The 57,671-nt window shown below is 43.8% G+C and carries 42 protein-coding genes and 2 pseudogenes (1 of these 44 running past the window's edge); 40 read left to right on the plus strand and 4 right to left on the minus strand.

Annotated elements, in window-relative coordinates:
• Positions 1–3: 3 nt before the first annotated feature.
• From AC58U0_RS10920 to AC58U0_RS10945, 6 genes are all read left to right on the plus strand, one after another.
• A complete protein-coding gene (locus AC58U0_RS10920) occupies positions 4–900 on the plus strand; it encodes an AraC family transcriptional regulator (protein WP_497379027.1) in 897 nt (298 codons plus the stop codon).
• 68 nt (positions 901–968) lie between these two features.
• Positions 969–2,717 carry a sensor histidine kinase gene (locus AC58U0_RS10925; protein WP_497379172.1) on the plus strand — a complete coding sequence of 583 codons (1,749 nt, stop codon included), beginning with the start codon at positions 969–971 and terminating at the stop codon, positions 2,715–2,717.
• Entirely contained in the window at positions 2,710–3,831 is a 1,122-nt protein-coding gene (locus tag AC58U0_RS10930; protein WP_497379028.1) for a response regulator, read from the plus strand. Before AC58U0_RS10925 ends, AC58U0_RS10930 begins: the two co-directional genes overlap by 8 nt.
• Positions 3,832–3,991: 160 nt before the next feature.
• The gene (locus AC58U0_RS10935; RefSeq protein WP_497379029.1) at positions 3,992–5,710 is read left to right on the plus strand and encodes an extracellular solute-binding protein; all 1,719 of its coding nucleotides are present in this window, start codon (positions 3,992–3,994) and stop codon (positions 5,708–5,710) included.
• A 71-nt stretch (positions 5,711–5,781) separates the two neighbouring features.
• Positions 5,782–6,672 (plus strand): ABC transporter permease, encoded by an 891-nt coding sequence (locus AC58U0_RS10940; protein WP_497379030.1) that lies wholly within the window; start codon positions 5,782–5,784, stop codon positions 6,670–6,672.
• Positions 6,673–6,689: 17 nt separating this feature from the next.
• On the plus strand, positions 6,690–7,574 hold the full coding sequence (locus AC58U0_RS10945) for a carbohydrate ABC transporter permease (RefSeq protein WP_029193739.1): 885 nt from the start codon (positions 6,690–6,692) through the stop codon (positions 7,572–7,574).
• A gap of 598 nt (positions 7,575–8,172) precedes the next feature.
• Here AC58U0_RS10945 and AC58U0_RS10950 read toward each other — a convergent pair.
• Positions 8,173–9,537 (minus strand): MFS transporter, encoded by a 1,365-nt coding sequence (locus AC58U0_RS10950; protein WP_497379031.1) that lies wholly within the window; start codon positions 9,535–9,537, stop codon positions 8,173–8,175.
• A gap of 214 nt (positions 9,538–9,751) precedes the next feature.
• On the opposite strand from AC58U0_RS10950, the gene AC58U0_RS10955 reads away from it, so the two are divergent.
• From AC58U0_RS10955 to cobA, 13 genes are all read left to right on the plus strand, one after another.
• Positions 9,752–10,309, plus strand: a complete 558-nt coding sequence (locus AC58U0_RS10955) for an Hcp family type VI secretion system effector (RefSeq protein ID WP_497379032.1) — start codon at positions 9,752–9,754, stop codon at positions 10,307–10,309.
• A 91-nt stretch (positions 10,310–10,400) separates the two neighbouring features.
• Positions 10,401–11,057, plus strand: a complete 657-nt coding sequence (locus AC58U0_RS10960) for a YheC/YheD family protein (RefSeq protein ID WP_497379033.1) — start codon at positions 10,401–10,403, stop codon at positions 11,055–11,057.
• Between the two features lie 195 nt (positions 11,058–11,252).
• Positions 11,253–14,414: an alpha-mannosidase gene (locus AC58U0_RS10965; RefSeq protein ID WP_497379034.1), complete on the plus strand. Its 3,162-nt coding sequence runs from the start codon at positions 11,253–11,255 to the stop codon at positions 14,412–14,414.
• Between the two features lie 63 nt (positions 14,415–14,477).
• Positions 14,478–16,400, plus strand: coding sequence for an alginate lyase family protein (locus AC58U0_RS10970; RefSeq protein WP_497379035.1), 1,923 nt, complete (start codon positions 14,478–14,480; stop codon positions 16,398–16,400).
• 227 nt (positions 16,401–16,627) lie between these two features.
• Positions 16,628–17,521, plus strand: coding sequence for a carbohydrate ABC transporter permease (locus AC58U0_RS10975; RefSeq protein WP_497379173.1), 894 nt, complete (start codon positions 16,628–16,630; stop codon positions 17,519–17,521).
• A gap of 22 nt (positions 17,522–17,543) precedes the next feature.
• Positions 17,544–18,413, plus strand: a complete 870-nt coding sequence (locus AC58U0_RS10980; protein ID WP_497379036.1) for a carbohydrate ABC transporter permease — start codon at positions 17,544–17,546, stop codon at positions 18,411–18,413.
• A 160-nt stretch (positions 18,414–18,573) separates the two neighbouring features.
• Positions 18,574–19,983 (plus strand): ABC transporter substrate-binding protein, encoded by a 1,410-nt coding sequence (locus AC58U0_RS10985; protein WP_497379037.1) that lies wholly within the window; start codon positions 18,574–18,576, stop codon positions 19,981–19,983.
• 96 nt (positions 19,984–20,079) lie between these two features.
• A complete protein-coding gene (locus AC58U0_RS10990) occupies positions 20,080–21,855 on the plus strand; it encodes a cache domain-containing sensor histidine kinase (RefSeq protein ID WP_497379038.1) in 1,776 nt (591 codons plus the stop codon).
• Positions 21,839–23,464, plus strand: coding sequence for a response regulator (locus AC58U0_RS10995; RefSeq protein WP_497379039.1), 1,626 nt, complete (start codon positions 21,839–21,841; stop codon positions 23,462–23,464). Before AC58U0_RS10990 ends, AC58U0_RS10995 begins: the two co-directional genes overlap by 17 nt.
• A gap of 375 nt (positions 23,465–23,839) precedes the next feature.
• Positions 23,840–25,441, plus strand: coding sequence for a spore germination protein (locus AC58U0_RS11000; protein WP_497379040.1), 1,602 nt, complete (start codon positions 23,840–23,842; stop codon positions 25,439–25,441).
• A gap of 51 nt (positions 25,442–25,492) precedes the next feature.
• A complete protein-coding gene (locus AC58U0_RS11005; protein ID WP_497379041.1) occupies positions 25,493–26,707 on the plus strand; it encodes a Ger(x)C family spore germination protein in 1,215 nt (404 codons plus the stop codon).
• Positions 26,708–26,722: 15 nt separating this feature from the next.
• Positions 26,723–27,817 (plus strand): GerAB/ArcD/ProY family transporter, encoded by a 1,095-nt coding sequence (locus AC58U0_RS11010; protein WP_497379042.1) that lies wholly within the window; start codon positions 26,723–26,725, stop codon positions 27,815–27,817.
• Between the two features lie 477 nt (positions 27,818–28,294).
• Positions 28,295–29,062 carry a uroporphyrinogen-III C-methyltransferase gene (gene cobA / locus AC58U0_RS11015; protein WP_497379043.1) on the plus strand — a complete coding sequence of 256 codons (768 nt, stop codon included), beginning with the start codon at positions 28,295–28,297 and terminating at the stop codon, positions 29,060–29,062.
• Between the two features lie 208 nt (positions 29,063–29,270).
• Here cobA and AC58U0_RS11020 read toward each other — a convergent pair whose 3' ends face one another.
• Positions 29,271–30,110: an aldo/keto reductase gene (locus AC58U0_RS11020; protein ID WP_497379044.1), complete on the minus strand. Its 840-nt coding sequence runs from the start codon at positions 30,108–30,110 to the stop codon at positions 29,271–29,273.
• Positions 30,111–30,294: 184 nt separating this feature from the next.
• Positions 30,295–31,506 (minus strand): MFS transporter, encoded by a 1,212-nt coding sequence (locus tag AC58U0_RS11025; protein WP_497379045.1) that lies wholly within the window; start codon positions 31,504–31,506, stop codon positions 30,295–30,297.
• Positions 31,507–32,091: 585 nt separating this feature from the next.
• Here AC58U0_RS11025 and AC58U0_RS11030 point away from each other — a divergent pair.
• The 21 genes and pseudogenes from AC58U0_RS11030 (at position 32,092) to AC58U0_RS11130 (ending at position 56,675) form a co-directional block, all read left to right on the plus strand.
• Complete coding sequence (locus AC58U0_RS11030; protein WP_497379046.1) at positions 32,092–33,291, plus strand: helix-turn-helix domain-containing protein; 1,200 nt, start codon at positions 32,092–32,094, stop codon at positions 33,289–33,291.
• Between the two features lie 78 nt (positions 33,292–33,369).
• The gene (locus AC58U0_RS11035) at positions 33,370–34,539 is read left to right on the plus strand and encodes an ABC transporter substrate-binding protein (RefSeq protein WP_497379047.1); all 1,170 of its coding nucleotides are present in this window, start codon (positions 33,370–33,372) and stop codon (positions 34,537–34,539) included.
• A 29-nt stretch (positions 34,540–34,568) separates the two neighbouring features.
• Positions 34,569–35,453, plus strand: coding sequence for a branched-chain amino acid ABC transporter permease (locus AC58U0_RS11040; protein WP_497379048.1), 885 nt, complete (start codon positions 34,569–34,571; stop codon positions 35,451–35,453).
• 10 nt (positions 35,454–35,463) lie between these two features.
• The gene (locus tag AC58U0_RS11045) at positions 35,464–36,408 is read left to right on the plus strand and encodes a branched-chain amino acid ABC transporter permease (protein WP_497379049.1); all 945 of its coding nucleotides are present in this window, start codon (positions 35,464–35,466) and stop codon (positions 36,406–36,408) included.
• Positions 36,401–36,935 (plus strand): annotated as a pseudogene (locus tag AC58U0_RS11050) (ABC transporter ATP-binding protein); the annotation flags it as partial. The gene AC58U0_RS11045 and the pseudogene AC58U0_RS11050, both read left to right, overlap by 8 nt.
• A 95-nt stretch (positions 36,936–37,030) precedes the next feature.
• Positions 37,031–37,213 (plus strand): ABC transporter ATP-binding protein C-terminal domain-containing protein, encoded by a 183-nt coding sequence (locus tag AC58U0_RS11055; protein ID WP_497379174.1) that lies wholly within the window; start codon positions 37,031–37,033, stop codon positions 37,211–37,213.
• Positions 37,197–37,901 carry an ABC transporter ATP-binding protein gene (locus AC58U0_RS11060; RefSeq protein ID WP_497379050.1) on the plus strand — a complete coding sequence of 235 codons (705 nt, stop codon included), beginning with the start codon at positions 37,197–37,199 and terminating at the stop codon, positions 37,899–37,901. The genes AC58U0_RS11055 and AC58U0_RS11060 overlap by 17 nt, the downstream gene beginning before the upstream one ends.
• A 226-nt stretch (positions 37,902–38,127) precedes the next feature.
• Positions 38,128–41,994, plus strand: a complete 3,867-nt coding sequence (locus tag AC58U0_RS11065; RefSeq protein ID WP_497379051.1) for a galactose-binding domain-containing protein — start codon at positions 38,128–38,130, stop codon at positions 41,992–41,994.
• A gap of 17 nt (positions 41,995–42,011) precedes the next feature.
• Complete coding sequence (locus AC58U0_RS11070; RefSeq protein WP_497379052.1) at positions 42,012–43,298, plus strand: ABC transporter substrate-binding protein; 1,287 nt, start codon at positions 42,012–42,014, stop codon at positions 43,296–43,298.
• A gap of 13 nt (positions 43,299–43,311) precedes the next feature.
• On the plus strand, positions 43,312–45,120 hold the full coding sequence (locus AC58U0_RS11075; protein ID WP_497379053.1) for a sensor histidine kinase: 1,809 nt from the start codon (positions 43,312–43,314) through the stop codon (positions 45,118–45,120).
• Positions 45,117–45,563, plus strand: a complete 447-nt coding sequence (locus AC58U0_RS11080) for a response regulator (protein ID WP_497379054.1) — start codon at positions 45,117–45,119, stop codon at positions 45,561–45,563. Before AC58U0_RS11075 ends, AC58U0_RS11080 begins: the two co-directional genes overlap by 4 nt.
• A 5-nt stretch (positions 45,564–45,568) precedes the next feature.
• Positions 45,569–46,465 carry a GGDEF domain-containing protein gene (locus tag AC58U0_RS11085; RefSeq protein WP_497379055.1) on the plus strand — a complete coding sequence of 299 codons (897 nt, stop codon included), beginning with the start codon at positions 45,569–45,571 and terminating at the stop codon, positions 46,463–46,465.
• Positions 46,466–46,915: 450 nt separating this feature from the next.
• Positions 46,916–48,880 (plus strand): ABC transporter substrate-binding protein, encoded by a 1,965-nt coding sequence (locus AC58U0_RS11090; protein WP_497379056.1) that lies wholly within the window; start codon positions 46,916–46,918, stop codon positions 48,878–48,880.
• Positions 48,881–48,968: 88 nt separating this feature from the next.
• The gene (locus tag AC58U0_RS11095) at positions 48,969–49,967 is read left to right on the plus strand and encodes an ABC transporter permease (RefSeq protein ID WP_497379057.1); all 999 of its coding nucleotides are present in this window, start codon (positions 48,969–48,971) and stop codon (positions 49,965–49,967) included.
• 3 nt (positions 49,968–49,970) lie between these two features.
• Positions 49,971–51,116 carry an ABC transporter permease gene (locus AC58U0_RS11100; protein ID WP_497379058.1) on the plus strand — a complete coding sequence of 382 codons (1,146 nt, stop codon included), beginning with the start codon at positions 49,971–49,973 and terminating at the stop codon, positions 51,114–51,116.
• A gap of 29 nt (positions 51,117–51,145) precedes the next feature.
• Positions 51,146–52,189: an ABC transporter ATP-binding protein gene (locus AC58U0_RS11105; RefSeq protein WP_497379059.1), complete on the plus strand. Its 1,044-nt coding sequence runs from the start codon at positions 51,146–51,148 to the stop codon at positions 52,187–52,189.
• 2 nt (positions 52,190–52,191) lie between these two features.
• On the plus strand, positions 52,192–53,211 hold the full coding sequence (locus AC58U0_RS11110; RefSeq protein WP_497379060.1) for an ABC transporter ATP-binding protein: 1,020 nt from the start codon (positions 52,192–52,194) through the stop codon (positions 53,209–53,211).
• Positions 53,201–53,770 carry an HAD family hydrolase gene (locus AC58U0_RS11115; RefSeq protein WP_497379061.1) on the plus strand — a complete coding sequence of 190 codons (570 nt, stop codon included), beginning with the start codon at positions 53,201–53,203 and terminating at the stop codon, positions 53,768–53,770. The genes AC58U0_RS11110 and AC58U0_RS11115 overlap by 11 nt, the downstream gene beginning before the upstream one ends.
• A 33-nt stretch (positions 53,771–53,803) precedes the next feature.
• A complete protein-coding gene (locus AC58U0_RS11120) occupies positions 53,804–54,832 on the plus strand; it encodes a LacI family DNA-binding transcriptional regulator (RefSeq protein WP_497379062.1) in 1,029 nt (342 codons plus the stop codon).
• A 32-nt stretch (positions 54,833–54,864) separates the two neighbouring features.
• Entirely contained in the window at positions 54,865–55,923 is a 1,059-nt protein-coding gene (locus tag AC58U0_RS11125; RefSeq protein WP_497379063.1) for a Gfo/Idh/MocA family protein, read from the plus strand.
• A gap of 32 nt (positions 55,924–55,955) precedes the next feature.
• Positions 55,956–56,675 (plus strand): ThuA domain-containing protein, encoded by a 720-nt coding sequence (locus AC58U0_RS11130; RefSeq protein WP_497379064.1) that lies wholly within the window; start codon positions 55,956–55,958, stop codon positions 56,673–56,675.
• 439 nt (positions 56,676–57,114) lie between these two features.
• Here AC58U0_RS11130 and AC58U0_RS11135 read toward each other — a convergent pair.
• A pseudogene (locus tag AC58U0_RS11135) lies at positions 57,115–57,671 on the minus strand (transcriptional regulator); it runs 92 nt beyond the window's last position.

The raw sequence follows: 57,671 nt of genomic DNA on the forward strand, positions 1-57,671 counted from the left end.
GCCATGCAGCAAGCCAATTTAAAAGAGGACCGCATTCACGGTGATCCGCTTTATCCAATTCGAGTGTATGAAATCTGCTGCCAGCCAGGGGAAGAACTGCTTGATCTCCATTGGCATGATGAGCTGGAATTTCTCGTGCTTACCAAGGGTAAGGCCGTATTCCGTGTTTCTATGGATGACTATGAATTGGAAGCCGGCGAAGCGATTTTCGTGAATTCCGGTCAGCTTCATTCTGGTCGTATATCCACAAACGAAGAATGCTGCTTCACCGCTGTGGTGTTTCATTCGGATATATTGGGAGGCGAGAGGTTTGATCTCGTTCGTGAGAAATATATTAATCCGCTAATCCAGCAGAAATTTGTCACTCCTGCCCATATCACCCATCATACTGCTGAGGAGAGGGAGCTATTAGCGTTGTTGCTGCAAGTGTTCGAGTTGAATATTAATGAAAGGCCGTTATATGAGCTTTCTACAAAAGCATTGCTACAATTGATCATTTCAAAGCTAATTATGCTGGGAGGTCCTGCTTTTCGTGAGCTTCCGCTTTCCGTCAACCCTACGCACATAGATCGATTAAAGCTGATTATCGAATATATGCAAGTAAACTATAGCAGCCCAATTCGATTGGAGGACCTCGCGGCGATCGTTTCTTTTAGCGAGTCTTATTTCTGCCGATACTTCAAGGGTTTTACAGGAAAAAGCCCACTGGAGTACTTGAACCAAGTGCGCGCACAGCGAGCGGCTTTACTCCTGAAGGATACCAACAAAAAGATTACAGAGATTTCGCTTGATGTCGGCTTCAATACGTTGAGTTATTTTATAGGTGTGTTTAAAACGCATTTTGGTCATACACCTTCTGAATACCGAAAAAGATTAAGGACAAGTGAGGGAGTGGGTTGATATTCACGAAACATTGTTTCTAGTTGAATTAAGCCTGATCGGGGGAGTGATTATCGTTGTTTGTTAAGATGCAGGAGAATGTGAAGTCATTTCTGTACGATTATTTAACGTTGAAAAAGAGGATTTTTATTATTTTCTTATGCAGTACATTAATTCCATTTATTTGTATCGTTCTTATCTCCTATTACGCGATTTATTCCATACTTACTAATAAAATTCAGAGCGGTATTCAAAGTAATTTAAAACAAGTTGAGCTTTCCTTAGAAAGCACGATAAGCAATTTGAATCATGTCTCCCAGCAGCTTGCTTTTGCAGGAAGTGTGGGCAAGAAGTTGGATCAAATGTTATCGCTTCCACCCAGTCAATCGTTCGAACGCTCGCAAATGATAAGCGAATTAAAAGATGAATTAAGCTTAGTCACCTTTACCAATCCCAATATTGGTTTAACCTTATACTATTTTCAAAATGACCATACGTACGATCTCGAAAATTCGGGCGTAAAGGAGAATTTTTCCCCTGAGAAGCTGCCATTGCTTGCAGAATACTCGGGAATTTCTTATTATGGTCCTCATTTAAGCAACAATCAATTTGATAATAATTTTGTTTTATCTGCACGAAGGAAAGTGGATTTACCGCAGCGTGATGATGTCTATGTCTACATTGAAACGGGGTTTCATCTCACGCAAAACATTCTGAATAATGATCAATTTGGCGGAACGAATTCCCATGTTTTCCTAGATAATGACGGGAGAATCGCGTATAGCGAGCTTCCCAATACATTTGTGAAAGATACGATATTCCCCAACTTTTCTAAAGAAAAAACCTTTGGCACCTATAATGAATTTTACTGGTTTAGGCAGGCAAGCAACCAAGGCTGGAGTATCGTGTCTGTCATTCCAAAAGCAGATTACAACAAAGAAATGAACCAGTGGTTTGTTCAAATCATGCTGTTTTCGCTCCTTTTTCTAGGGATGAGTTTACTCATGGCTTGGCTCTTATGGAAGATGGTATACCTCCCTTTGAATGGCTTTAATAGAGAAATCAAGCTGATGGCACAAAATCGAGTCCAGGCTGTTACAGTACGAACCAAAATACCGGAGTTTGATTTTCTACTGCATCAATTTAGGCAAATGAGAGAACAGATATGGAATTTATTCGCCGAAGTCGAACGGAAAGAGAAGCGAAGAGTGGATCTTGAGGTAGAAAAGCTGCTCTATCAAATTAATCCCCATTTTTTAATGAATACGTTGGATACTGTGCATTGGTTAGCTGTCATGAACGGTCAGAACGAAATCGATCGTCTTGTATCCTCATTAAATAAGCTGCTGCATTATAATTTAGGCAAGCTGGGACAGGCCTCAACCATTTATGAAGAAATCGAAGCCTTAAAGCAATATTTGATTTTACAGCAAATTCGCTATGATTTTAAGTTTGATGTTCAGATGAATGTCGATGAGGGGGTATGGAACATGCCGATTCCTCGCTTTATCCTCCAGCCGCTTGTCGAAAATTCACTTTATCACGGGTTAAGTGATGATGGGTATATTAAGGTTGATGTCAGTTTAACGAATACGATTCAGATCTCGATTCATGATAACGGTTCTGGGATGTCGGAGGAAACGATTGATAACCTATTACACAATCCGGAAGTTGAAAACAAAAAGGTTGGTATGGGGATTGGCTTAAATTATGTTAAGCGGATGCTTGAATCCCAATATGGCGAGCAGGCGGACCTGAGCATCAAGAGTGTTATTGGAAAAGGGACAACCATCCTTGTTTCCTTACCTATTATGGAGGTGAACCCCCGTCATGATTAAAGTGATGATTGTCGATGATGATAAATTGGTTCGCAAAGGTCTTATATCAGCCATGCCTTGGCACGATTTTGACATGGAGGTTGTCGGGGAAGCAAGTAATGGCGAGAAGGCCTTGGAATTTATAGCAGCGAACGCGATAGATTTATTGCTGACTGATTTAGCGATGCCTGTTATGTCAGGGATCGAATTACTGAAAATCGTGAGAAAGCAATATCCAAGCATTTATACCGTCGTGCTGACCTTTCATCAGGATTTTGAATATATCCAAGAGGCACTGAGACTTGGTGCTATTGATTATATTGCCAAGGTTCAGCTAGAAAAGGAGCGCTTTGAGGAAGTGTTGGAGCGGATCTACACGCGGATTAAGGAGGAGCAGAAGCATGCCCCTAATCCACATGATATCTTTTATGATAATGAGTCCTCTCATGGCATAGGTTCTTCGGTTCATGAAGGGGACAATCAACTGGTAGCAGTTCAAAAAGACTTAAACGTAGTGAAAGAGCAATGGTCGGGTCATGAATGGGTCTATCAAGATAACCTATTTACAACACATATCCATGATTTGAAGCAGCTGCGGTTACCTCAAACGAAGCTGATCGGGTTGTTATATGCGTTAATCGATAAATGGAATCTTTTATTTCATCCAGTTGAGTTGGCGACAATCCAATTGCCTGATTCTTTTGAAAGCTGGTATGAGGTTGAGGAATGGTTGATGGCTACTCGTGAAATGATTCGCAAGGCGATCGATAAACCTTCTTTTTCACAAGAGGTTGTAGACTGTGTGATGAAAGCTGTTTACATCGCGAATGAAGAAATGAAAGAGCAAATTACGGCCGCGAGCATTGCGAAACGGGTAAATATGAGTAGAAGCTACTTCAGCCAGTGCTTTAAAGAAATTGTAGGCATTAATTTTAGTGAGCATTTACGTCACAAACGTATAGAGAAAGCAAAGGAGTATCTGCTGTATACGAACAAAACGATTCTCTGGATTGCTGAGAACGTTGGATATATGGATGAAAAGTATTTTAGCCGCACCTTTAGGGAGCAAACTGGTCTGTTACCAAGCGAGTATCGGCAGAAGAATGTAACGGGTAGAGAAATGTCCGAAAATTAGTGGGTCAAATGCTGTGAGTTCATGTGAAAAAGGGGATTAACGCCGAATTCTCGGTCATTTACCCCTCTACATGTGTAACCGTTTTCCATCCTTGCAGCCTGATGTTTCGTGATACTTTTAAGACGTAGATAAATTCTAAATGCGAAAGAAGGGGCTTTAAATGAGAAAATCTAAAAAAAGCATACTGCTGTTACTGGCAGGGATGCTAGTCGTATTATCCGCATGCTCTGAAAAGGCGAAGCAATCACCCGCAGCTTCGACTACACCTGCACAAACGGGAGCAGCGCAAACAGCAGCTGCGCCAACTGAAGCGGGGCCATTCGCCAAATCGGCCAAACCGATTACGATTAAAATTGGTAAAGATGTAGATGCTTCCGATAAGAGCTTGCCAGCGGGAGACTCGCCTGAAAACAACCCGTATACCCGTTATATCAAAGAAAACTTGAATATCGATACGAAAATTGTTTGGCAGGCTGCCAGCGGTAAGGATTACGACCAAAAAGTGAATTTATCCATTGCCAGTAACGATTTGCCGGATGCGTTGGTTGTGAAAGATACACAGTTCAGACAAATGGTAAAAAGCGGTCAACTCGCGGATCTAACCGAGGTTTATAATAAATACGCCTCGCCAGCGATCAAACATATCATTGAAACGACGCAAGGGCTTGCGCTTAAATCGGTTACTGTAGATGGGAAGATGTATGCCCTTCCTAACGTAACGACAGAGTCAGATATGGTTCATATGATGTGGATTCGCAAGGATTGGTTGGACAAATTAGGCCTTCAACCGCCTAAAACCATCGACGAATTAGAAAAAGTAGCCAAAGCTTTTGTCGAACAAGATCCTGACGGGAATGGAAAAGCCGATACCATTGGCATAACAGGTCCGCAATTAGGCGGTTTACTGAATGCCGATTTTATCAATCCCAATAATAATAACTATGGTTTCGACCCTATCTTTTCTTCGTATCATTCCTACCCAGGATTTTGGCTAAAAGGTGCAGATGGTAAAACAGCCTATGGCTCCCTTCAGCCGGAAACGAAGCAAGCTCTCTCGAAGCTGCGTGATCTTTATTCCAAAGGCTTGATTGATAAGGAAATGACCATTCGGAAGGATGCTCAGGAACTGATCAAGAATGGGACTTCAGGCATTTATTTTGGACTATGGTGGGCTGGCGGGTATGGTCCATTAGCCGATGCGATTAAGAATAATCCGAAGGCAAATTGGCAAGCTTATACGGCTCCATTGGATGTGAATGGTGAATTCACACCGCACATGGGGAACCCGTCCAATCAATATCTGGTTGTTCGTAAAGGTTATGAGCATCCGGAAGCCGCTATTCAAATGGAAAATCTGTTGCTGCGCGATGAATCCAAATTCGATGTCAAAGTGGCAATTGGAAACTATCCTTTACGTGTTGTTTTTGCCCCAATGGATGAGATGGATGTCACTTACAAGATGATGAAAGAAGTTCTTGCAGGCACCAAAAAGCCGGAGGATCTAGATATCCCAGGATATAAATTACTAAAAGCCGATGCTGAAAAAGTGAAAAAAGTAAAACTCGAGCCTTATGACAAGAATGATATTCAATACTGGGATCCTAACGCCGATTTAGGTACATGGAAGCGTATGTATTCTACATTCGTAGGGATATCCCCGCTGCAGCAGCCGTTTAAGAAAACCTACAGCGTGACCTATTCGCAGACGAAAACCATGGAAAGCAAATGGGCTTCACTGGATAAATTAGAGAAGGAAACGTTCCTCAAAATTATCATGGGAGCTGCGCCGCTGGATTCCTTTGATAAGTTCGTACAAGATTGGAAGAAGCAGGGCGGAGATCAAATTTTGGCTGAAATCGATGAGAGTATCAAACAGTAAGAAAGCATGGAGGCGTCAGAGAACTCTGGCGCCTTTCCCTTACAATAGAGAGAATGGAAGTGATCGGTAGGATGGTTACGAAGGGGTTTGCCAAACATTACTATCTCATGCTTCTTCCTGGATTTATCTGGTTGACGCTGTTTAGTATCGTTCCTATGTTCGGGATTGTCATTGCTTTTCAAGATTTTAATCCGGGTCTAGGCATGTTTCATTCCGATTGGGTCGGTTTGGAAAATTTCAAATATATGTTCACGCTTAACGATAGTAAAACAGTGTTTTTTAATACGTTATTTATTGCCGTTATGAAAATTATCGCGAATATGATTGTTCCGCTTATCTTCGCTTTATTACTGAATGAATTACGCATTGCGTTTTTGAAAAGATGGGTGCAAACAATTGTTTATTTACCGCATTTTTTATCATGGGTCATTCTTTCGGGTATCTTGTTGGACGTATTGTCTTATAAAGGACCCGTTAACAGCATCTTGGGCATATTCGGTATTAGCCCGACTTTGTTTTTTGGCAAAGCAGAATTATTCCCTTTTATCATCGTGGGGAGTGATGTGTGGAAGGAATTCGGATTTAACACGATTATTTTTTTGGCGGCTTTAACGGGAATCAATCCGGCTTTATACGAAGCGGCTGCCATTGACGGCGCCACTCGCTGGCAGCGTTTACTTCATGTCACACTGCCTGGCATTATGACAACGGTCATTTTACTTTCTGTGCTCAGCCTAGGTAATGTCCTAAATGCTGGATTTGACCAAATTTTCAACCTCTATAATCCTCTTGTCTATTCGAGCGGGGATATTATTGACACATGGGTCTATCGGACAGGGTTATTGAATCTCCAGTATGGATTGGCAACGGCAATGGGACTATTAAAATCAGTCATCAGTTTTCTTCTCATTACAACTTCCTATTTCCTAGCTGCTAAGTTTGCAAATTATCGTATTTTTTAATATAAAGGAGCATGAAAATGGTCAAAGAAACAACAATCGGCTCCAGAGTATTCGATCTTTTCCTTATCGTGCTGCTGGTTGGCATAGCGTTATTATGTGTTCTTCCTTTATGGTATACCCTTGCTGTCTCGTTAAGTGATAACGCAGCAGCATCCTCGGGGCAAGTTGGCTTGTGGCCGGTGGGGTTTAATTTTAACTCTTATCATGAGATCATGGGTGACAGTAAGTTTTTTAACTCGTTCTGGATTTCCATACAGCGAGTCGTGTTGGGATCAAGTCTTAACTTCGTGATTATTATTCTGATGGGTTACCCCTTATCCAAAAATGCGAAGGACTTACCGTTTAGAAATGTGCTAATGTGGATTTTGGTGTTTACCATGTTATTTAATGGAGGATTAATTCCTTGGTATCAAACGGTTAAATCTTTAGGCTTGATCAATAACATCTGGGCGCTTGTTCTAGGGAACAGTGTACCGATTTTTAGTGTGATTCTGGTCATTAACTATTTCCGTAATCTGCCTAAGGAATTGGAAGAGGCGGCACTTGTCGACGGTGCGGGGCCTTGGTATATGCTTATCAAAATTTTCATTCCACTGGCGGTTCCCGTGTTGGCAACTGTAACTTTGTTCAGTATCGTCTATCACTGGAATGAGTTTTTTAATGGCCTTGTGCTGATGTCGAATGCGGATCATTACCCGCTGCAAACTTACATTCAGCAATTGGTCGTTATTGTGGATGCTAATACCATGACCGCGGAACAAATACAGAAGATGAGTGAACTTTCTAATCAGACCTTGAACGCGGCTAAAATCTTTATTGCTATGATCCCGGTTCTCATCATATATCCGTTTCTCCAACGATTTTTTATTCATGGGATTACGTTGGGGTCTGTTAAGGAATGATCAAGCCAGGGGCTATGCTAAGGGTATCCGGAATTTGCCCGAGGAGACGAGGAAATACCTGAAAACACAGGGAAGAGGAACGAGGGCGAAGAATCACTCGAAGTTGTGTAAGCGGAACGAGGAACGAAGAAGCACTCGAAGTTGGGTAAACGGAACGAGGGGCGAAGAAGCACCCGAAGTTGTGTAAGCGGAACGAGGAGGCGTTATTTGGGTGAAAACGCCCGAAATCGTGGGGAAGCGGAACGTAGAGGCGTTATTTCGCGTTTTTTGCCTCTGGAACGTTCAATTTCGCCCGAATAGCATCCTCACGTTCCCCTAATCCGATTTATAGAGCAGATCTCCCGAAATAGCGCATCTACGTTCCGCGAACAAGCATTAAAGTGGCATTCCATTGCCCGTAGTCCGCAAAAGAAAGCAGCACCAAACAAATAAGAAGGACAGTTGGGCGGGTAAAACGTGCATCTCAGCTGTCTTTTTAATTTTCGGTCAAAAAGGCTGTCCTCAAGTAGATTTCTACTTTTGAGACAGCCTTTGGTGTTTTCTACCCTCAAAGAAAGAGATATTAGCGCCTCTAGGGGCTTTATTTTAGATCAAGTATTCATCTGCCTTGAACTGCTTTTGTGCGGATGGAATTACTTGGCATTATTATCGATAACGTGAGAGTTGCCAAGCTGATTAGGGCGCATACGATGGCCATACCGTGCAGCCGCTGTGTGGTGATTTCATGGCTAAAGATGGCGCCAAGTAAACTGGAGGAGAGAATCGTCCCCATAAATCTGGAGGTCATGAACAACCCTGAAGCTATTCCTGTCTCCGCAGCAGATACATAGGAATATAAAGCCGTCTGCAATCCGAGATTTTGGAACCCGCTGCTCAAGCCGAATACGGATAGGACTGCAAATATCGCCAAGGAAGCGGAATGTTCATGAATCAGCAGTATGAGCAGTGAACCCGCTATAACGATAAGCGAACCTGTGATTAGCGGTGTTTTGGAGCCGGAATTGTCAATCCATCTGCCAACCAGTGGCGTAGTGAAAATTCCTAATCCTGATAAGGCCAGCATCATCATGCCAACCTGCTGCGCATCGAATTGCCGGACTTGCTGTAAGTAAGAAGGGATGCTGAACATGATCGAGTAGAACACGATGTTGACACATATAAACTGGAGATAGACCAAACAAACGTTGAGATTTTTTTTCAAAAAGATCACATCAATAAACGGCTGGGTGCGCTTTAACTCAAACTTATAGAATACATAACTCAACACTAAGCTGGTTAAAAGAAACCAGAAGTTGACCCTCTTTTCGAAGGAAAGAAAGAAAAATAGCCAACTGATGATTAGTGCTGCAAAAAGGGCAATTCCCCACAAATCCAGTCCGCCTTTGGCGAGTGACTTGCGCGGGCCGTCTTTCGGAAGAATTCGGATAGAAAGCAGAAAAGCAATGAGGATTACCGGAAAGTTAACAATGAAAATAGCTGGCCAATCCCCATATTGGATCAAAAACCCGCCAATAGACGGACCGAGGGCCGCCGACGTGGAAGAAAAAATCGACATCACGCTTAGTGCCCTAGCTTGATTATCTGTAATACTACTGCGAATAATCCCCATTCCGGCTGGGTATAGCGAAGATGTTCCTATCGCTTGAATGACGCGAAAGCCAATAAGCCAGCCAATGCTCGGTGCCAGCGGAGCAAGCAAGGATGACACTGTAACGAGTGCAAGTCCAATTAAAAAGATACGTTTGCGACCAAAGATATCGCTTATCTTCCCCATAATTGGTTGAGCAATGGCGCTGGCCACATAATAAGTCGCGATCAGCCAAGAGATAGCACTATAAGTAACATGGAACTCGGCCTGCAGCCGTGAGAATGCCACTGAAATCATCGACGTATTCAGTGGATTTAAGAGAACTCCAAGGCCAACGGCTGTGATTAGCCAAAGCTGCTTGTTCTTATTAAACATATCATTTCTCTCTTTCTCTTTTTTTAATTCATTATAATCCTATTTAAGTTGGACTGCTTGATAAAAATCGGTCTTTCGCTAGGTGACGTGCTTGTAGGGAAGGACATTTTGTCGCCTCAAGGCTGACTAAAGCCTCATTTACAAAAGGAAAATTATCGGATATATTTAGGTCAATTGATACGAAATGTATCGGACGAGAAGAGGAGTGATATGCTTGAGAAAGTTCAGAAATTCAATAGTCTTCTTCACCATTTGCTTGTTTGTGCTAGCTTTCGGTGTTGTTCTCGCTGCTGCGGAAAGCAGTGATTTCGATGTTTATCTGAAATTAGACGGAATTTCGGGTGAATCTGTTACGAAAGGATATGAAAAGTGGATACAGCTTCAAGATGTTTCATTTGAATTCGAAAATAGTTCTACATTAAACAGCGGTTCAACCACCGGATCGGGTGCAGGGAAAACGGTTCGGAAACCGATGGCTTTCAGTAAAAGTTTTGATCTTTCTTCCGTACCTTTGTTTATGGATATGGTCATGGGAAAAACCATCGAGAAAGGCCAACTTGTCTTCGTTAAGACTGGTGAACAAAGGATACCGATCGTAACTATCGATTTAGAAAAGATTAGCGTTAGTAAATATAACTTAAATAATTTAGAGGAATACATCGAGTTGAATTATGGAGCGATTACCTTTAAATACACAGCCTTAGGACCAGATGGGAAGACCACGAATACGAATACGGGCGGCTGGGATTTTATGAAGAATGTGAAAAAATAAGCTATTCACTTCATTGATTGTCCCAATCCCTTCTGACGGAAGAGGAATACTCTAGCTTAGAGGAAGCCTTGTACGGAAGGAGGAATCCCTTATGCGTTTGGTTGCTAATAAATGGTCGAAGTTCTCCGTTTTGTTGGGGCATGCCGGTGTTGCCAAGCATATTCCTAACATGCGCCGTTTTAGCGCTTCGAACCTGCAGGCCATGCTGCAACAATATGTATTTGTCGTGGCAAAGCCGATCATTGGTACCGGGGGAAGCAGTGTAGTAAAAATCAAAAAAACGGGTAACGGTTATTTGCTGCACAACAGCGGAACGAAACGAACATTTCGTACTTGGAACGAGCTGTTTTCCACGTTAAACCAGATTCGCAAAAACCGCCCTTTTATGCTGCAGCAGGGCATTGATTTAGCAACAATTGACAGTAGGCCGGTAGATTATCGCGTCAAACTGAAAAAAGCAGGTCGGTCTTGGGTCATCCGAGCCGTTGTAGGACGATTGGCGCGTCCTGGACTTTTCGTCACAAACCTTTGCCAAGGCGGCACCTTACTTAAAGGTACTCATGCGCTGCGGCGGACTTTCCCTGCTTCGCTGGTCAAATCCAAAATTGACACGATGTGCGGAGTGGCCCGAACCAGCACGATGCTGCTGGAATCTCGCTATCCAGGCATTGGAATGCTTGGATACGATTTTGGTATCGACAAACATGGAAACGTATGGATTTTTGAAGTGAATACGAAACCTCATTAGAGCTTAAAATTAAAAGGGCTGCCTGATGGCAGTCTTTTGCTTTTCTGCCTTTATCGCTTATTGAGTCTATCTTAGGTCCAGTAAGAATATATTTAATGATTTTACCCCCTCACTATCATCAGATTACCTATCACATAAGAAGTTTTGCATCCATTACAATAGACATACTAGTAAGAATAAGGAGGAGAAAATTGGATGTTATGGACCGTGGAGAAATTACAAGCACGCATAAATGAGTTGGAGTCGTACCGCTATCGCGATGAACGGCGCATAGATAAGTTTCGAATCAAACTGGATGAGGCCGGCACTATTGGAGCGTATCCGTCGGAAGACGGCGAGTGGACGGACATACGTATAGGTGACCGTTGGAATGGCCGCGACGTATACTACTGGCTGGCAGCAGATGTGATGATTCCCGCTGAGTGGGAAGGAAGCAAGGTACTTGGCCGATTCTGCCTTGGACAAACTGGAGGTGGAACGAACAGCGGATTTGAATCGCTGCTATTTCTGAACGGAGAGCCGTATCAAGGCGTAGACTCGAACCATGAGGAAGTTTTTATGCCTGAAGCTGTGATCGGTCAAACTGCTCAGCTGCGCTTCCGCTTGTGGTCAGGGCTAGGGGGATATCAGAGCGACCGCGAGATGGAAAGCCGGCTGGAGCTGGCTTCTGTATGTTGGTTAGATGAATACGCGGATGATTTATACTATACAGCCAAAGCGCTGCTGGAAACGGTCCGTATACTAGACGAAAATCGTCCGGAGCGGCACCAGTTGTTATCGATGCTGGATGAGGCATTCCTGGGGCTCGACTGGTCGAGGCCTGGGAGCGAAGGCTTTTACAACTCAGTCCAAAAGGCGCGCGAACAGCTCCGGCAGGCTTTGTCGCTGATGCCTAAGCTTCACTCGGTTGTGGTACAGTGTATCGGACATACACACATAGATGTTGCTTGGTTGTGGCAGCTGAAGCATACGAGGGAAAAGGCAGCGAGATCATTTTCAACCGTACTGCGTTTGATGGAGCAGTATCCGGAGTATATCTTTTTGCAAACACAGCCGCAGCTGTATGAATATATCAAGTCCGATTATCCGCAAATTTACGAGCGTATCAAGGAACGCATCAAGGAAGGCCGCTGGGAAGCCGGTGGAGCGATGTGGCTGGAGGCGGATTGCAACTTAGCTTCTGGGGAGTCTCTGGTGCGGCAGCTGTTGTATGGGACCCGATTTTTCCGTGAGGAATTCGGTGTGGAATGCAAGTATTTATGGCTGCCTGACGTGTTTGGCTACAGCTGGGCGCTGCCGCAAATTTTACGCAAATCTGGCATCGAATCGTTTATGACGACCAAAATCAGCTGGAACCAATATAACCGGATGCCTCATGACACTTTCAAATGGCGGGGCATTGACGGGACGGAAGTACTGACCCATTTTATTACGACGCCGGATCCCGGTTCGAGCGAAGGGGCCTTTTATTATACGTATAACGGGCAAGTGACGCCCTCATCGGTACAGGGGATTTGGGAAAGCTACCGTGATAAGACGCTCAATACGAATTTGTTGCTTGCTTACGGGTTCGGTGACGGCGGCGGAGGCGTCAATCGTGAAATGCTAGAGATGCGACGCAGGCTGGACGATATTCCGGGTATTCCCCATGTGAAGACGGGGCGTGCTGACGAGTATTTTAACGAATTGCAGACGAGCATCAGCAACACCAATTCCTACGTGCACACGTGGGATGGCGAGTTGTATTTGGAGCTTCACCGCGGTACTTATACGAGTCAGGCTTACAACAAACGGATGAATCGCAAGCTGGAGCTGCTGTATCGGGAAACGGAATGGATGCAGGTCATGAGCTGTATGTTGAATATACAAGGCCAAGCGACGGATGCCGAAACTTCCCTTGCCCTGCACGAAGGGTGGAAAATTATTTTGCGCAACCAATTCCACGATATTATTCCTGGGTCGTCGATTCGCGAGGTGTATGAGGACAGCAGAGCCGAATACGAAGAGGCGTTAGCTATTGGTCAAAAGGTATGGGATCAGTCAGCATTGCTTTTGACAGCGAGCAGGGAAAAAAGAAGCGAAGTGACGGTGTTCAATAGTTCTCCTTGGGAGAGAACGGATCTCGTTTGCATTCCCGAAGAGCAAACGGAGGAAGCCGGAGTAGGTTGGCACGATGCTTCGGATCGACCACTGGAGGCTCAGCTTGTAGGCGGAAACTGGTGGGTAAACGTAGAGCGGATCTCTCCAATGGGATTCGCTGTCATTCGTCGTAAGGAACTGATCGATCAGCCCGTACAGGCAATTGCAGAGAATAAATTCAAAAAGTTGGATCATGGATTTATAACGCCTTATTATGAAATAGAATGGAATGACTATGGTCAGATTATCCGTCTTTACGATCGAATTGAGCGCCGGGACATACTCGCTGCAGGCGAAACCGGGAATCGATTCGAAGTGTTCGAAGATAAGCCGAAAGGTCGGCATGAGGCGTGGGATATTGACATCTTCTATACGGAGAAAAAGCAGGAAGTGAATCTTCTGACCCGAGTCGAAGTGACGGACAACGGTCCCTTGGCTGCGGTTGTCCGCTTCGAGTGGGCATACATGGAGTCAACCGTGGTGCAAGATATGGTGCTCTATGCATACAGCCGAAGAATCGATTTCCAGACTCACGTGAATTGGAACGAGCAGCGCAAACTGCTGAAAGTAGCCTTTCCGCTGCGAATCCGTGCTACGGAGGCGACTTACGATATTCAATTTGGCAACGTGAAGCGTCCGACCCATTGGAATACAAGCTGGGACTATGCCCGGTTTGAGACGGTGGGCCATCAGTGGGCCGATTTATCCGAACGCGGATACGGCGTCAGCCTCATGAACGATTGTAAATACGGTTATGATGTAAAAGACCATGTGATGCGTCTTACCCTGATCAAGTCCGCTATGGTTCCTGACCCGACAGCCGATCAAGGAGAGCATGAATTTACGTATTCGCTCTTCCCTCATGCTAGCGACTGGTATGACGGTGGAACGGTGCAGTCCGCTTGGTCGCTGAATAATCCGCTATCTTTTGCGCCCGGCAAGCCTGCGGAAGACTCATTCAGCTTGTTTCGCCTATCGAGCGAGCATGTTATGATTGACGCGGTAAAAAAAGCGGAGGATCATGACGCGATTATTCTACGCATTCACGAGTTTGCTGGTATTAGCGGCCAAACGAAAATTTCAAGTGATGCGCGGGTTAAGTCTTGGCAGGAATGTGACCTGCTTGAAAGGCCGCTTGGTGATTGTCAGTACGAATCATTGATTGATGTTCAGCTAAATCCGTACGAGATCAGAACATTTATCATTCATATTCACTAGCTGTAAGCTGAGTATCGGTTACCTCGCACGAACAACATCGATTATGAGAGGAGGTAGACAGAAATGAATTATTATTTAACGAATCAGGAATTGATGGATGCTGGGAAGCATTATCTTCAAGAATATCCAGAGCTTGCAAAGGCATCCATTGAGAATGCGGAGCAAGCATTTAAGAATATGTTTCGAGTTCCCTATACAATGGACATGGATCATTGGGTTTATATGGGCGAACCAATAGATTGGCTGTATAATCCTTCTAAGGATCTCGAATTCACGTGGGTAATCAATCGGCATTGGTACATGTTGGATTTAGGCAGAGCTTATTTGATGACGCAAAAAGAGGAGTACATCCATACTTTTATCAAGCACCTGCGAGGCTGGTGGAAGCAAAATCCTGTTCCGAAGTATCTTTCTTACGAGAAAGCAACTTTTTTTCAACAACCGGGGCCTTGGCGCTTATTGGAGGTGGGCCTTCGTGTTCAATCATGGATATCCGCTTTTAAATACATGGAAGAAAGTCCGGTTATTTCTGATATTTTCCGAGAAGAGTTTCTATTGGCATTAGTTGAACATGCGAATTATTTGACTAGTTATTTGGGGAGCACGGAAATAAATCATGCCATCATGCATATGCAGGGCTTATTTATGATAAGCGTTTTTTATCATGACCATCCTAGAGCCTCGTTTTGGCGTCAGTTTGCAACCGAGCGACTGGAGTTGTGCATGGTTCATCAGATTGGTCCTGACGGCGTACAATGCGAGTTAACGACGCATTATCATAATGGAAGTATTGAGATGTTTGGTGCTCCTTATTTACTAGGGAAGCTATCCGGCTATCCGATGTCGGAATGGTATGCGAACAACCTTCGCAGAATGGGAGCATTCACGCATGCGATGATCAGACCCGATTACGGGTCTACAGCTGCAGGTGATTCCGATCTATTAAGTTCCGGTACGGAGCGTCTTGCCTTACTGGGTGCGATCCTAGAAGATGAGCTATTTATCTCAATGGGCGAAATTAGCGCTGAAATTCTATGGATGTTTGGTAGTGAAAGGTATGAAGCGTTCAAAAAACAACAGCAGTCCTTTAATACGCAGCTTCCAACTACGGTATCTTTCCCTCAAACGGGGTTTTATATCATGAAGGATGAACACCATTATGTATTTTTTGACGCCGCTTCCATGGGGGGGGCTCATGGGCATGCTGATGCGCTAAATTTGGAATGGATGTGGAAGCGTAACTTGCTCTTTCTCGATCCAGGAAGGTATACCTATGAAGAAGGGGAGTGGCGCCGTTATTTCAAGAGCACCCGAGCGCACAATACCGTTACAGTGGATGGACTGGATCAGACACCTTATGTTTCTTCACAGGAATGGGGAGCCCCACTTGCGGAATGTGTGACGAACCGGTGGATCACGGGGGAGGAGTATGATTTTATCGATGCCTCCCATAATGGTTACATGAGACTTGATACCCCGGTTCTGCATCGCCGATGGCTGCTGCTTTGGAAAAAGAGCAGTCTGATGATCATCGTGGATTGGCTGGAAGGCGAAGGGATGCATGACATTGAACAGAGGTTTCAACTTCCTCCCTCTACGAAGGTTCGAATCGTTGATGAAGGCAATGAAGATATGTTGAAGACAACTGTTGACTATTCCTCAGCCATTCAGCTGCAGATGCATTGGATGACGAGCAGCGATCATTCAGGTAATTTTACTGTTGTCAGCGAGACAGGATGGGTATCTGAAGTATATGGCGTCAAAAAGGAAACATCGACAATTGTCGGAAAAGGAACAATGACAGGTAAAATGGGCATAGTGACCGTCTGCACGCCGATTGACTTAAAGGAAGATACGGTTCAGCCGCTAATAACTCGACTGGATATTGATCATAGGCGGCAAGAAGTATCGATCTCATATACAGATAATGCGGGAAATCTGGAAATTCATCTCGATGGTAATGAAATCAACTGGACTCGCAGGTAAACAAACCGATTGCCTTCCCTTCTGTTGAAATAATTAGATATTCCTGGAAACTAGCCGCAGAGAAATCTTTGTGGCTTGTTTCCGTTTGCTGAGGATGAAAGATATCCGATTTCATATTTTATAAAACAGTTGATTTGTCCTACGGACACAGTTGAATTGCCGCTCCCGTACGATTACGAGGTTGTACTATGCTTGTAGTACAAAAACCTAAAAGGAGCAGATGCATGATGCGAAAAAGGATTTCTCTTTTCAATTCCTATGTATTCATTTTTCCTAGTCTATTTTTAACTTTGGCGCTAGGAATCTATCCGATTGCTTGGGCGCTTCGCTATATGTTCTACGATTATCAGGGGTATGGGCAGGAAAAATTTATTGGACTCGACAATTTTTCGAGATTGCTGCGCGATCAGGAGTTTTGGCACTCTGTGTATAACACCTTCATCTACGCAAGTGGTAAAATTATCATCGTTTTGCCGATTTCCCTTTTACTCGCCGTCATACTTAATCGGGGGCTGAAAGCCAAGGGCCTGTTACGTGCCATTTATTTCATGCCAACCATTATCAGTACATCGGTCATGTCGATCGTTTTCTTTACCATTTTCAATTCGTATAACGGTTTGCTCAATCAATTTTTAATCAAATATGGATTGATTTCTAAAGCGATTGAGTGGCTAGGACCGAATTATGCCATGCTGACCATAATTATTACGGCTATCTGGGGGGCGATCGGTAACTATATGTTGCTTTTCATTGCTGGTTTGCAAGGTATTCCCGAAGATTTGTATGAGAGCGCATCGATTGATGGAGCGAATTCAGCGCACAAATTTTGGTACATTACGATTCCGATGCTGGGTCCTGTTCTACAAATGATTATTATGCTAGCCATCATCACTGCCTTAAAGGGCTATGAAAGCATTATGGTTCTTACCGAGGGAGGACCGTTCGGCAAAACCGATGTCATGTACCTCTACGTATATAAACTGTTTTTCCCGGTTTCCGCATCGGCTTCAACCGTACAGCAGATCGGATACGGCAGCGCAGTCGGGTTTGTAACGGCACTGATTGTCGGTTTGATCACAGTCGTTTATTTCTATATGTCCAAACGATTGAATCGGGAATAATGAAAGCGGGGAGCTGCCACCAATGATGAATACACAAACGAAATCGAGCGTCGTCCTTAGAAGCGGACATATCGCGGGACATATTTTGAAATGGATATTTTTGCTGGCGATAGCCTTTTTCACGTTATTTCCCATGGCTATGGCGATTCTGGGATCATTCAAAACAAATGCAGAATTGACAACGGGAGCGACTCTGTTGCCTGCGATCTGGAAGTTTTCCAACTACGCGACTGCATGGAAACAAGCGAATTTCTCACGCTTTACTTGGAACAGCTTATTTGTCAGCACGGCAGTTACGATTGGCACATTACTCGTTGCTTCAATGTCCGCTTATGCGGTGGACCGTACGCGGTTCCCAGGCAAACGCCTATATGTGATTTTGCAAGCAAGCACGATGTTCATTTCAATAGGAGCCGTTGTTCTTAGGCCGCAGTTCGATCTAATGGTAAAGCTTGGGTTAAATAAGTCGCTGTGGGGTGTCGTTCTTATCTTAATTAGCGCGCATGCCACAGTCTATTTTATGCTGATCGGTTTTTTCAAAGCGATACCCAAAGATCTGGATGAAGCCGCTTATATTGATGGCTGCAATTTCTACACGGTTTACTGGCGGATCATTCTTCCGCTGCTGCGTCCTGCGCTCGGCGTCACCGCTTTGTTCACCTTCCGAGGCGCATGGAACGAGTACATCTTGCCGCTTGTTTTCACGATGACGAATCCGAAGCTGCAAACGCTAACGGTGGGGCTGGCCAATTTGCGATACGGAATCGGCGCAGCGGCAGAGATACATCTTATGATGGCAGGAGCATGCCTATCCTTCCTTCCGATTCTGGTCGTGTACATCATTGCGAACAAATCTTTCGTTCAGGTGACAGCAGGCAGTTTGAAAGGTTAATTGTAGGTCGCCTACCTAAAAAAGTGTTTTTTCCCCTCATCGAAAGTTGATTTGCCCTTCACGGTTCAGCATGATGAGCGATTATATTATGAAAGCAGTTACATTTTGTGACGAAGCATTTTGTTTTGAGGTAAAATAAAAATTAGGAGGGTTTCACAACATGAAGAAGAAACAACTTGTCATGAACACGCTGCTCGGTGTTACTTTGGTCGCTTCACTCGCGGCTTGCAGCTCGCAAACTGAACAACCTAAAGCTACTGGCGCTTCCAGTACTACGGGCACCCCTGCACCTGCAGGAGTTAAAACAAAGCTGTCTTACTGGACTATTGACCGTCACGATGCCGATTACATGAAAGATGCCATCAAAAAGTTCAACGAAACAAACAAGGATAACATTGAAGTTGAAATGACGGTACTTGCCGATAATTATAATCAGTCGGTCGATATCGCCTTTGCCAGCAATCAAGCGCCGGATGTGTTCCGGACAAACGATTTCCCCAACTATGTGAAAAAAGGATACTTGCTGGCGATCAACGATTTGATGACCGAGGATATGAAGAAGCGCTTCGGCAACCTGCAAGTTGAAGAAATGAATACGATCGACGGTAAAATTTATTCGCTTCCGAATACGGGGCAATACTGGAGATTGATTTATAACGTCGATTTGTTCCAAAAGGCCGGTATTAAAGAACCGCCGAAAACGGTTAAGGAAATGGTCGAGGATGCCAAGAAGATTACGGAAGCCGGCAAAGATATCGGTGCATACGGCTTTGCGGAAAATTTCAAAAACGCCAATTCCGCCTTCAGCAGAATCGTCAATCCAATCGGAACGCTGAGCGGAACCAGCGAGGTGGACGGCTACAATTACAAGACGGGACAGTACGATTTCTCAGTGTACAAGCCCGTAGTAGAAGCACTGCGCCAGATGAAGCAGGACGGTAGCATGCTGCCGGGCGTCGAATCGCTTGATATCGATCCGCTGCGCGCGCAGTTCGCGGCAGGAAAGATCGGCATGTACTTGAACCATTCCGGCGAGCCAGCCGTATATCAATCACAATTCCCGACCAAAGTAAACTGGGCCGCTGCTTTGCCTCCTACGATCGACGGCAACCAGAAAGGGACTGTCTCGGTCATTGCAGGTAACTACATTGGAATTAACAAAAACACGCAGCACAAAGATGCGGCATGGAAGTTTATGCAGTATTTGTATACGCTGGACTTCCAGAAGGAATACCATGAGAAAGGCTTTGGAATCTCCATCGTTACGGATGTCAACGCAGCTGCCAAAAAACCGACCATGCCGGGGATCGACGGCTTCCTGCCAAGCAAATTCGACGGTCTGTATGCTCCGGCACCGACCGGTGTTACAGAGGCTAAGGTGGAAGGAATGAAGACAGGCGACTCCGTCGTTAAATATATGCTGAGTGGCGGAGACGTGGATAAACTATTGAGCGATTTAACAACCCGTTATAATGCGGCATTGGAGAAAGCGCGGGCTGCCGGTGACACGAAGATGAAAGCGAATCCGGATTTTGACCCGAATAAGCTGCAGGGCAGCCTCGCCAAGTAGGCGGGCAATCGAACTTGAGGATAATTCGCATACGGGAAGGGGCGCGCTGCTGAAAACGGCGCGTCTCTTCTCTTCTTTAGAAAGGAGGGAGCACCCTTGAAAAAATGGTATTTCCGGCTTTCGCTGCGCCGCCGGTTATGGATCTCGTTCCTGATGTTGACCGTCCTTTCGATCGCGCTAACGGGCTTGATGTCCTATTGGATTGCCTTTCGATCGACAGAACAGGAGGCTTTCATTTCCAGCCAGAATACGCTCAATAAATCCGCGCGCGTGCTGGATGAGAAGCTGCGTCACATCATTGTGACGACCTCAACTATGATGCTTAGCGATGCGTTCAAGTCGGCAATGGAGGACGTGTACTCGCATTCTTCGGGATCCTACTACACAAGGTTGTCTTCGATGCAAATCCCTCTTGGGCAAATGAAACTGATCGAACCTTCGATCCAATCCGTTTTGATTTATACGCCAGCAGGAGAGTTTTATGCGACAACTGATCATCGTAACAGTCAAACTAGCTTCAAGGATACGCTGTTTTCACGTTATTTGGATAGCACCGATCGCGTTATCTGGGTGGAAGATCATGAGGATCCCCTGTTTCTGGGGAATCAGCGGGTCATTTCCCTGATCATGAAGCCGATCACGGATTTGAATGTCCATGACGCTTATGTCGTAGTCAATGTAAAGGAAGATGCGATTCTGAGTGCCATCACCGACGATCTGCTCGTTCCTGCAGACCATTATTTTCTCGTAACCGGAAGCGGTGAAGCCGTGCTTCCGCTTGGATCACGGTTCTCTTCATTCCAGCGGGACCCGGAGTTCATGAAGCTCTTGCAAAGGCAGCAGCGAGGCTTTTTCAAATATAACATGGGCGGAAGTCCGTATTTGGTCAATTATTCGCGGCTAACACTGGCGGGCAACTGGACGCTTGTCAGTGTGCAAATGCAATCCGATTTACTCCGTCAGGTGAACCGTATCAAAACGGCCACATTATGGATCATGTTGTGCTGCGTTGTATTGGCTTTCGTCCTGTCCAATGTCATTTCGAGCTTATTACTGAAGCCTTTGCACAAACTGCAGGGGCTGATGAAGAAGGTTGAGCAAAACAATCTCGATGTCCGGTTTACCAGCAAATACGAAGATGAGGTTACACAGGTCGGATTGAAGTTTAACCGTATGCTGGAGGAAATTTCTTCACTCATTGAGGACGTTAAGGAAGCCGAGTATGAGAAACGTAAAATGGAGGTCAAAGCGCTGCAGGCTCAAATTGATCCGCATTTTTTGTATAATACATTAAACACGATCATTTGGAAGTCGGAATCGTCACAAAACCAAGATGTCACGGAGATGATCACCTCACTGTCACTACTGTTCCAGCTAGGTCTTAACGGCGGAAACGAGATGACGACACTGGCCAAGGAAATTGATCATGTTAGGCAGTATTTAAATCTACAGCAAAAATGCTATGAAGGTCTGTTCGATTACACGATTGAGCTTGAAGATGATTCGCTGCTGGAGAAACCGATATTGAAAATTATCTTGCAGCCCTTGGTGGAAAACTCCATTCTGCACGGCTTTCAAGAAATGGAGGGAATGGGCATAATCCGGATTTCCATTACACGTCTGAGTGATAGTCTGCAGCTGCGTGTGGAGGATAATGGTGCTGGCATGGACGTTCAAACCGTCAAGGCTGACATGCGGATAGAACAATCTTTGAAAAAAAGCTATGCCCTCCGTAACGTTTATGGACGATTGCGGCTGCATTACGGTAGTGAAGCTGATATCGACTTGAGCAGTGAACCTCATATATCTACCTCGGTCACACTAACAATACCACTAGCAGGTGAGGGATATAACGATGACGACAGAACTTAGAATGTGCGTAATTGATGATATCAAGACCGTGGTACAAGGGATCTCAAATCAAATAGATTGGGAGACTTACGGTATTCGCATTGTAGGCACAGCGGGCAACGGTGAGAGAGGTATTGAGCTCATCCTCGAAACAGAGCCCCACATTGTCCTGACCGATATACGGATGCCGAAAATGGACGGTTTGGAAATGACCAAGCAGGTATTGGAAAAGTTTCCGCGAACGAAAATTGTTTTTTTAAGCGGATACACCGATTTTCAGTATGCACAACAGGCCGTTCAGCTCGGTGCGTTCGATTATATTGTCAAACCGTTTACGCCGCAAAAAATTATCGAAGTGGTCTTAAAAGCGAAAAAGTCGATTGAAGAGGAAATGGGGGAAACTCAGCGCTTTCATGAGATGGAAAGAAAACTGCGGGAAAGCTTGCCGTATTTAAGACAGGAATATTTTCAACTTCTGCTGCAATTTCGAACGACCCCCGAACAAGCGGCCAGACGCTGGGACTTCTTGAACATCGGATTGGAGCGGGAGCGCTTTGTAGTAATGCTTACGGAAATCGATCAATTCGCTGAACAAACCGAGACTTTGCCTGTGCAAGAGGTAGAGTTGATCAGATTTACCGTGCAAAACATTTTAGAAGAAAGTTTAAGGCGGTTCACCAAAGGATTTGTGTTCCGTGATAACACGAACCGGTTTGTAGTCATATTCAATCCGCCGGATTCCCTAAGCGTGGAAGCCATTTCGGAGCAGTGCCGTGAAAATGTTGAAAAGTATTCCAGATATACCATATCCCTTGGTATTGGGGAAGAAGTAAAGGCGATACATCAAATTTCGTACTCCTATTCGCAGGCGCTCGCTGCCCTTTCTTATAGTTTTTATACGGGTGGCAACACCGTGTACAGCTATCGAAATATGAGCCCGGTCCACCAAACTGCGCCGCGATACTCTCCAGAAAAGGAAAAAGAGCTGTTTTATTGCCTACGGTCTGGAAACTTGCCTAAAGCAAGTGCCATAGTGGACGAGCTATTCGAGGAAACAGTTACTGCATCCGTGCCTCCAGCTCCCGAGATGGTTAAGGGGTTCTGTGATGAGCTGGCTTTTCTGATCAATCGTGTTTTCTCGGAGAAACTAACTCATGAAGAGATGAAACAGATCGAACGTCATGTTTTGTACATTAAAAATCTTTCGTCCTATAAGCTGAAGGAGCTCCAAGGAAACATGAAGGAACTGTGCAGAATGGGTTGTGAGTTGATTCAGAAACGTCATGTGGAAGATGCGAACCAAGTCGTGGAACAAGTTATTGAGCACATACGTCAAAATGTAGCCTCAAATATGACTGTTAATGATTATGCCAAGCTTGTTTATTTGAGCGGCAGTTATTTTGCCAATTTGTTTAAGAAGGTAACGGGTATGACCGTTGTACAGTTTGTGACAACTGAGCGGATGGAGCAGGCCAAGATTATGCTGGCCCAAGGAAAACAAGTTCAAGAAATCGCCCAAGCACTCGGATACGAAGACAGGCCGCATTTCAGTGAACTGTTTAAAAAACATACAGGAATGACACCATCTGAGTTCAAACAACTGTATAGCGCTAAAGGAGCGGGATCATGATGGTTTGTGAGAATAAGATCTGGGAGAACATTTATAGTGCATAAACAAAAAGGAATAACATATGTAGAGGGAGATTGCTCAGTCACCTGGGCATATTCGCTCGTAAACCTAATCAGTTCAGCAGCGGCTGAAATGATTAGGTTTGTTTGCGTTTCACCCCTCATAAGGATGTTTCTCCTTATGGTGGGGTTGCTCGTCCGCGGGCGCGAGTTAGCGATGTTTTTCATCGCTATGGCTCATTTTTTCCTACGTCCCCGCCTATTTATTAACAAAAGTAATGAATTACACTATATAACTTAACCTAAAAGCATTCAGGAGTATAAGTCTTGAAAGGCAAGGCGAAAATGAAAGTTATTACATGGAAGAGCTAGGTGGATGCAATTGATGAACAAATTTCTGCAGCGTTTTGCCCGGAAATATAATGAGGGCGTGCAACAAGACTCTCAAGCAAACATCAAACAAACCGAAAAACTTTCAAATAACCTTCAGCAAAATATCAAGAAAATTTCTGAGTTAACTGGTAACAGTTCAGATATTTCCATTCGTACGTTTAAAGCGGCCAATAGTTTACCTATGGCTATTGTTTATATTAACGGGTTAACAGATACAACGGTCATTAACGATAACATCGTGAATCCGATCATGTCCGATGCAGAAGCTAACACAGCTGGGCAAAGGACAGTATCCGAGTCTTTGACGGTGATTAAAGATCAAATTCTTACTGTTAGTTCCACAAATACAGTGAGTAACATGGATGACTTCATGTCGGCTTTATACAGCGGAGATACCATTATTCTCGCAGAGGGCTGGGATCAAGGCATTACTGCAAGTTCTGCCAAATGGATGCAAAGAGGCGTAGAGGAGCCCTCATCTCAATCTGTTATTCGTGGACCCAAAGATGGATTCACCGAAAATATAAGCACGAATATAGCGTTGCTCCGGCGTAGAATCAAAAGTCCGAATCTATGGAAAATCGACCGGAAAATCGGACGGGTGACACAAACGGACGTAAGTGTTATGTATCTTAAAGGGACGGCCGATGATTTAGTTGTGGACGAAGTGCTTCAAAGGCTTGATCGCATTGATATAGACAGCATATTGGAAAGTGGCTATTTGGAAGAATTTATTCAGGACCAAACCTTTACTCCATTTCCCACCCTCATAAACACGGAACGTCCTGACACCGTTGCGGCCTCCATCTTGGAGGGACAGGTTGCCGTTTTGATGGATGGAACACCATTTGCTCTTGTGCTGCCTATCACTTTTCTTAAGTTCTTCATTGCCAGCGAGGACTATTACCAGAGATTCGATATCTCTTCGTTCTTGCGTCTTTTGCGATTCTTTGCGTTTACCATTTCTATGATTCTGCCTTCCTTATATATTGCAATTACGACTTTTCATCAAGAAATGATACCCACGACTCTTTTGATCAGTCTTGCTGCACAAAGGGAAGGAATTCCTTTTCCAGCATTCTTTGAAGCATTATTGATGGAAATCACATTTGAGGTGTTAAGGGAAGCGGGGGTTCGAATGCCTAGAGCCATCGGTTCCGCAATTTCCATCGTTGGAGCTCTTGTTCTGGGACAGGCAGCAGTTGAAGCAGGTCTTGTATCGGCAGCTATGGTGATCGTGGTAGCCTTTACGGCGATCTCCAGCTTCGTCGTTCCGGCGTTTAATATCTCGATTGCTGCCCGATTGATTCGGTTCATACTCATGATTCTTGCCGCGGCACTAGGTTTGTTCGGGATTATGTCGGGGCTCTTTTTTCTCTTGATCCACATGTTGTCTCTACGCTCTTTCGGAGTTCCTTACATGACACCAATAGCACCTTTTGTGCCAAGTAACTTAAAAGATACTGTTGTAAGGGTGCCTTGGTGGATGATGGTCACCAGACCGCGTCTTTTCGCTAAGAATAATTATGTGCGCCAAAACGTAAACGCGCATCGTAAACCTTCCGACAAGGAAAAGGAAAAGTAATCTTCTGTCATTCATACAACAGGAAAATGGACATCAAAAGGGGATTAGGACATGAAGCGAAGGATAAATCTGCTGTTGATCATTAATATGTTATTAGTTACTAGTGGTTGTTCGAACCATATCGAACTAAACAAATTGGGGATCATCAGCGCAATTGCCTTTGATTTAGATGAAAGCAATCAATGGGTATTGACCTTTCAAATCATCATACCGAAGTCAACCCAGGGTAAATCCGGTGGAGGCGGTTCCCAAGCTCCGGTTGTCGTCTTTTCATCGAAAGGAAAGACCCTACTGGAGGCGATTCAAAAGAGTGATTTAGAGACACCTCGCCAGCTCTTTTTTTCTCATACTCGTGTTATTATTATTAGTCAACGTGTTGCTAAATATGGAGTCAACCAAATATTGGACGCTTACTTGAGAAGTTACGAATCAAGAGAAACTACGGATGTTCTCATTACAAATGGAGACGCAAATAAAGTGTTAGAAATCCTAACGCCATTAGAAAACATTCCCGGAAACGCGATTTCCAATTTGATCAGTGGAGAGGGAAACAAACAAACCAACTTAGTTCAGTCCAAGTTAATTGATTTAATTTCCACAATGACCAATACTTCCGCTAGCTCTACATTGCCGGAAATCAAAATCACGGGTGAGCAAGAGGCGCAAAACTCTTTAGAAGCACTGAAAGAAACTCGTAAATCCGCCGTATTAAAATTGGATAGAGTCGGGGTATTTAAGCAGGATAAATTAGTAGGTTGGTTAAGTCGGAAAGAAAGCCTCGGAATTCCCTGGATAACGAATCAATTACAAAGAACAACTATCGTATTTTCTTGTGAAGGGGAGAGCCGAAGCGAACAGCTATCCTCCTTTTTAGTAGAAAAATCCCACGCAAAATTAAAACCAAACATTTCGAATGGTCATTTGTTCATGTCTGTAGAAATTGAAGCCAAGGGAAACTTGATTGAAACGGCATGTAATCTGGATCTGAAACAGTCGAGTACCTTGAAAAAACTGGAGAAACATATCCAGGAGCAAATAATAATTGATGCAAAAAATTCCTTTCAAGCTCTGAAAAAAATGAAAACGGACACATTGGGCTTCGGGGACGCATTCCACAAATCTTACCCACAGGACTGGAAAAAGCTAAGCAAGAACTGGGAGAATGAGTTTGCAGAAATAAGGATGGACGTTAAAGCTCATGTAACGATCCGACGAACTGGAATGATTGATGATTCTTTTTCCAAGATATCCGGTAAAAAAGAATGAGATAAGGGGCTTCATATGGAGCGGATCAGCAAATATCAATTGGGTGCGATGATTATCCTATTTCAAATAGGAAGTACACCTTTATTTGAATTAGGAATCAAAGCTGGTCAAGACGCCTGGTTGGTGGTCATTACTAGCATGCTGCTAGGATTCATGCTGCTTTTTCTTTTTTTGATGATCCAACGAAGGGAGCCTGAAAAAAATTTGAGTCAGCTTTTGATTCAATATTTCGGTTCATTTGTGGGGAAGTTTGTCTTATTACTTTATCTCCTGATGTTTTCTTACGAAGCCATGCGAAATGTACGAGACTTTGGGGATCTTACCCTCTTGACCATTCTTCCTCGAGGTCCCATATCCCTTATCATGCTGATTATGATAACTTTGTCGATTTATGCCATATACAAGGGAATAGAGGTCTTCTTTCGGTTGGCTGAATTTATCGTAGTTGGGGTGCTGACTTTTTATTTAATTTTGCTTATCATGCACTTTATATCGGGTGTTGTTCATTTTGATTATCTTCTTCCGATTTTGGAAAATGGCATTCAACCAGTTTTAAAAGAAAGTATATCTAGTACTGTCTGGTTTCCATTTGGCCAAATGATGATTTTTCTCATGTTCTGGCGTTATTTAAACGAGAAGAAAGAGTTGGTTAAAACGTCGGTTCGATCTTTTTTTGTATCCGGGCTGGTTATTCTTTTCTCGAACATAATGAATCTGATTGTACTGGGTCCACAACTACTTAACATTAGTACTGTACCTTTATTACAAGCTGTTCAGTTGATTCAGATCGCCGAAGTATTCGAGCGTTTTGACGCATTTGTGATCTTACTTTTTTATGCTGGGATTTTTATCAAAGCAACATTATGGTTTTTGGCTGCCGTACTTGGGTTATCTCAGCTGTTTCAAACAGACTATCGAAGGTTTGCGCTTCCTGTTGGAGTCATTATTTTTATAACTTCCCTTCTCCCGTCAAGCTGGCAGTTGCATCTGGAGATTGGGAAAATCGTCGCGGAACAATTTATGGTAAACAAGATATTCATTGGAGTCATACCGGCCATTCTTTTTCTTGTCATGTTGATTAAAGGACAGGGGAAACAAATTAAAGGATAGAATTGAATATGGCTTAATAATGCAAAGAAGAGGTTGTTCCCATTAGTCTTCAGAGACTGAGGGGGCAACCTCTTTGTTTTGGGGGATATATCGTTAAATGCATGTAATTAAATATAACGTGATTATTCGGATAATTACATGAAACGCCTTTGAAAATGGAATGTAAACCGAACGATCGAATAAAAAAACAAATTAATAGTTCGATTAATATAGGCGTTATTGTAATTTACACTGAGAGAATTACAAATTATTGTTGATAAATACGAAGTCTTGATGTACATTAGTAATTAATATTCGTATGTTAGATAATATGACGTAATTTATTCATGAAGACCGAATTGTTGATTACTCTAACAATTACATAACATTAAATGTGATGTTCGGAGTGAATCACGATGAAGAAAAAATTTTTTAGTAGGAAATGGAATGGCTATTCAGCTGCATTGGAATAACTTTTGTTATTGAGGTGATAATTAGATGGAAAATAATAAAGGCAAAGTATTTTTTGTTGGAGCTGGGCCGGGGGATCCCGAGTTAATTACTGTCAAAGGATTAAAATGTATTCAATCTTCTGATGTGATCGTGTATGACCGCCTTGCCAATCCGGAATTATTAAATCATGCCCGTAAAGATGCAGAATTCATTTATTGTGGAAAGCAGCCGAACCATCACCCGATTCAGCAAGAGCAAATCAATGAAATTATTGTCTTAAAAGCTCTTGAAGGAAAGATAGTTACTCGTCTAAAAGGTGGAGATCCTTGTGTTTTCGGACGTGTTGGAGAAGAAGCGGAGAAATTAGTCGAGCACGGAATAGCATTTGAAATCATACCCGGGATTACTGCGGGAATCGCTGCGCCCGCTTATGCAGGCATACCTGTTACACATCGTAAAGTGGCTTCAACGTTTGCCATGGTAACCGGGCATTTGTGTCAAGACGACACCATATCACCTGACAAGTGGAAGGCGCTTGCTACCGGCATTGATACGATTGCATTTTATATGGGAATGGGAAATGTCACTTATTTGTGTAACCAGCTTATTCACTATGGAAGAAACCCTGAGACGCCGGTTGCAGTTGTATCTTGGGGGACAACTGAGGATCAAAGGACAATCATAAGTTCGTTAAATAATTTGGAGAAAACGTTACAGGAACAAGATATACCCAACCCGGCTATCATACTGGTTGGTGACGTCGTTCATTTGAGAGAAAGGCTGTCTTGGTTCGCCGAAAATAGCAAAGTATGAACAAGCATACAGGCATTCCTAATCGTATTATCCCTTACAGTATACACAAAATAATTTGTGAACCTTATAAAGTAACGAATGATTTATATTTTGCCTATAAAATCAAAAATTCAACAATGCCAAAATTAAGAATGAGGATAGAGACACTTAAAGGTATTGAAAAACCCCCGGAATATTAAATCCGGGGGTTTGCTTATTTAATTTTTACTTAAAAATCAAAATTATCAGGGTCTGGACCCACACGGCGATGCTGATCAAGTGCCGAAATAGCCGCCATATCGGTATCCGTTAATGAGAAATCAAAGATTTCTGCATTGGACTGAATGCGTTTAGCTTGAATGGATTTCGGAATCGTTGCCCAGCCGCTTTGCAGGTGCCAACGCAATACGATTTGGGCAACTGATTTTCCCGCGCGGTCTGCGATGGCTTGGATGACGTGTTCATGCAGGATCTCTCCCTGCATCAGAGGTGCCCAAGCGACGGCTTGAATCCCGTTGTTATCTAAAAAAGATTTAAGCTCATTCTGAACGAGTCGCGGATGACGCTCTACTTGATTGATAGCTGGTTTCAGAGTTGCTTGTTTAAGCAGATTTTCAAGGTGGTGGATGTGAAAATTACTAACGCCAATAGCCCCGACACGACCTTCGTGATACAGAAACTCGAGTGCTTTCCAGCTTTCTAGATATTTATTTTCAACAGGCCAGTGTATCAGGTATAAATCAAGCTTTTCTAATCCCAGATTCTTTAAGCTTTTCTCATAAGCTGCTATAGTGCTATCGTAGCCTTGGTCTGTATTCCATAATTTCGAGGTGATAAACAAGTCTTCACGTTGAAGACCGGTGCGTTTCAAGCCACGCCTGATACCTTCACCAACGCCTTCTTCGTTCTGATAAATAGCTGCAGTATCAATATGACGATAGCCAACGACAATGGCTTCTTCAACGGCTGCAATGACGGTATCGCCATCCTCGACCTGGAAGACGCCTAGACCTAGCCAAGGAAAAGCTTTACCATGATTTAATTGAATTGTATCTTGTAAGTTTTTCAATTGATTATCCTCCTAATATTGGGGTGGAAAACAATGTCCACCCGGGTTCTGTTTATTTGATTTGACTTATTCCAATTGCAATTTGTTTGGTCTGACTAAGCAAGTGTGTACCGAAAATTAGACTATCATAAATTTGACCGATAGCCGGATCCCTCCAAAAGCTCAAACATTTAAATACCTCCAATTATGATTTCCGTTCCAGCTTTGCAGAAATACCAGTGAGCAGGATGGCAACGAGAACCATTAAAGCTCCAACCCATGGGGTATGAACAAGTCCCATGGAGTCGATAACAACTCCACCGACAATTGAGCCAATAGCAATACCGACGTTAAACGCTGCAATATTGATCGCTGATGCAACATCAACCGCTGAAGGTACATACTTTTCAGCCAGCCCCACGACATATAATTGAAGACCAGGCACATTCATGAATGCAAGCAAGCCCATTAAGACAACACCAATTACACCAGCCACTTTAAATGGAGCAAGGAATGTTAAAAGGACTAGAACAGCAGCTTGAATAATAAACATCCAAAATAATGCGCGTAAAGGGTTCTTATTGGCTAATTTACCGCCAACAGAGTTACCGAATGCAACAGCTACACCATAAATGATTAAGATAATGTTAATCATGCCTGAACTTATGCCAGTCACATCGTGCAGGAGTGGAGTTAGATAAGTGAAAGCAACAAACGTCCCGCCATAACCGAATGCCGTGATAAGAAAGCCCAGGACCAAACGGCCATTGGTGAGCAAACGGAGCATATCTGAAAATTTAGCAGGTGGAGATTGCTTGAGATTTTTAGGGATGAGTGCCGCACTGGAAATGATCGCAATGACACCCAGTAAGGCAACGCCCAAGAAAGTCGCTCTCCAACCGAAGGCTTGCCCGATAAATGTCCCCAATGGAACGCCGGTAACAATGGCAATGGTAAGACCAGTGAACATGAGAGCAATGGCACTACCCTTTTTCTCTGGAGATACTAGCTGAACAGCAATGGTGGCTCCAATGGAGAAAAAGACACCATGTGAAAATGCGGTGATGAAACGTGCAATAAGCAGTATTTCAAATGACGGTGAAAGTGCAGCGACAGCGTTACCGATGATGAAAACAACCATCAGCGACATGAGCAAGGATTTCCGGCTCATCCGATTGGTGAGCGCGGTAAGGATCGGGGCTCCGACCGCGACGCCAATCGCATAACCAGAAATAAGAAGGCCAGCTAGTGTAATGCCAATGTTTAAATCATTTGCAATGGACGCGAGCAGTCCTACTGGAACAAACTCGGTTGTTCCGATTCCAAATGCGCTAATGGCAAGGGCAAGAAGCGCCCATGTTCCTGTTTTTTGCCTCACTTTATGTTGTGCTGCAGATTGTGAGAATGACTGGTTCATGTTTTGCCTCCTAAGTAGATATATTTTGAACAACTGCAAGCTTTTCTTTCGCTTCACAAGTGCTATTATAAAACCATTAAGTTGTTTTTGATAAGTACGTACTTTTAAGTACTATAGGGACTTTTAAGTACTATAGGTACCTGAAAGTTCTCGTTGAAGTGAGTTTATGATAAGGTACATCCCAAGTTACAGCCTATTTTGCCAGGCTACATAGGCACTACTCTTATAAGAAGTGATAGGCATGTTAGGCAATGCATGGTGGTATAGAATCGGGGAATACTACGCATAGCACTCCAAATGCACTTCAATTAACTGTAGTAATTAAAAATGACTCTGCCTAAATAAGAGAAAGAATTGCTAGGCTTAAATGACAACTCAAAAGGACTGTCCTTCTGTCATAAAGATGACCGATGGGCAGCCTTTTGTTCGTGTGCTGATTTTCAGATTGTGTTGATTCCAAAATTATGTTGATTCCCAGACACTGTCGACCTTCAGCCGCCGCCCATACAGGTATTTAATTCCCATTGTGAAATCAATGAAAGCGGTTATATAATAGTATGACTTCTGTTAGGAGGGAATCTTTTAGTGAAATTAAACGCATCGCAAGCTGCTTTTTCGCAGATGCTGATTTCCGGGACGTTAGTGCACGAGGCTAACTTCAACGAAATTCAAAATCGTCTAGGCATTGAAGTATCTCCGCATGTGGTCATTGTCTTCTCTATTGACCGCTACTACGATTATGCCGTAGGACAACCCTTTATTTGGCGAGCGGACATTGGGCATAAGCTTGTTAAAGCGCTTAATAAGGCGATAACCGTACCGTTCCTATGGGTGTGGGTATCCGAAGGTGTATTAGCTGCACTCCTTGAGCTAAAGGTTGACAGCATTTCGAAATCGAAAGAAGCTTATCTGGGGCTTACGTTGCAGATGGTTCACGAAATTCAGACTATTATGGACCAGCAAGGTTTTTCTGTTTCTGCTGGAATCGGTACTTATTATGATAACCCATACATGTTGCATTATTCCTACGAGGAAGCGAAGGAGTCGATGATCGATCGTTTTTTTCAAGGAAATCGGCTTATTTTTCATTATGAAAAGAGAAGAAAGAATGAGAAGAAATGGGTTCAGGTCATCACCCATGAGGAGAAGATGGAACTGCTCGCACGTGTAAGGATCGGGGATGAAGAAGGTTCTATCGTATATCTGAAAATTTTGCTGGAGAGGCTAGCGCAAGCGTACAAGCATAATATTGACATGTTCAAATCGGAAACTTTCGATCTCATAATGACCGTATCAAGGCTTGTGCTTGATGTAGGAGGAGACGCATCTGAGCTGTTGTCGGGCAGCGCCAGAGTCATTCAAGATTTATACAATACAATTCGTTACGATAAATACGTCCTGAAGGTGTGCGATTATTGGCGGAAGCTGGCAAGGCAAGTAGCGGAAGCACATGCGCGGGAGGCATCCCCCGTCATTCGTTCGGCCATCGAATATATGAAAGAGCATTTGCAAGAGAAAATTACTTTGGGGGAAATAGCACGTTATTGTTATCTAAGTACTTATCACTTCGCGCATTTGTTTAAGAGGGAAGTAGGCTTAAGCTTCGTCGAATTCTTGAATAAGCTTAGAATTGAAAAGGCTGTGCACTTTCTAGAAACGACGGATTTACCTGTTCAACAGATTGCAGCTCTGGTTGGATTCCCTGATCCCAATTACTTTACACGAAAATTTAAACTCTATATGAGCTGCAGTCCGTCAGAGTACCGCGCAGCAAAATTGTGCTAGTGTTCCGCAAATTTGACTAGATTCATGAAAGCGCTTTTAAAGTAAGATAAACTCATAAATCAATTAGGGGGTTATAAATTGAAAAAGTTCTCAATGATTGCAGCAGGTGTGATTACTGTATCTCTAATGATTTCGGGTTGCGCAGCAAAGTCTAGTGACTCCGCGAAAAATGATAGTGCGATGAATAAGACCGGAGATACGATTAAACTGGGTTGGATCGGTCCGTTAACGGGGCCGACAGCGACGGACGGGACACACAGTAGAGATGCTGCGATAATGGCGATTGAGCAGTACAATAAAGCCGGAGGTATCCAAGGCAAGAAGGTTGAGTTGGTTGCGGAAGATGATCAAGGAAAGCCTGAAGAAGCGTTAAAAGGTGTTCAGAAGCTAATCAATAATGATAAAGTTGTCGCCATTGTTGGAGGCGCTTACAGCGGACCGACCAAAACGATTTCTACAAAAATTCAGGAGCTCAAAGTTCCAATGGTTATTGCCTATGCCGTACATCCAGATGCGACCAAAGGCGGCGATTATGTGAATCGCGTCATCTATACGGGTCCGTTGCAAGGAAAAGCGATGGCCGATTATGCTGTGAACGATCTGAAGAAGAAGAACATCGCCGTACTCTACGTCGATATCGACTACGGAAAATCGATTTATACCGCATTTAAGGACGAGGCTGGCAAGCTGGGTGCGAATATTGCGATTGAACGTCCGTTTAAGATGGGGGACAAAGATTTCAGTTCGATCTTGACCGCAGTCAAAGCCGCCAATCCGGATGGCTTGTACGTAGTTGGTTATTACAATGAAGCTGCGGCTATCGTTAAGCAAGCGAAAGAAGCGGGAATTAGCGCTCAACTGCTAGGCGTCGATGGTTTCGATTCACCGAAATATTTGGAGCTTGGGAAAACCAATACAGAAGGGTCGACTTTCACAACCTCGTTTTATGCTTCTGACAGCCGTTCTGTAGTGAAAATATTCGTCAATCAATGGCAGGATAAATTTAAGGATATACCGGATATGCTTTCCTCTCAGAGCTATGATGCAACAATAGTAATTTTGGAGGGGATGCAAAAAGTCGGGACTGATAAGGAAAAGCTAAAGCAAGCTATCAATGATACGAAAGACTTGGAGGGTACGTCGGGGAAAATTACGTTCGGCAAAGATCACGAAGTTATTAAACCTGTGATTTTCATGACTGTCAAGGACGGGAAGTTCCAGTTCGTCAAATCTAAAACCTACAACTAACAATCAGCTAGTGGAAAGGATGGATCCCATTGGTATTTATACAGCAGTTGATTAACGGTATCTCCATCGGATTCATTTATATCTTGATTGCGGTTGGGCTCACGATGGTATATGGGGTGCTGAAGCTGCTTCATTTTGCCCACGGCACGATTTATATGGTCGGAGCTTTCTCAGCCATGGTCGGTATGACATATCTGCACATGCATTTTCTCGTCGCGTTTCTGTTCGCATTGGTCGTATCTGGTGTGATAGGCATACTTATCGAAAGATATGCTTATCGCCCTTTGCGGGGGGCACATCCGATAACTACCTTAATCAGCGGCATCGGCATTGCCATCGTGTTGGAGAATGTATTTCAAGTGATGTTCTCATCGGACACAAGAGCATTCCCGGAGACGGGAATCGAAATATCCATCATTCAACTGACAGAGTCGATTACGATTACGAATATGAAACTTATCATTATTGCTGCCGGTATTGTCGGGCTAGGTTCTCTGTATGCGTTTCTTAAATTTACGAAAATGGGTCTTGCGATTCAAGCGACATCCCAGGATTTGCGCGCAGCCTCTTTGATGGGAGTCAATGTGAACCGTGTTGTAGCTGTTACCTTTTTGCTCGGATCGGCACTCGCTGCCGCTGCAGGGATACTGGTCGCATTGAACTTTAATTCGATGTATCCGACGATGGGCTCGATACCCGGCTTGAAAGCATTCTGCGTCGTCGTACTGGGCGGTCTCGGTTCCATACCGGGAACCATTATCGGCGGTCTGATCTTGGGACTTGTAGAATCGCTTAGCGACGGCTTTATGACAGGGATGGTTGTAGATAAAGATGCGATTGCGTTTATCATTTTAATCCTTATCCTTCTGGTAAAACCATCTGGACTCTTTGGCAAAAACATCGAGAAGGTATAGGTGATCTTTTATGGACAGTATACTGAATCCTTATTACGTTGATATCATCGTTTTTCTAGTCATTTATATATTATTGGGATTGGGACTAAATTTAATTACGGGTTACGCTGGTCAAGTATCGCTTGGGCACGCCGCATTCTTCGGGATCGGAGCTTACGCTTCCGCCATCTTATCGGTGAAAGGCGGGCTGGATACATGGGTTTCTATGATTTTGGCGGTTTTGATCACCTTCGTATTCAGTGCTGTTTTGGGGCTGCCCAGTCTACGGGTAAGAGAAGATTTTCTGGCAATTACGACGCTTGGGCTAGGATTGATTATTCAATCGTTCTTCAAAAACTCGGAAATTACCGGGGGGGCATACGGGATTGATTCCATTCCCACACCTTCCTTGTTCGGCTGGAAGCTGGATAACTCGGGTTACCTGTTGCTTGTACTTGTTGTCATGGTCGTCGGCATCTATGCACTCAAAAAAATGACCAGTTCTCGTATCGGCAGAGCGTGGATGGTTATTCGGGAAGATGAAACCGTTGCTAAGGCGATGGGAATTAACACGACTTACTATAAAGTGCTTGTGTTTGCAATCGGCGGGGCTTACGCCGGTGCTGCAGGAGCGTTGTTCGCTCATAAAGTGTCCTTTATCGGAGCGGATTCCTTCGGATTCTCCGTCTCGGCAACTGTGCTAAGCATGGTGGTAATCGGCGGTCTGGGGAGTATTCGCGGCACATTATTCGGTGTCAGCCTCTTGTATTTGCTCCCTGAAATGTTCCGTTTGTTCAAGCTTGATTTTATCGATATGAAGTATTTGGATATGTACAAAATGATTATTTACGGGCTGTTGATGGTTTTGGTGGTGCGTTATCGTCCGAAAGGAATTTTCGGCAAGACAGGAGCCAAACTTAAGTCCTTGCAGCCGCGCAAAGCGGGAACGTCAAAGGACGGTGACAACGATGCTTAAAGTGAAAGGGATCACGAAACGTTTCGGAGGACTCACGGCCGTCCAAGCAGTTGATTTCGAAGTAAAGCAAGGAGAGATTGTCGGTCTAATCGGTCCGAATGGAGCCGGGAAGACGACGTTCTTCAATATATTAACTGGTATTTATAAGGCGGACGAAGGTACGATTGAATTCGAAAACAAACCGATTCAAGGGCTTGCGCCGTTTCGCATCGCGAAGAGCGGGATGTCGAGAACTTTTCAGAATATACGGCTGCTGAAGGATGAAACCGTGTTAGAAAATGTGAAAGTCGGCATGTTCGGCCGAACAAAATCCGGTCTATGGTCAGCAATTCTAGGCATGCGTGCTTCGAGGGTTGAAGAAGAGCAGGTTGCAGAACTGAGCCTGAAGGCGATTGAACTTGTCGGTTTGAATGGATTCGAGCAAGAGCTGGCGGGAAGCTTGTCATACGGCAATCAGCGGCGGGTTGAAATTGCAAGAGCCCTTGTTGCGGATCCTAAGCTGCTGCTGCTTGATGAACCTACGGCTGGGATGAACGCACAGGAAACCAAGGAAGTGGATGATCTAGTACGGAAAATCAGAAAGAATGGGACGACGGTCATTCTTATCGAACATAACGTCGGAATGGTGGTTGGACTGTGCGATCGGCTTGTCGTTTTGGATCATGGCGAGAAAATTGCTGACGGCAAACCGGAGCAGGTCATCGCTCATCCGAAAGTCATCGAAGCGTATATCGGAAAGACGGACGAGACTGACGAGACCGACGAGACCGACGAGGAGGTGAATCCCATTGCTGCAAATTCGTGATCTTAACGTGTCTTACGGAAGCATTCATGCGGTTCGCGGGCTTTCTCTTCAGGTTGGCGCTGGTGAAGTTGTTACTTTAATCGGGTCGAACGGAGCGGGAAAATCGACAACGGTGAACGCGATTTGCGGAACCATTTCTTCCAAGGGGTCTATTCAATACAACGGCAAAGAATTGAATGGCATGTCCACGCATGACATTGTGAAGGATGGGATCGTCATGGTCCCCGAAGGGAGAAAGGTATTTCCCAAGCTTTCCGTAGTCGACAACCTGTTGATGGGAGCTTATTCGCGAAAAGCATCGAAGGCGGAACTTACGCAAGATATCGATTTCGTATTTGAATTATTTCCGCGATTAGCCGAACGGAAAAGTCAATTTGCAGGTACGATGAGCGGGGGCGAGCAGCAAATGCTTGCCATCGGTCGTGCGCTCATGGCGAAGCCTAAGCTGCTTATTTTAGACGAGCCGTCCATGGGTTTGGCACCGATTGTGGTCAAAGATATTTTCGAGACGATCCGCATCATCAAGAAGCAAGGATTAACGACATTATTGATCGAGCAAAATGCCTCCATGGCTTTATCCGTGGCTGATCGCGGGTATGTGATGGAGCATGGAGAAATCAGGTTTCATGATACCGCACACAATTTGCGTACGCAGGATAACGTTAAGAAGGCGTATCTTGGCCATTAAGGGAGATATTTAGAACTTAGACATTTAATAGAGTAACCCCAAGACCTGGATCTTACAGGTCTTTTTTTGATTGGAAACGGCAAGGAATGCAAGTTCAGACGATCTCTAAAATCTGAAGTTTGTAGAATAAATGCAAAATTTGTAGATTTATATTATTCACTCTCTTTGTTTGTGGTAAAATATTCTTAGGTAATTAGACCTAGATTGATCGGAGGGAAATGATATCGTGTTTGTTCAGAAAAATAGAGTTAGTTTTGTTCTTATGAGTTTCTTTTTGGTTTTGAGTTTGTTTCCATGGATGCTGCCTCAAATCGCGCATGCTTCAGATGGAACGCCATTTTCGACGATCAATGTACCTGGTACGTTTGAGGCGGAGGATTTTAACTCAGGTGCGATGAATGATGCTTATTTTGCACATCCGTCCGCGCAAATTACTCGCGATACCACGTATCGGGATGTGCTGAATGTCGATCTTTTTAAAGAAGTGATTAATTCAGTAACAAACTGCTACGTAGTGAGTTCTAATGATCAGGTCGGCGGGTCGTCAACTGCGGGATATGTAAGCGAATATCTGAAATATACGGTGAATGTCAGCAGTGCGAATGCGGGCTGGCATGATATCAAATTCCGTGCCAAAATGGGTAGTTCCACAACGAAATCGACGATAACTGCTCTTATAGACGGCATTCAGCTTGGCGCTACGCCTACGATAACAGGCACAACGTTCCAAGACTATACTGTACCGATGCCCGTTAATTTGAGCACAGGGACACATGTGCTGACCATTGAATTTGGCGGTCCGGATCCTGCGACGTACTTAGACAGCATTACGTTTACGAAGCGAGGGACTGCACCGACATATCCAACTCCAGCTATTAAAACCGGCTTGCTGACCTCAGACGAGGTGGTAGTTGCCAATGTGACCGTAAGCGCAGACACAACGGGGACGAATGATGCGACTGCAATAATCCAGGCTGCTCTTGATCAGGCACGCGAAATGGGTGGCGGTGTCGTATTTCTACCTGCGGGAACGTATCGATTGAACGGGGGCTTGACGATTCCAACCAATGTAACGCTGCGCGGGGATTGGAAAAGTCCGCTTGACGGTACACCGGCAGCGGGTACGATATTGGCTGCTTACAGTACGACGGCTTCCGCGATTTCTTTGAACGCGCCGAATACGACTATACGCAATCTCAGTATTTGGTATCCGAATCAAGGCAGCTACGCGGGCGGTGTGTTTACGCCTACTACTTACCCGTACACGATTGATTCAAATTCTTTTGCGGCGAATGTGACGAATGTGACGTTCTACAATTCATTTAAAGGCATCAATTTTTCATCCGCTAGCGGCACAAATATAAGTAATGTTTACGGTACTTTTTTGTTTCAAGGCATTACGATGGATGGCAATTATGAATATTCTTATGTGACGAATGTGTTTATGGATACAGGAATATGGAAAAATGCGCCTTCGGCGATCACCAATAAACCGGACAGCACGCAAACCGGTTACATTAAAAATTACACAAACTCTTTTTTATATGGAATGAAACTGTGGAAAAATGACGGGCTAACGATGTACGATATTAGCGTCAACGATGCGAAAATGGGGATTTTGATGGAGCAGGGTCCGGCCACCTCCAATGGTTCCTATGGAGCGATGTCGAAAATAAACGCTTCCGTTCAGCAGGATTATTTGCGTCCGGAGGTCGGCGAATTTCTCAATCTTGATCAGGTATGGCAAGCACGCGGACAGCATTATACATTTGCTCCTGCGAAGAAGCCCTCAAGCGATACGAATTTATATAATGTAAAAAATACGCCATATAATGCGGCAGGGAACGGGATCACTGACGACCGCACCGCGATTCAAACCGCGTTAACCGATGCAGGCAACGCCGGAGGCGGAACTGTTTTCCTACCTCCAGGCTCTTATAAAATTTCTACAACACTGAACGTTCCAAGCGGCGTTGAACTGCGAGGCAGCTACGATTATTTGCATGCGCATGAAAATCTAGATACAACAGTATTGCTTGCCTATGATGGCAAGGATACGGCTTCACCGGATACGGCAACGGCTTTCATTACGTTGAATGCGAACGCGGGTGTTCGCGGTTTAACTATTTTTCATCCTGAGCAAGGCTTTGTGAATGGCAGCGACGCGTCAGTTCCCTCCGATTTAAGAACGTTGTATCCGATTCACACGTATCCGTATGCAGTTCGCAGTGCAGGCTCAGGCACCTGGATGAAATATGTCGAGCTTGAAAATAGCTACAACGGCGCTGATTTTTCTACGTATGCATCGAATGATTTTGTCGTTTCTGGCAATTGGATCAATGCGGCCAAAAAAGCAGTTTACGTAGGCGGCGGAACGCAGCGCGGCTGGGTGGAGCAGACGGCGGTCACCTTCGGAACACATTTTCAATCCAAACATAACAATAGTCCTCATACATATGGCTTTACGCATGCCGTAAACTATACGCTGGCTAACACGGATGCCCTGACTGTGGGCAATGGTAATGATCTGAAAACATTCGCTGTAGATTCCTTCGGCGTGAAATCAGGGATTCGTACGATCAAAGAAGGCGCGGGTACCGGACCGCAAAATGCAACATTCTATTTGCCTTCCGTTGATACCTCTTCCGGTCCAAACGTATCCGTTGAAGGCGGCGGAACGATCCAGATGGTTGGACTGCAGGCGGGAAGCAGCACATCGCAAAACTTTGCGCGTACGACTTCATCTTTCAGCGGTACCTTACACATCTATGATTCTTTACTTTGGGGGAATATTGTCAAAAGTGTCAGTATAGGCGGAGGCAGCGTGAATGTCTACGACAAGGATCTGAGCACGTATTCTCTTCCTATTTCGCAGAATAAAACGGCAACCAGCAACAGCTCTTCGGGTGGGGATACAGCTAATCACGCCGTTGACGGCATGGGTACATCCAAATGGGTCTCGACTGCGGCAGCACCCAATTGGTTGCAAATCGATTTGGGGGCTTCCTATGATATTAGTCGCTGGGTTGTCAAACACGCAGGTTATAACGGCGAATCGACCACTTTTAATACAAAAGATTATAAGTTGCAAATCAGCAGTGATGGCATGAATTTTAACGACGTTGATGCTGTAACGGGGAATACAGCTAATCTCACGGATCGGGATGTATCCGCGAACGGCAGATATGTCCGTCTCTATGTAACGGCTGGTCAGCAAGATGGAGCCAGCATAACACGAATTGTTGATTTCGAAGTTTGTGGTTTGACGAATATTGCTCTGAATCGAACAGCTACGGCAAACGCTTATAATTTGTCAAGTGAAGCGCCGCAGTTTGCTGGCGATGGTTCAACAGCTACCAAATGGACATCTGTCGCGGCATCACCCAACTGGCTGAAAATTGATTTAGGTAAGTCTTATCATTTGAAGCGTTGGGTCGTTAAACATGCGGGAGCGGGCGGAGAATCAGCGATTTATAATACACGTGATTTTAAGCTGCAGGTAAGTAGTGACGGAACTAATTTCACAGATATCGACACGGTGACAGGGAATTCGACAAATTTAACGGATCGCAGCATCAATACGAACGCCAGATATGTTAGACTGTATATAACGCAAGGAACACAAATCGGTTATGACGGATATGCAAGAATTGATGAATTTGAAGTATATGGTACCGCAAGCGGAAATGCAACACTAAACAAGACAGCCTCTGCAAATGCCTATAATTTGTCGAGTGAAGCGCCGCAATATGCGGTTGACGGCTCGACAGGTACGAAATGGGCATCCATCGCGGCATCCCCGAATTGGTTAAAGATTGATCTGGGCTATGTGACTAACATTAGCCGTTGGGTCGTGAAGCACGCCGCTGTAAATGGAGAATCAACCAATTTCAATACGAAGGATTACAAGTTGCAGGTGAGTAATGACGGCACTACCTTCACAGATGCCGATACCGTGACAGGGAATACAGCAAACTCTACGGATCGCAACGTGAATGCAACAGGAAGATACGTCAGACTGTACATTACACAGGGGACGCAGTCAGGATTTGACGGATACGCCAGAATCTATGAGATCGAAGTTTATAACTAATTAGGAGGAATGAACGGATGCGTAAATGGATCATTGGTCTGACGGCATTGTCCTTTATCATTACTACGACAGGGTGCAGTAATACCGCGAAGCAACCAGTTCCTTCGAATGGACAAGCTCAGAACCAGGAAGATCGAACCGATGAGGCGTTTACGCTGCGCGTCTCCTATTGGGCTCAAGATAAGAACGGATACTTTGAAGCGGTTGAAAAGAAGTTTAAAGCGAAATATCCGAACGGTTCTATTAAATGGGATAAATTGGATGAGAAAACTTTTGCCGAAGTGACGGATAACCAGTTGAAATTAGGCCAAGCCGCCGATATCTTATTCAATCAGAAGATCAAAGATTACGCCAAAGCAGGTTATCTGCTGGATTTATCGGATCAGCCTTGGACCCAGCGAATGATTGAATCTGCGAAGCAAACGGTTGCCTACAAAGGGAAAACCTATGGAGCGGCGCTTGATGTGAGCACCTTTGGCGTGTATTACAATAAAACTATTTTTGATCGTATGCAATTGCAAACGCCCAAAACGTGGGACGAATTTATTACGTTGAGCGCCAAGATCAAGCAGGCTGGGATATCGCCGATCATAGGCGGATTTAAAGATGTTTGGACGATTCAGGGCGTATACTTGCCTATTGCCGCAACGTCAGAGTTTCTCCAAAACCCTAATTTTGAATTGGATTTATATGCGGGAAAAGTGAAAATTGACGGTCCTGAGGTCAACAACGCGATGCAGAAATTTACCGATCTCGCACACAAAGGTTTTTTTAATCCGGATGCTTCACAAATAGGCTATGAGGAATCGACGCAGCAATTTATTGACGGAAAAGGCGCTATGCAGTTGATGGGCAGTTGGACGCCTGGGGTTGTAGATAGCAAGACGGCTGATTTCAAAATGGGTTTTTTCGCCCTTCCAGATCAGAATGGAAAAACGGTAATGGCAGCAGCACCTGACAAGCAGGTGTCGATTAATGCGAAGACCTTATACCCAGTAAAAGCTAAATATTTAATGTCCCTTCTGCTGGATAAAGACATGTTGGCGATTTATAGCAAGAACGTTGCCTTATCTGCTTTTAAAGATGTGATTGCTGAGTATTCCAATCCGGCGATGAAAGATGTGCAGAAAGCACTGCAGCTTTATCCAACATCGATCAACCCGGGACATTTGTTTACCAATTCAGCGAATGACGTCATAAATGCAGCGTTAAATCATATTTTATCGGGGAAAGTGCTTCAAAATGAATTGAAAGAAGCCGATGTGAATTATATAAAGGATAAGGCGACCCTTATTCTGGATTGATGGTGAAGGACCCATGAACCTCATAATGCGATTGCTTCGGCTTCACAGCTTAAAAGCACGATTGCGTTTTTTTGGAATTTCCTTAGTGCTAATGGTTGGACTGCTTACCATTTCATCTTATTCTTTTTTAGAGTATCGTCAAACAGAAAGCAATCAGATCAATTCGATGCGAAAAGACAGTGCGATTCAGCAAACAGCTATAGATAGTTGGGTAGCTGCAAGAGCTTCTGAAATCCGCAATCTAGCTAATTCGCAATCGGCTAGAGAACTAGACATCGACAGCATCCAAAAAGATCTTAAATTTTTTGCGTCACATCAACAGGAGTTTGAAGCGGTCTCTTTTGCTAATAAAGAAGGTATTGTGGAATTTAGCACAATGAACCAAATAAGTGTCTATTTTTTCGAGCGTACCTATTTTAGAGAAGCTTCCAAAGGCCGTGAGTATATATCTGATGTACTGATGGGCAATGTTACCAATCAACCGACTATTTTATTTTCTGCTCCTGTTATGAATAATAGCAAGCAATTTATGGGTGTTATCTATGGAACGGTTTCGTTAAAGACGATTGATAAGCTCATGGAGCAATTTCGTTATGGAGACAGTGGCGAATCGTATTTGATTGATCGTAACGGTTATCTAATCACTGACTCGCGGTTCGAGGGGAATTGGAAACGGCTGGAATTTCAACTGAACAGCGATATTCTCGAACGATCGAAACAAGGGATAGAAGCAACCTCGACCTATGAGAGTTACCGCGGCAAGCAAGTTTTCGGGACTTACCAGTTGGTGAATAACGGAAAATGGATCGCTGTTAACGAAATTGAGCGGGATGAAGTGTATCGTACCTTTAATAGGCAATTAATTGTTATGATTCTTATTATTTGTATCGTGCTTACCATAGGGTTTATCGTGATGTTGCGAATATCGTACCACATTGAACGTCCCGTTCAACATTTATTGAAAGGGGTTCAGAGACTGAAGCAAGGCGATTATCATTATAAAATCGATTACAGCAGTATGAAGTCAGCTCCCGTCGAGCTGTTGCAGCTATGTGAAGCATTTAACCAAATGTCGCAAAATATTCAAGACAATGAACTTGAGCTTAAGCGGCAAAAGGAAATCTTGGCGGGTTCTAATGCGGAATTAGAGCAATTTGCTTATGTAGCTTCGCATGATTTACAGGAGCCTTTACGGATGGTAGCCAGTTATGTGCAGCTACTTGCAAAGCGATACCAAGGTCAATTAGATCAGGACGCGGATGATTTTATTCATTACGCCGTTGATGGTGCGCAGCGCATGCAGAATTTGATCAACGATTTATTGGCTTTTTCCAGGGTAGGTACGAAGGGGAAGGAGCCTAAGTTTGTTGATTTTGAAGAGGTGCTGCAGCATGTATTTACGAATCTACAACATGCGATTCAAGAATGTGATGCGTTGGTCACGTATGATCCTTTGCCTACATTGCTGGCTGATCCTACACAAATGGTGCAATTATTGCAAAATTTAGTTGGTAATGCCATAAAGTTTCGCGATGCCAACCGCGCACCCATCATTCACATTGGAATTAAACAGCAAGGGAATGAGTGGTTATTTTCCGTTCGTGATAATGGAATTGGTTTTGATCCGAAGTATAGGGACCGAATTTTCCTCATTTTTCAAAGACTCCATAATAAAACAAAATACCAGGGGACTGGCATAGGGTTGTCCATTTGCAAAAAAATTGTAGAACGACATGGCGGGAAAATATGGGTTGATTCAGAAGCGGGTCATTCGACAACCTTTTACTTCACGTTGCCAGACAGAGGAGAACAACTTACATGATCGATAATAAGCTTAGTCAGAATGTAGAAATTCTTTTAGTAGAAGATAATCCCGGAGATATTCGGTTAATTGTCGAAGTGCTGAAGGAAGGAAAAATTAACAATAATTTGAGCGTGGTTGAAGATGGTGAGGAGGCTTTGGCTTACCTCAGGCGCGAAGGCAGCTACCAGGAAGCGATTGTGCCGGACATTATCTTATTAGATCTAAATCTTCCCAAAATCAATGGCACTGAAGTTCTAGCAGAGATCAAAAAAGATGCGCTGCTGAAGTATATTCCAGTCATTATTTTAACGACTTCCGAAGCAGAGCAAGACATTTTAAGAGCTTATGATCTGCATGCGAATTGTTATATCACCAAGCCTGTCAACTTAGAGCAGTTTTTAACAGTCGTAAGATCGATTGAAAATTTTTGGCTTACACTTGTTAAGCTGCCTAGGAGGTAGAACTATTGATCAAGGTTTTATTAATTGAAGATAATCCGGGAGATGCTCGATTGATTCGAGAAGTTTTATCGGATACAGATAATCAGAGTATTGCGTTGAAATGGGTCGATCAGTTGGAAACGGGCATTGAACTGATTACCAAGGATGAATTTAACGTTGTTTTACTTGATCTTTCACTTCCGGACAGTCATGGCATGGAAACAATCATCAGCTTTCGGGAGCAAGCGCCTGCAATCCCAATCGTTGTGCTGACCGGGCTTGATGATGAGGAGGTTGCCATAAATGCCGTTCAGCATGGGGCTCAGGATTATTTGATCAAGGGACAAGTCAACAGTTCGGTGATTATGCGCTCGATGCGTTATGCCATTGAACGTCATCGTCTTCAGGACGAGCTTTATAACTTATCGATTATTGATGAGTTGACAAGTCTTTACAATCGTCGAGGTTTTTTTAACCAGGCGCAGCAAATTATGAATGCGAATGCTCAGGAAGGCAATGGCTTTTATTTGATTGTTGCCGATCTGGACGGTATGAAACAAATCAACGATTCTTATGGTCATCATATGGGGGACTTGGCCTTATTGGATACAGCGAATATATTGAAAGAAGTTTTCTGCGATTCTGATATTATTGCCCGAATGGGTGGAGATGAGTTCACCGTTATTTTACCGGATACGCATGGACATTCACCCAGCTTAGATGCATTCGAACAGGAAATGATCTTGAAAATCCAGCAAAGGTTACATAGCTTTAATTTGAGCGCTGGCCGAATCTATCATCTTTCGATTAGTCTCGGATTATTTCATTATAATCCTGCTATGCCCGTAACCTTAGGCGAATTAATCATCCAAGCGGATCATCGCATGTATACCCATAAAAAAGGTAAAGTCAAAGTCCAATAAATAAGAAGGATTGATTAGAAAGGCTCTGAGGGATTAGTACCCTCAGGGCTCTTTTTTTCGTCAGAATTCTGAGAAGTCAATTTTCGGCTTCTCAGACTCTGTCGGCTCGCAGAGCTCTCGCTGTAAGCGCGTTTTTCGCGTTTACTTGTTTTAGCTTCGGGAAGTGGCATCCCTGTTGTTTACTCCCCTAATTTCTTCCAAAAAAAGTGTTGCAATAGACTTAAATCCGATGTACGATATTACAAAAGATAAAGCGCTTACAATTCTGCTGTTCCTGTATTAAACCGGTTTAACTCCATATATACTTAACTTGATTTACGACCTACATACTGCTCATTCATTTGTATTAAACCGGTTTAATGCGTGATCGACCTAGGAGGTGAAGGGAAACAATTTTCAGAGCCTGATGAAGAAGATTGAAGTACCAGTATAATCATGGAGGGGATAGGTTTGAACAAGAACAAGTTGTTTTTTGTAGGGATGATGTTGATTTTTGCTGTTGTATTTGCAGCATGTGAGAGTGAAAGTGATCCAAAGCCAAGTTCAGCCGTTCAGGCAACGAAGGCGCCTGTAGCATCAGCTCCCGTGAAGGCAGACGGCTACAAAGAAGCCCCAATGTTAACGAAGCTAGTCGGTGCAGGTTCACTGAAGCCTGTGACTGAGCGTATGCCGGTTAAGGAAGATATCATGGTGGAAAAAGTAACCGAAGAGATTGGTAAATACGGCGGCGACTGGAAAATGCCTTGGACCGGGCCTAATGATCGCTGGGCAGTCGGTCAACCGTCAGAGGAGGCGCTTTTCCGTTTTAACAAGGATGGAAGCGCTGTTGAACCTAATGTGGCCAAAGGTTTTGATGTGAATAAAGATTCAACCGAATTCACCATTTATTTAAGGAAGGGCATGAAGTGGTCAGACGGCATGCCATTCACAGCCGATGATGTCCTGTTCTACTGGGAGCACATGCTAACGAAAGAAACTTTCGGCAAAAAAATATATGACGCTTATTACTCCGTCGATCCTGTGACAGGGGAAAAAGCTTTAGCTAAAATTACGAAAATTGATGATTACAGCTTTAAGGTTGTACATAAGTATCCAAGTGTGCTGTTCTTGGAGCGCGTTGCCATTGACAACAAATGGTTCTTTGCACCGGCACATTTCCAAAAAACGATTCTGCCTGAATTTGTAGGCCAAGATAAAGCACTTGAAATCGCAAAAAAATGGGGCTTTGAAGATGTCAAATCGTTCTTGGTAGCAACGGGCTATTACTATTGGGTAAACCCACAAATTCCGACTTTAAGAGCTTGGGTCGCTAAAAACGATCCGAATAGTGATCAATTTATTATGGAACGAAACCCCTATTATTGGAAAGTAGATAGCGAAGGCAACCAACTACCCTATATGGACCGCATTGTCGCTACCAAAGTACAAGACCCTGCTCAAAGAGTTCTTGGTACACTAGCGGGAGATTATAATCTTCTTACCTTTGATTTTAAAGATTTCACCGTACTGAAAGAAAATGAGAAGAAAGCAGGGTTCCGGGTGATGCCTTGGACAACGCCAACATGGTCAAGTGCCGGCATTCAACTCAATCAGACCACGCCAGACCCTAACCTGCGCAAGCTGTTTCAGGATATTCGCTTTAGAGAAGCGCTGTCCGTTGCAGTTGATCGTAAAGAAATTTCCGAGATCGTTACGAATGGTTTAGGTGCTCCTATTCAAGCATCAGTTCCGGAGGGCTTAGTTGGTTTCCAGAAAGGCTGGTCGGACCAGTGGAGCAAATTCGATGTGAATCGTGCCAATCAATTATTGGATGAGTTAGGTTTGACGAAACGGGATAAAAATAATTTCCGTTTGAATGCAGACGGCTCGGATTTAACGATAACGGTTATTGAGGGCAGCACCAACACGGCAACTTTTCTAGAATTAGTTAAAAAGTATTATCAAGCAGTAGGGATTAAGATGGACGTTAAGGTTGTGGATGCAGGAACTCAGCAGGAGCTCAAGTACTCGAATAAAATCCCAGCGACTACTGAAAATATTTCGTTAGTCAATGTAGCCTTCCGGCCTGATACGCTTGTTCCTTTGAGAGTGCTGACTCCTTGGTTCGGACATTACGGATTGTTTACTTCTTCCAATGGCAAAGAAGGCGTCAAGCCAGAAGGTGATGTAGCCTTAATTCTGGACTACTGGAACAAAGTAAAATCATCTACAAGTAAAGAGGAAATCAATAAATGGGGAAATGAGATCATTAAGCTTCATCAAAAGAATCAATGGATTATTGGTTATGCCGGTCCAACGCCAACGCTGGTCGTCGCCTCTAATAAAATGGGCAACGTACCGAAAGATTTGGTTTTCTCAGATGAATTCCGCAGCTTAGGGCATGGCCATCCATCGCAATTTTTTATCAAACCATAAGTTAAACCTGTAACCAATAGGGGGAACTTAACTTCCCCCTTATTGGTCTTAAGCAGCATCTTCGAATGAAGCGGAGGATTGGATAGAGATGCTCCAATATATTTTAAGAAGAATCATATTGGTAATACCCGTCGTTATTTTTATTTCAATGATCGTCTTCTACATTATTCAACTGCCGCCCGGTGACTATGTATCGACTTATGCGGCTAAGATGTCTGTGGCAGGCGATGTGATGACGCAACAAGATATGGATGAAATGAGAGCAAGCTTAAGATTGGATCAACCATGGTTTATGCAATACCTAGCGTGGATGAAAAATATTGTTTTTAATTTCGACTTCGGGTATTCGTTCAGCTATAACAGGCCGGTTATGGACGTCATAGCGCAGTATATGGGGTTAACGATCATCGTCTCTTTGGTAACGATGGCCTTTACCTATGCGGTGGCGATCCCAATCGGTATTTACTGTGCGGTAAGACAATATTCGATAGGTGATTATATTTTTTCAGCAATTGGCTTTCTTGGCATGGCTACCCCGCATTTCTTGATGGCTATTATTTTAATGTATCTCTCTTATGTATATTTTGGTGATCCCTTGCTAGGGCTATTTTCGAGTGAGTTCGTCAATGCAGGGTGGTCGATGGACAAGGTTCTTGATTTGCTGAAGCATATGATTATCCCTGTTCTTGTCATAGGCTTGGCGAATACGGCAGAGCTGATTCGAGTCATGAGAGGTCAAATGCTGGACGAATTGAATAAGCCGAATGTGGTGACAGCTAGATCAAAAGGCTTATCGGAAACGAAAATATTGCTTAAATATCCAACGCGCGCAGCTATGAATCCAATCGTTAGTACCATTGGATGGTCACTAACCTCCATTTTCACAGGTTCAACGATTACGGCAATCGTATTGAATTTGCCCATTCAAGGCCCCGTTATGTATAACGCATTATTAGCTCAGGATATGTATTTGGCAGGTACCTGGTTATTGTTTATGGCTGTGTTAACGGTTATAGGGACATTGATTTCGGACATTTTATTGGCATGGCTCGATCCAAAAATTCGCACAGAGTTCAGAGGTACGTAACCTATGAAAACCATTCCGATAGCAGGGAAACAGAAAATAAACGCGATCAAGCCGAAGAAAAACAGCGATGTCTTTTACAGCTCACAGTGGCGCCTTATGTATCACAGATTAAAGAAGCATAAATTAGCCCGTATCAGCTTAGTGATTCTAGCCTTGTTCTACATAGCCGCCATCTTTGCTCAGTTTATAGCGCCTTACGGGCTGGAGAGCTACGACAGTAAATATGTGAATGCGCCTCCAGCTAAAGTAAGCTTCAAAGATAGTGAGGGTAAGTTTCAATTTAGACCGTTTGTATATGACCTAAAGTCAGCCAGAGACCCGGTTACACTTCGTAAAGTGTTTGTTCCAGATGAGAAAGTTCGCCATTCAATCCGCTTTTTTGTCAAAGGTGAAAGCTATAAATTTCTTGGCTTGATTTCAACGGATAGACATCTATTTGGCGTAGATCAACCTGGTCGTGTATTTATTTTCGGTACGGACGGGATGGGCAGAGACTTATTATCGCGAATTGTGATGGGAAGTCAGATTTCGTTAAGTATCCCTCTCATTGGCGTAACGATCAGCTTTGTCTTAGGTTTGTTTATCGGCGGTGTATCCGGATATTTCGGAGGATGGATCGACTCAGTCATTCAGCGGTTCATTGAAATTATTCGTTCATTTCCGACGCTGCCGCTATGGATGGCACTATCGGCTGCTATACCACCGCGTGTGCCCGTGGTAACGATGTATATCTATATCGTCATTATCTTCGCCTTTATTGGTTGGACGGAGCTAGCTAGGGTAGCAAGAGGAAAGTTTATTTCGTTGAAAAATGAAGAATATGTGCTAGCGGCCAAAATAGCCGGCGTTAGCGATGCTAAAATCATTATTAAACATCTATTGCCTGGTTTTATTAGCTACTTGGTAGTGGCAACAACTTTAGCCATACCTGGTATGATTCTCGGCGAGACGGCCATGAGTTTTCTTGGACTCGGTATACGCTCTCCTGCTACCAGCTGGGGTGTTCTGCTTCAGGAAGCTCAACAGATCGAGAATGTCGCTTTGTATCCTTGGAAACTAATTCCCTTAGGATTCGTCATCGTTACCGTATTAACCTTTAACTTTCTAGGCGACGGATTGCGCGATGCTGCCGATCCATACAAGAAATAATCCATATTAGCGTAAGGCGAGGAGATATTATGACATCTCAAGCTTCCGTTTCACAATCCGAACAACCCCTGCTATCCGTGCAAGATCTCAAAATTCGCATTCAAATGGATAATGGGGAAATGAAAGCGGTAGATGGCGTTGATTTTGAGATCAAAAAAGGGAAAACATTAGGCCTAGTTGGCGAATCCGGCTGCGGGAAAAGTCTGACAAGCAGGGCGATTCTCAGCATTAACCCGAAAGAATGTGAAACCTCAGGGAAGATTGTTTATCACTCCACCTCTGAGAAGGCGCTAAACGATTTGGATTTGTTATCCCTAGATTCGCGAGGCAAACAAATTCGATCCATTCGCGGTCGCAAAATTGCCATGATATTTCAAGAACCCATGACGGCATTTTCACCGATGTATACGATCGGGAATCAGATCATGGAATCCATTTTAATCCACCGCACCAAAAATAAAAAAGAAGCCAAGAAGATAGCGCTAGAAATGCTTAGTAAAGTTGGGATTTCCGATCAAGAGAAGCGGTTTGACCAATTTCCGCATGAGTTTTCCGGCGGCATGCGCCAGCGCGCGATGATCTCAATGGCCTTGTCCTGCAATCCGGAATTGTTAATTGCCGATGAGCCTACGACTGCGCTGGATGTAACCATTCAAGCACAAGTGCTAGAGCTTATGAAGGGACTACAACAGGAATTTGGCATGGCCATTTTGCTAGTGACGCATGATCTTGGGATCATAGCAGAAATGTGCGACGAAGTGGCCGTCATGTATCTAGGGAAAATTGTTGAGCAATCGACAGTAGAAGAAATTTTCAATAATCCTAAACACCCGTATACGAAGGGTCTGCTCAAATCAATGCCAAGATTAGGCGGAAATAGACATACACGTTTAGAATCGATCGAAGGAACAGTTCCGATGGCATTCAATATGCCTCCAATGTGCGGATTTTACGAACGGTGTAAGGATCGGATTGATGGTGTATGCAATAAACAAGTTGTGCCGAAAACTCGAATATCCGATAGCCATATGGTTAGATGTTTTCTTTATAAGGATGAGGGCGAAGGAGAATAAGGATGTCTAAACCTATACTGAAAGTAAATAATCTAAATAAGGATTTTCAAGTAAAATCCAAGAATAGACTGTTTAGCAAGCCTTCATCTATTCGTGTTTTGAACAACGTCTCTTTTGAGCTGTTGGAGGGGGAGACCCTAAGCATTGTCGGCGAATCAGGCTGTGGCAAAACGACATTAGGCCGCTGTATTGTCAGAGGGATGGATGCCACATCAGGGCAAGTCATTTATCAACCAGAAGGCGATGAGCAAGTTGATTTCTTAGGGCTGCGAGGCAAGGAATTCAAAAAGTATAGAAAAGATATTCAGATGATTTTTCAGGATCCCTATTCATCACTGAGTCCAAGAATGAGCGTGTACGACATTATAGCTGAGCCGCTGCTTGCCAACTTTAAGCTGACGAAATCACAATTGGATGACAAAGTTACCCAAATCGCAGAGAAGACCGGGTTAAATGTCAGCTATCTCAAACGATATCCTCATGCCTTTTCCGGAGGGCAAAGACAGCGTATCGCCATTGCAAGATCACTTATTTCTCAACCGAGACTAATCGTATGTGATGAAGCTGTATCGGCGCTGGATGTTTCTATTAAAGCCCAAATTATTAACTTGTTGAAGGACCTGCAAGAGCAGCTGCAGATTACTTATATTTTCATTTCACATGATTTATCCATCGTTCAAAATATATCTGACAGAGTAGCGGTTATGCACCTAGGGAAAATTGTAGAACTGGCGCCGGTGGATTCGTTATTTGATCATCCCAAGCATCCCTATACAGAGGCGCTATTGTCGGCTGTACCTGAGCCAGACCCGAATTATAAGAAAGATCGAATTATTCTCGAAGGAGAAGTTCCTAATCCAGCTAATCCTCCAAGCGGATGTCACTTTCATCCAAGGTGTACGTATAAGACCGATAAATGTATACAGGAAGAACCAGAGCTGCAGGCCGTCAGCGAAAATCATTATGCTGCATGCCACTATGCGAATCAATTAAACTTAAGAGGTGTAATCCATGAGTCATAAGACAACGAATGATACGACAACGATTGATCCTAGTGCTAAGAAGCTTATTGTTTTTCTGGACTGCGGAGATACCATCATTGATGAAGGAACCGAAATCAGAGATGATAACGATATTGTTATTAGGGCGAATGTGATTCCAGGGGCCGATATTATGGTGAAGACGCTTGCCGAACGTGGATATATACTGGCCATCGTAGCCGACGGTAGGGCGCAATCGTTCAAAAATATTTTAACGCAAAATGGATTGTATGATTATTTTACCACGATGATTTATTCAGAGACCATTAAAGCTTCTAAACCAAGTACCCGTATGTTTAAAGCTGCGATTGGAGCACTGGATCTCAGCGAGCAGGATTGCTCCCGTATTGTCATGGTTGGCAACAACCTGAGCCGCGATGTTAAAGGAGCCAATGCAATGGGGATTACTAGTATCTTCCTTAGCTGGACGCCTAGGTATCCTAAATTGCACGCAGACGAAAGTGAAATACCTGACTATACGATCAACCATCCGCTGGAATTAATCGATTTAGTAGAAAAGCTCAATGAAGAATTAGGATAAATGGATGGTTTCTGAAGGGATGTTTGATCATATATGGCTAAAATTGATGAAGTTGCAAAATTAGCGAAAGTCTCAAAAGGGACAGTGTCGAATGTTTTTAGCCAAAAAAGACCCACAAGCGACGAAGTGAAAGAAAGAGTAATGACGGTCTCCAGACAATTAAATTATGTGCCTAATCATATTGCGCGAAGCTTGGCTACGAAGAAAACCATGGCGATCGGGTTGACCATCCCGCATGGCAGCTTCTTTTTTAGCGCATTTCATACGCAGTTCATCAATGGCGTAATTTTGGAAGCTTCCTTTTATGGATACAGAGTTCTGTTGGATATGATTCCTGTACAAAAGGTGAAAACACCATTCCTGTCGAGTTATCCGATTGATGGTGCTGTTGTGATGAGCCCAACGACCGATGACGACCGTATCAACCTCATGCATGGTGAACAAATTCCCTTTGTTACTGTCGGTAGAGTCATGAATACGAATATTCATAAACCTTACAGCGTGGATAACGACAATCACAAGATTATTGACAGCATATGCAAGTATTTGATCGACAAGGGTCATAAAGACATTATGTTTTTAAATGCAAATGAGCTTATGACCGTGTCCATCGATAGAAAAGCAGGCTTTATCAAGGCGATGAAAGATCATCAACTTGACGTAGAAGAACACATGATTCATCATAAGCCAGCCCTACATGCAAGTGAATACATGGACTATGGCTATGCCGAGACGATAAATGTCCTTGGTACACAGAAGAAGAAGGTAACCGCGATTATTGCAGATGATGACCGCACGGCATTCAGTGTCCTTAATGCACTCAAGGATTTGAATCTCAGGGTACCAGAAGATGTATCTTTGTTTGTCATATGCGGAGATCTCTCTATGATGGTTCAATCGAATCCGTCTTTGACTAGCATGGATTTACAGCCTTCGGAATTAGGTGCTCAATCTGTCCGATTGTTAATGAACCAACTAGGCGTTCTGCAAGGAGATTTCTCGGAAAATATGATTATAGAAAGCAAAATTATTGAAAGAAATTCTTGTCTGACAATTGGATAAGTAGTTGAAGAGAATATCGGGAGGGCAACAGGATGAACAAAGAAATGTGGAATGTAGGCATCATTGGCCTTGGAGGAATTGGCGATTATCATATGAACCATCTTTCGAGAATCGCGAACACGAGAGTTGCAGCCATTTGTGATGTGAATACGAAGGCCGTTCAAGAGGTCGGTGATCGATTAAACTTATCAGCTGAGAAGCGCTATAGCGATTATAAAGCGATTATTGCGGATACCGATATTGACTTTATCATCTCCGGTGTCTCGAATAAATTCCATTATGACATCCTAAAATATGCGATCGAATGCGGTAAACCGATATTTTCCGAAAAGCCTTTCACACGAACGATGGAAGAGGCGGATGAATTATTAGGCTTGTATGAAAAAAATCCGATACCCTGCATGATTGGGTTTTCCTACCGCTACAGGCCTTGCTTTCAATACGTGAAACAACTTGTAGTACAAGGGAGTTTAGGGCGTATTCGGCATATTGCCGCTCACTACTTACAAGAGGAAAACGCGCCTATGTTTAACAAGGAGTACACCTGGCGATTTAACAAAGAGATGGCAGGATCAGGTATTTTAGCGGACATAGGCTCTCATATGGTGGATGCGGCACGCTTTTTTGTAGGAGAATTTACGCAAGTTACCGGCATGATGAGCACGTTTATCGATCACCGAACGGATCCGCGAACGCAACAGCTCGTTGAAATAGACGTGGATGATTTTACCGGATTCCAGGGCGTGCTTGAAGGCGGGGTCATGGGCACGTTTTATACCCATAAAAATGCCATTGGAACGAAAAATCAATTTCAGGTTACGTTGTTTGGCGATCTTGGCACCGTCAGGATTTCAGTCGAACAACCGAATGAAGTTCATTTGACGGTTAGAGAAGGCGATAAGCTAGAGCTAATAGAAAAAGTCATTCACTTAGACGAGGCATCGATGAAGCCCATGCTGCAGGATTTTGTGGATTATTTGGAACAGGCTAACTCGCCATTACTCCCTACAATCATAGACGGATACCGTAATCAACAAGTGCTGCAAGCGATCATAGATTCAGCTAAAGACGGAGTAACGAGAACCATATAACTGCATTCATTGTAAAAAAAGGAGCGAGTTGTATGATTAAAGTAACGATATGGAATGAATTTCTGCAAGAGCAAAGAAAAGAAGAGGTAGCCCGGATCTATCCCAAAGGGATGCATGGAGCCATTGCTGATGGTATCAAGCAGGACGGCTTTGAGATTAGCGTTGCAACCTTTAATGAACCTGAGCATGGACTTACCCAAGTTAGGCTGGATGCTACCGATGTTCTCATTTATTGGGGTCACGTCGATCACAAGGGCTTTCAGGATGATGTCGTCGATCGTATTTGTGACCGTGTACATAAGGGGATGGGACTGGTTGTCCTGCATTCAGGCCACCATTCCAAGATGTTCCGCAAGCTAATGGGGACATCCTGCGACTTGCTTTGGAGAGAAGCGGATGAGAAAGAGCGGCTTTGGGTTGTTGATCCATCGCATCCAATCGTTGAGGGCATTGGGCCCTTTATCGATTTGGCGGAAGAGGAGATGTACGGAGAGCATTTTGATATTCCCGTACCCGATGAATTAATCTTCGTCAGCTGGTTTGAGGGGGGCGAGGTGTTCCGCAGCGGCTGCACCTACCGTCGCGGTCAAGGCCGAATTTTCTATTTCCGTCCAGGGCACGAAACTTATCCAACCTATCACAATAAGGATGTTCAGCGCGTGATCGCCAATGCTGTAAAATGGACAGCCCCGGTTATAAGAGAAAAAACGTTCTATGGACATCATTCTCCACTGGAGGAAATTAAGAAGTAATGGATAACGACACCTTTGAGGTGTCGTTTTTTTGTCGATAGATAGGAATTTATATGTTTTAGGGTAAGCGAAGCTTACTCCATATTTATTGTGAAACACCATAAGGGGCTTAGATTTGGGTTCACTCAACCCTCAAAGTAATCGGGATACATTCCGGAGGGATGCTTCACTTTGTAGGGTTGAGCAAGGCGTCGTTGACATCTACCGTGACCTTCGTTTGTCAGAAAAGTGATAGCTGCAGGTTGAAGGAAAGTTCCCTGCTGGTTGCCCCTTAACGGACCTAATCGCCGTTATTATCGGTTATTTGAGCTTTCCTCTTATCTAACGGACTCTATAATCGTTATTAGATAAAAAATAATCAATTTTCTGTCTGTTTCAATGAATAGCAGCAGCGCAGTCCGTTAGAATTTTTACGTGCTCCATTTTATCCAAACAACGTCTACTGAGTCCGTAAGCAATACATGCGGTACCTCATTTTTCCGCTAGTTACAAATAAGATTTCCATTTCAACCCAATTGTGCAGAATCCGCCGGGCATGACGGTCGGTAATTCGCAGATGGCCAGCCAACACTATGGGTGTGAATGGACGAAGCAGGCGCCGAGCAAATCGTACTGTTTCCGCTTCGAGAAAATTTAATTCGGGCTGCACATTTGTTGAGATGAATTTTCCGATGAAGGAAAGTACCAACTGCTGGCATCTTTGAGGTTCATCTTGAATGGAAAGATAAGCAATGGGTAAAAATATCCAGCCATCAAGCGCCAATAAACAATGCCGCCAACATAAATCTTTAAATCGTTTTACATCAAGGTCCCTGGCGTGAGAACCGTAGCCCTGAATTTCAATTCCACCCTTCACGCCTCCAGGTAAATATGCAAGATCCACATAACGGTATCCATTGTTAAAATCACGCACCTCCCATTCGGGATAAAGGTGATCGAAATTGTTGACCGTTGGGAACCAAACGGATCGCAAAAATTCCATGGTGCCATGACCTA

The sequence above is a fragment of the Paenibacillus sp. J31P190 genome, assembly GCF_059692075.1.

Coding starts and splice junctions, on each gene's coding strand:
- AC58U0_RS11045 (WP_497379049.1), top strand. CDS start 35,464: ATGGACAGTATACTGAATCCTTATTACGTTGATATCATCGTTTTTCTA.
- AC58U0_RS10945 (WP_029193739.1), top strand. CDS start 6,690: ATGGTCAAAGAAACAACAATCGGCTCCAGAGTATTCGATCTTTTCCTT.
- AC58U0_RS10995 (WP_497379039.1), top strand. CDS start 21,839: ATGACGACAGAACTTAGAATGTGCGTAATTGATGATATCAAGACCGTG.
- AC58U0_RS11055 (WP_497379174.1), top strand. CDS start 37,031: ATGGTGGTTGGACTGTGCGATCGGCTTGTCGTTTTGGATCATGGCGAG.
- AC58U0_RS10980 (WP_497379036.1), top strand. CDS start 17,544: ATGATGAATACACAAACGAAATCGAGCGTCGTCCTTAGAAGCGGACAT.
- AC58U0_RS11120 (WP_497379062.1), top strand. CDS start 53,804: ATGGCTAAAATTGATGAAGTTGCAAAATTAGCGAAAGTCTCAAAAGGG.
- AC58U0_RS11125 (WP_497379063.1), top strand. CDS start 54,865: ATGAACAAAGAAATGTGGAATGTAGGCATCATTGGCCTTGGAGGAATT.
- AC58U0_RS11130 (WP_497379064.1), top strand. CDS start 55,956: ATGATTAAAGTAACGATATGGAATGAATTTCTGCAAGAGCAAAGAAAA.
- AC58U0_RS11070 (WP_497379052.1), top strand. CDS start 42,012: ATGCGTAAATGGATCATTGGTCTGACGGCATTGTCCTTTATCATTACT.
- AC58U0_RS10985 (WP_497379037.1), top strand. CDS start 18,574: ATGAAGAAGAAACAACTTGTCATGAACACGCTGCTCGGTGTTACTTTG.
- AC58U0_RS10935 (WP_497379029.1), top strand. CDS start 3,992: ATGAGAAAATCTAAAAAAAGCATACTGCTGTTACTGGCAGGGATGCTA.
- AC58U0_RS11010 (WP_497379042.1), top strand. CDS start 26,723: ATGGAGCGGATCAGCAAATATCAATTGGGTGCGATGATTATCCTATTT.
- AC58U0_RS11110 (WP_497379060.1), top strand. CDS start 52,192: ATGTCTAAACCTATACTGAAAGTAAATAATCTAAATAAGGATTTTCAA.
- AC58U0_RS10920 (WP_497379027.1), top strand. CDS start 4: ATGCAGCAAGCCAATTTAAAAGAGGACCGCATTCACGGTGATCCGCTT.
- AC58U0_RS11080 (WP_497379054.1), top strand. CDS start 45,117: ATGATCGATAATAAGCTTAGTCAGAATGTAGAAATTCTTTTAGTAGAA.
- AC58U0_RS11005 (WP_497379041.1), top strand. CDS start 25,493: ATGAAGCGAAGGATAAATCTGCTGTTGATCATTAATATGTTATTAGTT.
- cobA (WP_497379043.1), top strand. CDS start 28,295: ATGGAAAATAATAAAGGCAAAGTATTTTTTGTTGGAGCTGGGCCGGGG.
- AC58U0_RS10930 (WP_497379028.1), top strand. CDS start 2,710: ATGATTAAAGTGATGATTGTCGATGATGATAAATTGGTTCGCAAAGGT.
- AC58U0_RS11075 (WP_497379053.1), top strand. CDS start 43,312: ATGAACCTCATAATGCGATTGCTTCGGCTTCACAGCTTAAAAGCACGA.
- AC58U0_RS10965 (WP_497379034.1), top strand. CDS start 11,253: ATGTTATGGACCGTGGAGAAATTACAAGCACGCATAAATGAGTTGGAG.
- AC58U0_RS11105 (WP_497379059.1), top strand. CDS start 51,146: ATGACATCTCAAGCTTCCGTTTCACAATCCGAACAACCCCTGCTATCC.
- AC58U0_RS10950 (WP_497379031.1), bottom strand. CDS start 9,537: ATGTTTAATAAGAACAAGCAGCTTTGGCTAATCACAGCCGTTGGCCTT.
- AC58U0_RS10970 (WP_497379035.1), top strand. CDS start 14,478: ATGAATTATTATTTAACGAATCAGGAATTGATGGATGCTGGGAAGCAT.
- AC58U0_RS10960 (WP_497379033.1), top strand. CDS start 10,401: ATGCGTTTGGTTGCTAATAAATGGTCGAAGTTCTCCGTTTTGTTGGGG.
- AC58U0_RS11115 (WP_497379061.1), top strand. CDS start 53,201: ATGAGTCATAAGACAACGAATGATACGACAACGATTGATCCTAGTGCT.
- AC58U0_RS10940 (WP_497379030.1), top strand. CDS start 5,782: ATGGTTACGAAGGGGTTTGCCAAACATTACTATCTCATGCTTCTTCCT.
- AC58U0_RS11095 (WP_497379057.1), top strand. CDS start 48,969: ATGCTCCAATATATTTTAAGAAGAATCATATTGGTAATACCCGTCGTT.
- AC58U0_RS11025 (WP_497379045.1), bottom strand. CDS start 31,506: ATGAACCAGTCATTCTCACAATCTGCAGCACAACATAAAGTGAGGCAA.
- AC58U0_RS11000 (WP_497379040.1), top strand. CDS start 23,840: ATGCAATTGATGAACAAATTTCTGCAGCGTTTTGCCCGGAAATATAAT.
- AC58U0_RS10975 (WP_497379173.1), top strand. CDS start 16,628: ATGCGAAAAAGGATTTCTCTTTTCAATTCCTATGTATTCATTTTTCCT.
- AC58U0_RS10925 (WP_497379172.1), top strand. CDS start 969: ATGCAGGAGAATGTGAAGTCATTTCTGTACGATTATTTAACGTTGAAA.
- AC58U0_RS11100 (WP_497379058.1), top strand. CDS start 49,971: ATGAAAACCATTCCGATAGCAGGGAAACAGAAAATAAACGCGATCAAG.